Raw genomic sequence first — 57,671 nt, forward strand, 5'->3', positions numbered from 1 at the left:
CGCCAGCAGGGTTCGCATCAACCCGATCGCGTTGAGATCATTTCCGGCCAGCACCGCCGTCGAGGGCATTCCGGCGGCCAGCATCGCCCGCGCGGCGCGCTCGCCGCCGCTCTCCCGGTTGTCGCCGGTGTCGAAATGCAGATCGGCGCGCGGCGTTATGCCGCACTCTATGAGGGCGTCGCGATAGGCCTCGTACCGCTCGCGGAGATCCCGCAATTCCAGGTACCCGGCGAAGGCGATCTCCCGATGGCCGTGTTCGACCAGGTGAAGGACTGCCTCACGGACGCCGCTCCGGTTGTCGGGCAGGACGACGGGACATGACAGGCCGGGCATCTCGTCGCTGATCATGATGACCGGCTTGCCGGCGCGTCGGATCGCCTCCAGGTACACCAGCGACGCGGAGTTGAGGATGACGACGAACGCGGAGACGTGGTCCCACGCGACGGGATGCCGGAAATCGGGAGGTTCGGGCGGGTCGAAGTCGAAGGTCCCCGCGCCCAGGGTCTGAATCGCGATCATCCGGCCGCCCGCAGCCGCCGTCGTCCGCGCGATTCCGCCGAGAATGCTGCCGAAATAGTCACATCCGACAGACATGGTGAGCACGCCGATGGTGGGGCCATCGACCACGGCTATCACCTCCTGCACCATTTGCGCCGTGCGTCGAAGGCCGGGCCGGTTCGGCGGGAAAAGTGGCTTCCAGCAGCAGCCCGAAGACCTTCCGGAATTTTTCAGATAACTGAGCGAGCGTACCGAATCATGTTCTGGTGCGTCGATACATGCCCGACCCGAGTCGCGCGACTCAGTCCGGACCCGGCGGCAATTCATCCGGCGGGACCGGTCCCGCGCCCGCCGCCTACCGCGTCGAGAACCCGGTCGAGGGGGTACGGCGATCGGGAGTCGTCGCCTGCTGGGGTTATGAGCCGACGCAGCCCGACAGCTTGGGAATGACGTCTGCGGGTACCAGTTTTGTGCAGATGCCGTCCGTCCCGGCGACCATCGCTGTCCAGGTGGCGGTGCCCTGGTCGTACTTGAAGGCGATGAAGGCCGGGTCGGCGAGTTCCGGCGGGACGACGGTGACCGCCGTCGCGTACCCCCGGTGGCAGGCCACGTTCCGTACGCCGCTGACTCGCGCGTCGACGGCAGCGCTCAACTCCTTGTTGGCTTCGAGTGCCGCGAAGAGGGTCATCGGGTCGACCGGACAGCCGTCCGCCGAGGCGGGCGTGGCGGCCGGCGTGGTCGCGGCAGGTGCGCTGGTAGCCGTCGGCGCGGGCGGTGGGGTTGCGGTGCCGGACGGCTCCGGGTCGTCGCTGCACGCGGGTACGGCGACCGCCAGTCCGACGAGCCCGAGGGTGAGGCCGAGGATCCTGCGCTGTGCTCGGAGCCTGACGACGCCCATGGGCCAGCACGGTACAGAATCCCGGGTACCGGAACCAGGGCAAGGAACCTGAGGCGCTCGCGTCGCCCGGGAGACCGCTCGTCAGCCCTGCTCCGTCAGCCCGGCTCGTCCTCGTCCGCTGGCGGTCGTGGCTTCCGGTGTTCTGCGATCCACGCTTCGACCTCCGATTTGAGCCAGATGGTCGTACCCCGAAGCTCCTGGTAAGGAGCGGGAAATGTCGGGTGCCGAATGAGCTGTCGCATGCGCGACCGGCCCACGCCGAGCATCTCTTGCAACTCGTAGGGCCCCACCATCTCGCCTGGCCGCTTAGGCATACATGGCAAGCTAGGCATGGTCGGGTCTACCCAATTCGGTGCTCCTGATACGGTGCTCCCTATTGCGCAGGGGGCTAGATCTGGGGGAGGATCCGAGGCGGGCCTCCCGCCTGGCAGGACAGGTAGCCGACGGGCGGGGGTGCTACCCGGGGGCTGCCGCCGGTTCTCTGCAGGTCCTCCGGCGCCCGGTGGCAGTCCCGCCCCCCCCGTCTGCCGAGGAGGTTTCCGTGCTCTACCACGCGTTTCATCCGCCCGATCAGCCATCGCTGACCCATGAGCAGCGAACCGAACGTCTCAGAGCCGAGCTGGCAGCCACCCAGCAGGCCCTGTGCGTACTCCAAGGCGCGCTGACCGACGCGAAGACCCGGCTCGGGATGATCAGCCGGATAGCGCGCGACGTCGAGCGGACCCGCCGGGCCCCAGGGGCGTCGTGGGCAGCGGTCCGGGCCGCCCTCTACTCACGGCCGGAGGGACTCAAGGACGTCGGGCCGGATCTTCCGATCCTCTGAGTCGGGTAGGTCCCGGCGACCACGCCGGATCACCCGACGGGCGATGCGGGTCCCGGTCGTCTGTCCCGGCTCGCCTCGGCGGAGCCGTGGCAGGCCCATATCCGGGTCCACTCCCGGCGGAGTCGAACCGAGTCGGCGACACCGGACAGCACCGGGGTGCTGTCCACGTACTGGTCGATGCCGCCGACCGGAGGCAGCCCGGCGATCTCGGGATCACCGATCCGGGCGAGCAGGGCGGCGGCGAACCGTCCGGCGTCGATGACCGGGTACGGCCGGTCGTGGAACGGGCGACGCGTGGTCTCGACCGGCTCGGCCAGGCCGAGCCGGTTCTGCCATCCGCCAACCGCCTCGTAGGCGGTGCAGAGTGCCGCCTGCCGACCGGCGCCGTCCCCGGTCAACGCCTCGCCCAACGCCGCCCCGATGCCGGCCGCCTCGGGCAGCTCACCGAACGCGCTGCCCAACCACTTGCTGTACGGCGGATACCGCCGTCCCAGCAGCAGGCAGAGTCGCATCACGTCCCGGGCCAGCCGTGCCGTCAGCACCCGGCTACCCAGCTCGTCGCCGGCCTCGGCGGTACGGCCCACGAACGGCTCCTCCTCGGCGATCCGCATCCACTGGCAGGCGAGCAGGTAGCGCCAGACATCGTCCGGGTACCACCGGAGACGGCCACGCAGAGCGGTCAGCTCACCGATGCCGTCGTGGAACACGGCACCGCCGGTGACCTCGGCCAGCCGTTGCGAGGGTGTCGCGAGCCAGTCGAGCGTGCCGACGTCGTGGCGGGGATCGAAGCCCAGGTATCCGTCGCACCAGGCGCCCAACTCCGTGACCCGGACCCGGTGTGCGATCGGTCCGTCCGTGTGCGCCAGCACCCGGGTACGGCCGTCCGCCGGGGCGAAGTGGGTCGGCCAGCCCGCGACCTGCGTCGGCAGCCGGGCCGTCAGCATCGCCGGGATCTCCTCGCCGTGCCGGGCGAGGTCGTCGGGGGTCAGGAACAGTTCGAGGCGGGGACCCCAGTCATGGTCGACGGAACGCTCGGTGTCGAAGCCGAGCACCTCCGAGCCTTCGCCGAGCCGCCCGGCCGCGTACCGGAGTTTCGGGTATGCCTCGTGCAGCAGCGGGCGTACCGCCTCGGTGTAGAACAACCGGCAGAGCCGCAACCCTGGCACGAACGGCGCCCACATCCCGGCACCCTACGACTGCGGGCGCGAGGTCGGCATCCGGTTTCCCACCGCGCCGCGCTCGGGCGAACTCACGGCGGTCAGGCCGCGTCGAGGTAGACCCACTGCCCGTCCTGCCGGGCGAAGCGGCTGCGTTCGCGTACGTCCCCGGGGCGCCCCGCCTGCCGGTAGTGGGCCCGGAACTCGACCACGCCGACGGTGTCGAACATCCCGCCCCGTTCGGTGTCGAGGATCTCGAGCCGGGTCCACCGCTGCCCCGGGTCGAGCGTCAGCCGAGGCGGCAGGGTGCTGGTGTGCCAGGTGCGCAGCAGATAGGCGGTGTCGCTGACGGCGTACGCGCTGAATCGCGAGCGCATCAGCGCCTCGGCGGTCGCCGCGACACTCCGCCCCTGGTGCAGCGCGCCGCAGCAGTCCTCGTACGCCTCTGCGGAGCCGCACGGGCACGGCCCGACGGGCCCCGGCGCCGCCGACCGGCGGACGTTGCGTTTTGCCACCGGACCATTGTCACCGCCCGACCGGCCTGGGCGCGGCCGGGTTGGCGACCGGGTAGTGCAATGGGGGAGTGAGTGACGATATCGAGCAACGGCTGACGGCGGCGTCCGAGGCGGTACGCGAGCGGGAGGTGGCCACCGCCCGGGGGGAGGAACTCCTGCGTCGGATCGAAGCGGCCACCGGGGCGATCGACGGGTTGGCCGCCCTGCTCGCCCGGGAACAGCAGGACGTCGACCGGTTGGAGGGTCTCTCCCTGACCAGGGTGCTGGCCTCCCTGCGTGGCGACCGTAACGACGCGCTGGCCCGGGAGCGGGCCGAGACCGACGCCGCGCGCTACCGGGTCGCCGAGGCCGAGGCGCGGTTGGCGTCGATGCGACGGGAGTACGCCGTGCTGCGGGCGCGGCTGGCGGAGCTGGACCGCGCACCGAACGAGCTCGCCGCCGTACTCGACGAGCGGGAGCGGCGCCTGCGGGAGTCCGGCGACCCGCGCCAGGCGCCGCTGTTGGAGCTGGCCGGCGAGCGGGGCCGGCTCACCGCCGAGGTACGCGAGACGGACGAGGCACTGCGCGCGGCGGGCCGCGCCGCACAGGCTCTGCACCTGGCACGGGACAAGCTCGGCAGCGCGTCGAGCTGGTCGACGTACGACACCTTCTTTGGCGGCGGTGTGGTCGGTAGCGTGATCAAACACTCCCGGCTCGACGAGGCGGCCCAAGCGGCGGCACGTGCCGACCAGTGCCTCGCCGTGCTGCGTACCGAGCTGGCGGACGTCTCGGACGTGCCGTTGGGCGGACCGCAATTGGCGATCGACGGAACGACCCGGTTCGTTGACGTCTGGTTCGACAACATCTTCACCGATCTGTCGGTACGGGACCGGATCATGACCGCCCAGCGCAACATCGAACAGTCGATCCAGCGGGTGGCGGAGGTGCGGGACCGGTTGACGCAGCGGGCGGCGGAGGCGCGTACCCGGCTCGCCGCGATCGACGCCGAGCGCCGGAACCTGCTCACCCCACGCTGACCGGTGCCCCGCCGACCCCGCCCGTCGCCTCGACGATGGGCGTCGCGTCGATCGGGCCTCTTGACGGCCTGTCGTTAGCTTGACTTTGTTCTGGTGACCGCAGTGGTAACAGGGAGGGAGCCGGCGCGGTGGCGATGGACGAGCGGGTCGGCACGGCTCAACGCAACACGGTGCTCGAGTTGCTCTCGCGGGCGCTCGAAGAGGGTTACCTCGACCTCTCCGAGTACGAGGAACGGATGACGTCGGTGCACACGGCCAGAACCGTCGGAGACCTCGTACGGCCGTTGGTCGACCTGCCCAGCCAGTTCCGGTGGGATCCTCGGCCGTACCCCGCCCCGGCAGCACCGGCTCCGGCGCCGGTACGGCCCACCCAGCCGGTGGGCTGGCTGGACGAGGCGCCGACGTGGCCGACCCAGCCCGGTTGGACCGGCCAGCGTGGGTGGACGACCGACCCCGGCTGGTCGCCGCAACCCGGTTGGTCGGCCCGGCCGCCCTGGGCCGGCCCGCCCGCCTCACCGGGCCCGCCGACGGAGGACGGCCGCAGCAGGGCGATCGCGGCTCTCACGCTCGGCCTCGTCTCGCTTCCGATGTCCATCTGTCTCGGGGCGGGACTGCTGCTCGGCGTCCCGGCGATCATCCTGGGGTGGCCGCGACGGGGTCGGCCGCAGTCGGCGAATGCCACCGCCGGCCTGGCCCTCGGTCTCGTCGGTACGGCGGTGTCGGTCGTGATGATCGCGATGCTCTTCACGGACGGCTCCTGACCGCCCGACGGCCCGGCCCGGTGGCGCACCGCCGCCCCGGCCGTCCACGCCGCTGCCGTCGGCCAGTGGTGACCCGGTTCCAGTGGTGATCCGGTTCGATACCCTCGCGCCGTGACTCAGCCGCCCCTGCTGCCGCGTCCACCGCGACGGTTCCACACCGACGACATCCTCTCCGGGCGGGTCAACCTGGACGGGTACCCGTTCCGCTACATCTACGTGCAGCCCTCGCCCGGCGGAGTCGTCGGCGCCGCCTTCTCGTTCGGCTCGCAGATCCCGGAGGAGGTCGACAAGGTGCTGACGGCGGTGGAGTTCCTGGAGAGCCGGGGCTGGGAAGTGGTCAACTTCGAACAGGGCGGGCTGATCGCCCACCTTCGCCGCCGCCACCGATAGCTGAGCCTCCGCGGAGAGGGGTGTGTCCGCGCGGAGAGGTGTTAGTAGGGGGCCCTTCCTCTACAAAAAGCGATAAGAAGGGGCCCTTCCTTGCACCCAGGAGCGGGAGCGATCCTGGTCACGATCACGGACAGGCGCGCTCGTTGGCTGTGAAGCTGAACCGGCGCCGCGTGGAGCCGGGTCGAACGGCGGCCCCCCCGGGCGGCGCGTTCGGACGGGGTGTCACTGTGGGAAGGGTGCCGGGTGTCCCGGTGAAGGTGCTGCCGGGATGGGCCGCGATCGGGCTGACCGTGGTCGGTGGCGTCGGATCGGCGGCGCAGAGTCTGGCCAACGCCGAGATGGGCGAGCGGACCGGTCATCCGATCATCGGAGCACTGGTCAACAACACCGGTGGCATGGCGCTGGTGCTGCTCGGCCTGCTCGCGCTGCCGTCGATGCGTACCGGGCTCGGGGTGGTGTTCCGGACCAGGCTGCCGTGGTGGACGTACCTCGGCGGGCTCTGCGGCGCGTTCTTCATCGTCGCCGCGACGTACATCGTGCCGGTGCTCGGGGTCGCGGTCTACACCATCGCCCAGGTGGCCGGCAGCAGCGCGGGTGGACTCGTGGTCGACCGGACCCGGCTCGCCCCGGCCGGCCGGATGGGGTTGACCGGGCCACGAATGGCCGGCGCGGCGCTCGGGGTCGGCGCGGTGGCGCTGGCCCAGTTCGGTCGGCCGGTCGGTGACCTGGCGGTGGGGCTGGTGCTGCTCGGTGTCGCCTGCGGGGTGGTCATCGCCGTCCAGGGCGCGCTGAACGGCCGGGTCTCCGCGGTCGGCAATCCGGCCGCCGCCACGGCGGTCAACTTCGCGGTCAGCAGCGTGGGGATGGTCGCGGTGGCCGCCGTCGTGGGTGTCCTCGCCCGGCTCGGTTCCACGGACTGGCCGGCGCAGTGGTACCTCTACATCGGTGGTCCGCTCGGGGTGGCGATCACGGTCGCGGTCCTGCTCGGCATCCGATCGGTGGGCCTGCTCCGGACCGGCCTGGCGCTGGTCGCCGGGCAGCTCGGTGGGGCGTTGCTCCTGGACCTGCGCCCGGGCGGGCCGGGGGCGAGCGTGGCGGTGCTGGTCGGCGCGGTGATGACCCTGCTGGCGGTGATCGTGTCCGGCCGGGCGACTCGGATCGCCCCTGCCGCTCCCTGAGCCGTCGACGGCGCTCCGAGCGGGCGATCCCGTCGACGCGGATTGGTCCTTGAGGGCTTACCGGAGCAGGTCGCCGTGCCCGAGTGGGTCGGCGGATGGCAGACTGGCGGCGTGACCGACTCCGCCGTGGTCCTCGCCCCCACCGCCGTACGGGTGCGTCCGCGACGCATCCGGGTGGTCTGCTGGATCCTGTCGCCCGCGCTGTTCCTGATGTTCACCCTGTTGAGCATCGGCCTGCACGGCTCGACCGGTTCGGGTCAGGCCACCTTCCAGCGCGGCGACCAGCTCGCAATGGTCGGGCTGGGCGTGCTCGGCGGTCTGCTGGTGCTCCTCTTCACCCGTCCCCGGGTGGAGGCGGATGACCGGGGGATCCGGGTCCGTAACGTGATCGGCTCCTACGACCTGCCCTGGGCGGTGGTCCGCGCGGTGCGCTTCGACCGGGCTTCCGCCTGGGCGAACCTGGAACTGCACGACGACGAGCTGGTGCCGATTCTCGCCCTCCAGGCGGTGGACCGGGAACTGGCGGTGGACGGGGTACGCGCGCTGCGCGCCCTGCACGCCGCCGCCCACGGGGAGCCGCCGCAGTACGCCGCCCAGGAGCAGCAGTTGCAGGTTGCCCAGGAGCAGCAGCCCGGCAGTTGACCGTACGGCCCAACTCGCCCCGCGACCGGCGTGCCCGTTTTGGCATCCTGCGGGCTGACCTGCTAGTCTTTACCAGTCGACCACTGTCACACACGCACCGTTGGATGGGTGTGGGTGAGACGGTCAAGAAGCGGAGCGCCTGCTCCCACCCGAGTCGCCGTCGTCTGGTGGCCGGGTCCGGTCACCGATCCGGCTCCGCCGGGTCGGGCGCGCGATGCGTAATCGCGCCATCTGACCGGTCGAGTAGGCCCCGGCATGCGCCGGGGCTTTCTGCTTTGGGTCGAAGACGTAGGACCGGCCACTGCTGACGCGGGGTCGGTGAGGATCACCACGAGGAGGCCCCATCAGCGTCGAGCCACGCGTGAACGAGCAGATCCGGGCACGTGAGGTCCGACTGGTCGGCCCTGAGGGTGAGCAGGTGGGCATCGTCCCACTGGAGCGCGCCCTTCAGCTGGCCGCGGACGTCGACCTGGACCTGGTCGAGGTTGCGCCCATGGCGCGCCCGCCGGTGTGCAAGCTCATGGACTTCGGTAAGTTCAAGTACGAGAGTGCACTCAAGGCGCGCGAAGCCAGGCGTAACCAGCAACAGACCGTCATCAAGGAAATGAAGCTCCGACCGAAGATCGACCCGCACGACTACGAGACCAAGAAGGGTCACGTGGTGCGGTTCCTCAAGGCGGGCGACAAGGTCAAGGTGACGATCATGTTCCGTGGTCGTGAGCAGAGCCGACCGGAGCTGGGTTACCGGCTCCTGCGCCGACTCGAATCGGAGATCTCGGAACTGGGATACGTCGAGGCCGCTCCGAAGCAGGACGGCCGTAACATGATCATGGTTCTGGCTCCGCACCGAGCCGTCAAGGCGTCCGCCACGGCCGCCACGGCGGCCAGGACGGGCTCCGCGCGCGAGCGGGAGGCCATTGCCGCCGAGGCGCAGTCGGCCGACGGGGCGACGCCCGCCGCGGCCGAACCCGCCGGGACGACCGGCGAGTAACAGGGGAGAGACGCACCAAGATGCCGAAGATGAAGAGCCACACCGGGATGGGCAAGCGGGTCAAGGTGACCGGCAAGGGCAAGATCGTTGCCCAGCAGGCCGGGCTTCGCCACAACCTGGAGAAGAAGTCCTCCACCCGGACCCGCCGGCTCAGCGGCACCGTCGAGGTGGCCAAGGCCGATTTCAAGCGAATCAAGAAGTTGCTGGGCCGCTGACGCGCGCTCTCTTGACCCGAAGGAGTAGTTGAGATGGCACGCGTCAAGCGGGCTGTGAACGCCCAGAAGAAGCGTCGTACGGTGCTGGAGACCGCCAGCGGCTACCGTGGCCAGCGGTCCCGGCTCTACCGCAAGGCCAAGGAGCAGGTACTGCACTCGATGCAGTACGCCTACCGGGACCGGCGGGACCGCAAGGGCGACTTCCGGCAGCTGTGGATCACCCGGATCAACGCGGGTGCCCGCGCCAACGGGATGACCTACAACCGGCTCATCCAGGGCTTGAAGCTGGCCGGGGTCGAGGTCGACCGCAAGATCCTGGCCGACCTCGCGGTGCACGACGCGACGGCCTTCGCGGCCATCGTCGAGGTCGCCCGCGCCGCCGTGGCGGCCGAGGGCACCGGTGGCGCGTCGGCCCAGGCCGCCTGACCCCGCGACACCCGATCGAGGCGTCCCGCATGCCGGTCAACCCGCAGGTGGGACGCCTCGACCATGTCCGCACCCCGGAGCAGACACTGTTCACCCCACGTACCCCCAGGGTCGTCGCGGCCCGCCGGCTGCACCGGCGCCGCGACCGGGAGACCACCGGCCGGTTCCTGGCCGAGGGACCGCAGGCCGTCCGGGAAGCGCTGGCCCGGCCCGGCGTGGTCGCCGAACTCTTCGGCACCCCGACCGCCCTCGATCGGTACGCCGAGCTGGTGGCCGCGGCCACCGACGGCGCGGTGCCGGTGTCCCCGCTCAGCGACGACGCCCTCGACGCGTTGACCGAGACGGTCGCCCCACAGGGGATCGTCGCCGTCTGCCACCGGATCGACGTGCCGATCGACACCGCGCTGGACCGGGCTCCCCGGCTGGTCGCCGTGCTGGCCGAGATCCGAGACCCGGGCAACGCCGGAACGGTGCTCCGGACCGCCGACGCCGCCGGGGCCGGTGCGGTGGTCTTCGCCGGGAACGCCGTCGACCCCTACAACGGCAAGTGTGTGCGCTCCTCCGCCGGCAGCCTGTTCCACCTGGACCTGGTCCGGGCCACCGAACCGGTCGGTGCGGTCGAGCGGCTGCGGGCCGCCGGGCTCACCGTGCTGGCCGCCTCCGGGTACGGCGAAACCGACCTGGACGAGCTGACCGACGCGGGTGGCCTGGCCCGGCCGACCGCCTGGCTGTTCGGCTCGGAGGCGCACGGGCTGCCGCCGGAGCTGGCCGAGGCGGCCGACGCCCGGGTACGGGTGCCACTGCACGGCCGGGCCGAGAGCCTAAACCTGGCTGCCGCCGCAGCGGTCTGCCTGTACGCTTCGGCCAGAGCCCTGCGAGCCGGCCCCGGCGTTTCCACTGCGGAGCGCGCATAATGGCCGGGGAAGCAGTTACCGATCGGGGAGATGTCGACCTGATGACCGAGTCCGGTGGGTCGGGCGTGCGAAACGCGCGACGTCACTCGTTTAGCCAGCCCGCCGGTGTCGGCGGGCGGCAGGGCTGACTCGTCCTCCCTGCGTACCTCCGACCGGCGGGCTGCGGCGCAGCCGCCCGTCCGTAGACTCTGGTGGCCGCCCGTGAGGGCCGCCCACTGACCTGTCCGCGGCGTCGCCGGTGCCTCCGGTGCACACCGACCGCGTACGCCGGGTCGCCGCATCGCCCGCGAGCGATCCGACCCGTGCGTCCGGCGTGGTGGCGGAGGGCATCCCACGCGGCGCAGCGGGACATTCGACGCGGAGGCAGCGGGGCACCCGCCCGCGACGCAGAGGGAGTAGCTGCACGTCATGACGTATCGCAACGACCCGTACGACCCGAAACAGGTCGCCCTGCTCGACCCGGGCGCGCTGGCGGCGGCGGTGGCCGACGCGGCGACCGCGTTCGAGGCCACGACCGACCCCGATGCGCTCGCCGAGCTGCGCCGCCAGCACCTCGGGGACCGGGCGCCGGTCTCGCTGGCCCGCCGGGAGATCGGTGCCCTGCCGCCGGCCGCCAAGTCCGACGCAGGCAAGCGGGTCAACGAGGCCCGCCGGTCGATCGAGTCCACCTATGCCGACCGGCTCGCTGTCGTGCAGGCGGCCCAGGCCGAGCGGATGCTCGCCGAGGAGCGGGTGGACGTCACCCTGCCCTACGACCGTCGGCCGCGCGGCGCCCGGCACCCGATCAGCACCCTCTCGGAGCGGATCGAGGACCTCTTCGTCGGGATGGGCTACGAGATCGCCGAGGGCCCCGAACTCGAGCTGGAGTGGACCAACTTCGACGCGTTGAACATCCCGCCGGACCATCCGGCCCGGGGCACCATGGATACCTTCTACGTGGACATTCCCGGGCTGGTGCTGCGGACCCACACCTCGCCGGTGCAGGCCCGGACCATGCTGGCCCGCAAGCCCCCGATCTACGTCGTCTGCCCCGGCCGGGTCTACCGGACCGACGAGCTGGACGCCACGCACAGCCCGGTCTTCCACCAGGTGGAGGGCCTGGTGGTGGACGAGGGGATCACCATGGCGCACCTGCGGGGCACCCTGGACCATCTCGCCAAGGCGATGTTCGGGGCCGAGGCGCGTACCCGGTGGCGTCCGCACTACTTCCCGTTCACCGAGCCGTCGGGCGAGTTCGACGTCTGGTTCGCCGAGCATCGCGACGGACCCCGCTGGGTCGAGTGGGGTGGCTGCGGCATGGTCAATCCCCGGGTGCTGCGGGCCTGCGGGATCGACCCGGACGTCTACTCCGGATTCGCCTTCGGGATGGGTATCGAGCGCACGCTGATGTTCCGGCACGGGATCAGCGACATGCGGGACATGGCCGAGGGCGACGTGCGGTTCACCCGCGCGTTCGGGGTCGAGGTGTGAGCGGGATGTCAAACGACGCGACGGATGCGGTGGTCTGAGTCATGCGAATTCCTGTTTCCTGGCTGCGTGAGCACGTCGAACTGCCCGCCGACCTCCGCCCGGAGGACCTGGACCGGGCCCTGGTCGGGCTCGGCATCGAGGTCGAGTCCGTGGTGGACCTGCGGAACACCGTCACCGGATCGCTGGTGGTCGGCGAGGTCCTCGAGGTCGAGGAGCTGACCGGGTTCAAGAAGCCGATCCGGTTCTGCCGGGTCGACGTCGGGGCCGCGAACGGCACCGGTGAGCCGCAGGAGATCGTCTGCGGGGCCACCAACTTCGCCCCCGGCGACCGGGTGGTGGTGATCCTGCCCGGCGGCGTACTGCCTGGCGGCTTCGCCATCGGCGCCCGCAAGACGTACGGGCGCAACTCCAACGGCATGATCTGCTCGGTCCGCGAACTGGGCCTCGGCGACGACCACGAGGGCATCCTGGTGCTGCCCGAGGACGTACCGGCGAAGCCCGGTGACGACGCGCGGCCGGTGGTCGGGCTCGACGACGTGGTCGTCGAGGTCGAGATCACCCCGGACCGTGGGTACGCGATGAGCGTACGCGGGCTGGCCCGGGAACTGTCGCACGCCTTCGAGGTGCCGTACGTCGACCCGGCGCTGGCACCCGCACCCGGGGCGACGGCCGAGCCGGCGTACCCGGTGCGGGTCCTCGACACCGTCGGCTGCGACCGGTTCGCGGCCCGGGTGGTGCGCGGCGTCGACCCGAACGCCGAGTCACCACAGTGGATGCGGCAGCGGCTGACCGTCGCCGGCATCCGGAGCATCTCGCTCGCCGTCGACATCACCAACTACGTGATGCTGGAACTCGGCCAGCCGATGCACGCCTTCGACCTCGACGCGCTCCGGGGCGAGCTGGTGGTCCGCCGTGCGGTGCCGGGGGAGCGGCTGACCACCCTCGACGGGGTCAACCGGGCGCTCGACCCCGAGGACATGGTGATCTGCGACGCCGGACTGCCCGCCCCGACGACCGGTGCCGATGCCGGACCGGCGCCGGCGGCTGGTGCCGACGGGGTGCCGATCTCGCTGGCGGCGGTGATGGGCGGCGAGACCAGCGAGGTCGTCGCCAGTACCACCAACGTGCTCTTCGAGGCGGCGCACTGGGACCCGGTCGTGGTCGGGCGGACGGCTCGTCGGCACCGGCTGTTCAGCGAGGCGGCCAAGCGCTGGGAGCGGGGCGTCGACCCGGCGCTGCCGCTGGTCGCCCTCGAACGGGCGGTGGCGCTGCTGACCACGTACGGCGGTGGCGCCGTCGGTGCCGAGGTGCTGGACATCGACCACGTCGCGCCGTCGACCCGGATCGTCATCGACGCGGACCTGCCCGCCCGGCGGGCCGGCGTGCCGTACGAGCCGGGCCGGACGATCGCCCTGCTGGAACGGGTCGGCTGCGCGGTGGCGGTCGGCGACGGACGTACCGCCGCCAGCCCCACCCAGGTCGGCGGCCGGCACGCGAGCGGGCCGGGCACCCTGGTGGTCACCCCGCCGAGTTGGCGGCCGGACCTCACCGACCCGGCGGACCTGGTCGAGGAGGTCGTCCGGCTGGACGGCTACGACCGGGTTCCGTCGGTGCTGCCGGTAGCGCCCGCCGGCCGGGGGCTGACCCCGGATCAGCGGCGGCGCCGGTCGGTGAGCCGGGCGCTGGCCGAGAACGGCTACGTGGAGGTGCTGTCCCAGCCCTTCGTGTCGCCGGACCTCTTCGACCGGCTCGGCCTGCCGGCCGACGACCCGCGTCGGAACGCCGTACGGCTGACCAACCCGCTGTCGGACACCGAACCGCTGATGCGGACCACGCTGCTCGGCACCCTGCTCGGTACGCTCCGCCGCAACATCGGCCGGGGCCACCGCGACCTCTCGCTCTACGAGATCGGCATGGTGTTCGAGCCGCGCCCCCGGACCGGACCGCCGCCCGCGATGGGCGTCGAGCACCGGCCGAGCGACGAGGAGTTCCAGGCCGCCGACGCGGTACTGCCGCACCAGCCGTGGCGGGTCGCCGTGATGCTCGCCGGTGAGGTGGAACCGGCCGGCTGGTGGGGCGCGGGTCGACCGGCAGGTTGGGCGGACGCGGTGGAGGCGGGCCGGATCGTGCTGGCCGCCGCCGGGATACCGGACGACCGGACCGTGGTCCGGCAGGCCCAGCGGGCGCCCTGGCACCCGGGCCGGTGCGCCGAGTTCCTCGTCGACGGCGTGTCGATCGGGTACGCCGGTGAGCTGCACCCGGCGGCGCTGACCGCCCTGGAACTGCCGCCCCGGACCAGCGCCCTGGAACTGGAACTGGACGCGCTGCCGACCGCCGTGGTGGCGCCGGCACCCCGGATCCCGGGCTACCCGCCCGCGCTGATCGACGTGGCGCTGGTGGTGGACGCCGGGGTGCCTGCCGACGAGGTGCGCCGGGCCCTGACCGAGGGCGCCGGTGACCTGCTGGAGTCGATCCGGCTGTTCGACGTCTACGCGTCGGCGCAGGTGGGCGAGGGGCGCAAGTCGCTGGCGTACAAGCTGGTCTTCCGGGCTCCGGACCGGACGCTGACCGGTGACGAGGCGGTGGCCGCCCGGGACGCGGCGGTGGCCGAGGCGGCCCGCCGGTTCGGGGCGGTGCTGCGCGGCGCCTGATCTGCGGTGGTTCTCCGGCGGTAGGCCGCCCGAGAAGTCTGTCGTGGCCGTCACGGTGTTCGTGGCGGCCACGACGGTCGATCCGCCCCGGCGGTACCCGGGCTTCCCGGTCGGTCGTGAACGGGCGTGGACATGTCGGCATCGATGCCGGAGGATCTGTCTCGCAAACGGCCGTCGGAGGTGCGGGGTGCGGGGTCGCTGGAAGCGCGAGTTCGGGTACGGCATGGTGCTGGTCCTGTTGCTCGCCGGGGGTTGCGGAAGCCGGGGCGGCGGCAGCTCGCAACAGGGGTGCGACGACACCCGCGCCGTGCTGGGTCAGTTCCACGGCCTGCGGGGCTCGGCGGAGGAGGTCCGGACCCTGCAGATCGAAGGCATGCGGCCGAAGCTGGCGGAGTTGGCCGGCTCGGCGAGCGGGAACGTGAAGACCGCGATCCAGCGGCTGGCCGACACCATCGAGGAGGCCGACCTGGACTCCGGTGAGCCGGTCACGACCCTTCGACCGAAGCTCGACCGGTTCGACACCGCATTCGACGAGGCCCGGCAGGAGTTCGACGAGGCCTGCGACTGATCTCCGTCCGCCGGTGGCTCGTGACCTCGCCGCCGGACGGGCTACGCTCGGCTGGCCCGGGCCCGGAACAGGGCCGGCAGATCGGGAGACCAGGTGGAGAGCCGAGTTCCGGTGCTCATCGACCTCGGCACCGAGCGCGGCCTCCCGGACGGCGAAACGCCACCCCCGCCCCAGTTCCGCAGGGTTTCGGTGCGCTGGCCGGCCGGACTGCTGGTGATCCTGCTGGTGCTGTTCGGGGTCACCGCCGCGGGCCCGCCGCACGGGCGCCTGCGACCGGGCGGCAACCTCGACGTACCGGCCGGCAGCACGTTCTTCGTCGCGGGCGACGTACTGCTGGTCTCGGCCGGCCCGGCCGGTGCGCCGAACAGCCTGACGGCGTACGACCTGCCGGGCGGGACCCGACGCTGGACCGTGTCGGCCTCCACCGCCGGCCGGCACTACGCGGAGCTGGTCGGTGACGCGGTCCTGATCGGTGAGGTCGACTCGGTTGGCCGGCGTACGGTGACCACCGCCCGCTCCGCCCGGACCGGTGAAGTGCGGTGGAGCCGGCCGGGCCGGGTGCTGCGGGTGCCGGGAAGCTCCCTCGGGCTGGGGGTTTCGGAGGTCCGCAGCGTCTCCGGCGCGGGTCGCCGGTTGGAGGGTGACGTCGAGGCGGTGGACCTGGTCACCGGCATCGTCCGGTGGCGGTTGCCACTGTCGTCGACCGCGGTCGTGCAACCGGTGCCCGGTGATCCGGCCCGGGTGCTGATCGTGCACGACAACGTCACCGCCGAACTGCGGGACCTGGCAACGGGCGATCTCGTCGGCACCGGCCAACTGCCGCCGGCGGACTACGCGCAGAGCAATCCACGGGTGATCGCCGACCGCCTGGTGCTCCGGCATCCGGCCGGGCGGGGTTTCTCGGTCACCGGGTACGACCTTCCGGCCCTGACCCCACGGTGGACCCGTCCGGGTGGCGAGTCCGGCGAGGCGGTCCGGGACTGTCAGGGCCTGGCCTGCCTGGATGGCGAGACCCGGGTGGTGGCCCTGGATCCGGAAAGTGGGGCCGAGCGCTGGACTCGGGCGCGTCCGGCGGGCTGGCACTCCATCGTCTGGTCCCCGGACATCCTGCTCAGGCCGGACGCCTACCAGGGGCAGTCGCTGCTGGCCGTGGCCGAGGGCGGAGCGCTGCGGATTCTCGGTGCCCTGCCGGCCGGGGTGGTGGACTGTCGGGCCGGTCCGACCGACCTGGTGTGCCGGACCGCCCCGGACCGGCTCGGCGTGTGGCGACTTCTGACTTGAGCGGGCGCTCCCGGCGGCCCGGTTCGCCGTGCCCGGCCGGTGGGAGCGGTGTCGACAGGCCGAGCCACGATCCGATTGATCATTCAGTCGGCCGCATAGACTTGCAGTGTTCGGAAGTGGCTGTTAGCGTCTCTGCATAGAAATGCGGAGGTTGGCATGGGAATTCGAGTGGCGGTCGCTGGAGCCAGCGGCTACGCGGGCGGTGAACTGCTCCGGCTGATCGTCGGGCACCCCGAGTTCGACCTCGTCGCGGCGACGGCACACAGCCAGGCGGGTCTGCCGGTTGCCGCCGTACATCCGCAGCTCGTCGGCCTTGACCTGGTGCTCGGCCGGACCGACCCGGCGGTGCTGGCCGACGCGGACCTGGTTTTCCTGGCCCTGCCGCACGGCGAGTCGGCGGCCCTGGCCGCGACCCTGCCGGACGGGGTCCGAGTGGTGGACCTCGGTGCGGACCACCGGTTGACCGACGCCGCCGCCTGGGGCCGCTACTACGGCGGGGAGCACGCCGGCGCCTGGACCTACGGCCTGCCGGAACTGCCCGGCCAGCGGGCGCTGCTGGCCGGTGCGACCCGGGTGGCCGCGACCGGCTGCTACGCGGTGGCCACCACGCTCGCCCTGGCCCCGCTGCTCGCGGCCGGAGCCGCCGAGCCCGACGATGTCGTGGTGGTCGCCGCCTCCGGCACCTCCGGAGCCGGCCGGTCGGCCAAGCCGCACCTGCTCGGCAGCGAGGTGATGGGCGACCTGTCGCCGTACAAGGTCGGCGCCCACCAGCACGTGCCGGAGATCAAGCAGGCGACCGGCGCCACCGGGCTGTCGTTCACCCCGGTGCTGGCCCCGATGCCCCGGGGCATCCTGGCCACCGTCACCGCGCTGCCCGTCGACGGCGTACCGGCCGACCCGCGAGCGGTGCTCGCCCAGGCGTACGCGGACGCGCCGTTCGTGCACGTCCTGCCGGAGGGCGTCTGGCCGCACACCGCCGCCACGCTCGGCGGCAACTCCTGCCACCTGCAGGCGACGGTCGACGTCGACTCGGGCCGGCTGATCGTGGTCAGCGCCATCGACAACCTGGGCAAGGGCGCCGCCGGCCAGGCGGTGCAGTGCGCGAACCTGATGCTCGGCCTGCCGGAGACGACCGGACTGTCCGTGCACGGGATCGCACCGTGAACAAGGGAGCGTCCAGATGAGTGTCACCGCGCCCAGGGGCTTCCGGGCTTCCGGGGTCGCCGCCGGGCTCAAGTCCAGCGGCGCCCGGGACGTCGCGCTGGTGGTCAACGACGGACCGGACGCCTCGGCGGCCGGGGTCTTCACCGCGAACCGGGTCAAGGCCGCGCCCGTGCTCTGGAGCCAGCAGGTGCTCCGGGCTGGTCTGGTCCGCGCCGTGGTGCTCAACTCCGGCGGCGCGAACGCCTGCACCGGCGCCCCCGGCTTCCAGGACACCCACGCCACCGCCGAGCACGCCGCGTCCGCGCTGGCCGGCTCCGCCGACGACGGACCGGCTGCCGGGACCGCTGCCGGAGCCGGTCTGTCGACGATCGGCGCCGGTGAGGTGGCGATCTGCTCCACCGGCCTGATCGGCGAGCGGCTGCCGATGGACCGGCTGCTCCCCGGGGTGACCGCGGCGGTGGCCGGGCTGACCGCCGACGGCGGCCCGGCGGCGGCCGAGGCGATCATGACCACCGACACCAGGCCGAAGACGACCGTGGTCGCCGGCACCGGCTGGACGGTCGGTGGAATGGCCAAGGGTTCCGGCATGCTCGCGCCCGCGCTCGCCACCATGCTCAGCGTGGTCACCACCGACGCGATCGCCGGACCGGCCGTACTCGACGAGGCGCTCCGAGCGGCCTGCCGGGTCAGCTTCGAGCGGGTCGACTCGGACGGCTGCCTCTCCACCAACGACACGGTGCTGCTGCTGGCCAGCGGCGCGTCCGGGATCGCGCCGACCCAGGCCGAGCTGACCGCCGCCGTCACCGAGGCCTGCCGGGACCTGGCCCGGCAACTGATCGCCGACGCGGAGGGGGCCAGCAAGGAGGTCGCCATCGAGGTGGTCGGGGCCGCCGACTCCGACGACGCGGTCCTGGTGGGCCGCGCGGTGGCCCGCAACAACCTGGTCAAGACCGCACTGTTCGGCAACGACCCGAACTGGGGCCGGATCCTCGCCGCGGTCGGCACCACGACCGCGGCCTTCGAACCGGACCGGATCGACGTGGCCGTCAACGGCGTCTGGGTCTGCCGGTCCGGGGCGGCGGCCGAGGACCGGTCCAAGGTGGACCTCACCGGCCGCCAGGTGACCATCCGGATCGACCTGCACGCCGGCCCGGACGAGGCCACCATCTGGACCAACGACCTGTCGCACGCCTACGTGCACGAGAATTCGGCGTACTCCACATGATGCTGACCCGCGACCTGACCGAGGCGCAGCGGAAGGCGGCCACCCTCATCGAGGCGCTGCCGTGGCTGGCCCGTTTCTCCGGCTCCACCGTGGTGGTGAAGTACGGCGGCAACGCGATGACCGATCCGGACCTGCAACGCGCCTTCGCCGCCGACATGGTGTTCCTGCGTTACGCCGGGCTGAGGCCGGTCGTCGTGCACGGCGGCGGTCCACAGATCTCGGCGATGCTGCGCCGGCTCGGCATCGCCAGCGAGTTCAAGGGCGGGCTGCGGGTGACCACGCCCGAGGCGATGGACGTGGTCCGGATGGTGCTGGTCGGCCAGGTCGGCCGGGAACTCGTCGGCCTGATCAACGAACACGGTCCGTACGCGGTGGGGCTCTCCGGCGAGGACGCCCGGCTGTTCACGGCGGTGCGCCGGCCCGCGTACGTCAATGGTGAACCGGTCGACATCGGGCAGGTCGGTGACGTGGACGAGGTGAACGTCTCCGCGGTCGCCGACCTGATCTCGGCCGGCCGGATTCCGGTGATCTCCACCGTGGCGCCGGACGTCGACGGGGTGCTGCACAACCTCAACGCCGACACCGCCGCCGCCGCGCTGGCCATCGCACTGCGGGCCCGCAAGCTGGTGGTGCTCACCGACGTACCCGGCCTCTACGCCGACTGGCCGGACACCGGGAGCCTGGTCTCGCAGGTCAGCACCGAGCAACTCGCCGAGCTGCTGCCCAGGCTCGAGTCCGGGATGGTGCCGAAGATGGAGGCCTGCCTGCGCGCGGTACGCGGCGGCGTGCCGGCGGCGCACGTGGTCGACGGACGGGTCGCGCACTCGACCCTGCTGGAAGTTTTCACGTCGGAAGGATTCGGCACGATGGTGGTTCCCGAGCTCGGGGCGGTGACGGCGTGACCACGCTGGTCGACCGCTGGACGCAGTCCATGATGGACAACTACGGCACCCCGCCACTGGCCCTGGTCCGTGGCTCCGGCGCGGTCGTGGTCGACGAGACCGGCCGGGAGTACGTCGACCTGGTCGGCGGCATCGCGGTCAACGCGCTCGGGCACGCCCACCCGGCGGTGGTCGAGGCGGTGTCCCGACAGGTCGCCACCCTCGGCCACGTCTCCAACCTGTTCGTCGCCGAGCCGCCGGTGGCACTGGCCGAACTGCTGCTGGCCCTGGCCGGGCGACCCGGTCGGGTGTTCTTCGCGAACTCCGGGGCGGAGGTCAACGAGGCCGCCTTCAAGCTCTCCCGGCTCACCGGACGTACCCGGGCGGTGGCCACCGTCGGCGGGTTCCACGGCCGGACCATGGGCGCCCTGGCGCTCACCGGACAGCCGGCCAAGGCCGACCCGTTCCGCCCACTGCCGGGTGAGGTCAGCCACGTCCCTTACGGCGACGTCGACGCGCTGGCCGCCGCGGTGACCGACGAGACCGCGATGGTGATCCTGGAACCGATCCAGGGTGAGAACGGTGTCGTCGTACCGCCGCCCGGCTACCTGGCGGCGGCCCGGCGGATCACCAGCGCGCACGGCGCACTGCTGGTGCTCGACGAGGTGCAGACCGGGATCGGGCGGACCGGGCACTGGTTCGCGCACCAGGCCGACGGCGTCGAGCCCGACGTGATCACCCTGGCCAAGGGCCTGGGTGGCGGGCTGCCGATCGGCGCCTGCCTGGCCTTCGGCGCGGCGGCCGACCTGCTCGGTCCGGGCGCGCACGGCACCACCTTCGGCGGCAACCCGGTGAGCTGCGCCGCAGCCCTCGCGGTCATCTCCACCATCGCCAACGAGGGCCTGCTCGACCACGTCAAGCGGGTCGGCGAGCGGATCCGGCACGGCATCGAGGCCCTCGACCATCCGCTGGTGGCCGAGGTCCGGGGCACCGGACTGCTACTCGGCATCGTGCTGCGGGCACCGGGGGCCGCCGCGACCGCCGGGGTGCTCCGGGACGCGGGCTTCCTGACCAACCCGGTGCAGCCGGCCACGATCCGGCTGGCCCCGCCGCTGATCCTGACCCTCGAACAGGCCGACGCCTTCCTCGCCGCCCTGCCGGCGGCACTGGACGCCGCGAACCCCGGTGGGAGTGTGCGCTGATGCCCCGGCATTTCCTTCGGGACGACGACCTCAGCCCCGCCGAGCAGTCGGCGGTGCTCGATCTCGCGGCCCGGATGAAGTCCGACCGCTTCGCCCTCCGCCCGCTCGCCGGGCCACGGGCGGTCGCGGTGCTCTTCGACAAGCCGAGCCTGCGTACCCGGCTCTCCTTCGACGTCGGCATCGCCGAACTGGGCGGCCACCCGATCGTGGTGGACACCCAACTGACGCACTTCGGCCGGGGCGAGTCGCTGGTCGACGCCGCCCGGGTGCTGTCCCGCTACGTCTGCGCCATCGTGCTGCGTACCTTCGGCGACGACCGGATCGCCGAGTTGGCCGAGGGTGCGGACGTGCCGGTGGTGAACGGGCTGACCGACGGCTTCCACCCCTGTCAGCTCCTGGCCGACCTGCTGACCATCCGGGAGCACTGCGGCGGCACCGCCGGGCGGTCCCTGGGGTACGTCGGCGACGCGGCCAACAACATGGCGCACTCGTACCTGCTGGCCGGGGCGACCGCCGGAATGCACGTCCGGGTCGCCGGCCCGGCCGGGCACGATCCGTCCCCGGCGGTGGTCGAGCGGGCCGCGCAGATCGCCGCCGGGACCGGTGGCTCGGTCCAGGTACTGCGGGATCCGGTGGCGGCGGTGGCCGGCGTCGACGTGGTCGCGACCGACACCTGGACCTCGATGGGGCAGGAGGACGACGGCCGGGACCGGCTCACAGCGTTCCAGCCCTACCAGGTCAACAAAGCGCTGCTGGCCGGCGCGCGACCGGACGCCGTCGTGCTGCACTGCCTGCCGGCGCACCGGGGCGAGGAGATCACCGACGAGGTGCTGGACGGTCCGCAGAGCGTCGTCTTCGACCAGGCGGAGAACCGGCTGCACGCGCAGAAGGCCCTGCTCGGCTGGCTGATCGAACAGCCGGCCAGCGAATCGGTCAGGTCATGACCGAGCCGACCGGGCGGACCCGCCCGACCGGGCGGAGCGAGGCGACGCCGTGACCGGGCCGCTGACCCGTGCGGTGCGGCACGGCCGGATCGTCGACCTGATCCGGGACCGGGAGATCCGTTCGCAGACCGAACTGGCCGACCTGCTCGCCGAGGGCGGCCTACAGGTCACCCAGGCCACGCTCTCCCGCGACCTGGACGAACTGGGTGCGGTCAAGGTACGCGGCGGGGACGGACCGGCCGTGTATCTCATTCCGGAGGACGGCAAGCGACCGTTGCGGGACGCTGAACAGGCGCCCGCCCGGCTGCTCCGGTTGCTTCGTGAACTGCTCAACGGGGTCGACTCCAGCGGCAACATCGCCGTGCTGCGTACCCCACCCGGTGCCGCCCAGTACCTGGCCAGCGCGCTGGACCGGGCGGGGCTGCCGGAGGTCGTCGGCACCATCGCCGGCGACGACACCATTCTCGTCGTGGCCCGCGAGGCCACCGGCGGTGCGGCGCTGGGGGAGAAGCTCTCCTCCTGGGCCGCCCGGGAAGAACATGCTGAAGGGAGCACCACACCATGACTGAGCGGGTCGTACTGGCGTACTCCGGGGGACTGGACACCTCGGTCGCCATTCCATATCTGGCCGAGCAGACCGGTGCCGAGGTGATCGCGGTGGCGATCGACGTCGGGCAGGGCGGCGAGGACCTGGCCGCGATCCGCCAGCGGGCGCTGGACTGCGGTGCCGCCGAATCCGAGGTGATCGACGCGCGCGAGGAGTTCGCCGCCGACTACTGCGTACCGGCGATGCGGGCCAACGCGCTCTACATGGACCGCTATCCGCTGGTCTCGGCGCTGTCCCGGCCCTTGATCGTCAAGCACCTGGTCGCGGCGGCGAAGAGGTACAACGGCACGATCGTTTCGCACGGCTGCACCGGCAAGGGCAACGACCAGGTGCGGTTCGAGGCCGGCCTCGGCGCCCTCGCCCCGCAGCTGAAGGTGATCGCGCCGGCCCGGGACTTCGCCTGGACCCGGGACAAGGCGATCGCGTACGCCGAGGAGAAGGGGCTGCCGATCGACGTCACGCACAAGTCGCCGTACTCGATCGACCAGAACCTGTGGGGCCGGGCCGTGGAGACCGGCTTCCTGGAGGACATCTGGAACGCCCCGATCGAGGACGTCTACGCGTACACGGCGAACCCGGCGGAGCAGCGCGACCCGGACCACGTGGTGATCACCTTCGACGCCGGGGTACCGGTGGCGATCGACGGCGAGACCGTCACCCCGTACCAGGCGATCGTGGAACTCAACCGGCGGGCCGGCGCCCAGGGCGTGGGCCGGCTCGACATGGTCGAGGACCGGCTGGTCGGCATCAAGAGCCGCGAGGTGTACGAGGCACCGGGCGCGATCGCCCTGATCACCGCCCACCAGGAGCTGGAGAACGTCACCGTGGAGCGGGACGTGGCCCGGTTCAAGAAGGGCGTCGACCAGCGCTGGGGCGAGCTGGTCTACGACGGGCTCTGGTTCTCGCCGCTGCGGAACGCGCTGGACGCGTTCATCGACGACACCCAACGGCACGTCTCCGGCGAGGTCCGGCTGGCCCTGCACGGCGGCCGCGCGACGGTCACCGGTCGGCGCTCCGAGGCCAGCCTCTACGACTTCGGCCTGGCCACCTACGACACCGGGGACACCTTCGACCAGTCCCTGGCCAAGGGCTTCGTGCAGTTGTGGGGCCTGCCGAGCAAGCTCGCGTCGGCCCGGGACGCCCGGCTGGGCGGCTCCGAGCAGTGACCGGTGCGACGGCGGGACGTGGACGGGCGCGGCGGATGAGCCCCGCGATCGGGAGCGAGGAGAAGGCTCAGCGATGATGGTCGGCGTGGACGACAAGAGCTTGACCGAGAACAGCGCCGGAACCAACCGTACGAGTCTGTGGGGCGGCCGGTTCGCCGGTGGTCCGGCGGAGGCGTTGGCACGGTTGTCGGTCAGCGTCCAGTTCGACTGGCGGCTCGCCCCGTACGACCTGGCCGGCTCCCGGGCGCACGCCCGGGTGCTGGCCTCGGCCGGCCTGCTCGACCCGGACGAGCTGGGCCGGATGCTGGCCGCCCTGGACGATCTGGAGGCGGCGGTGCTGACCGGCACCTTCCGGCCCACCGTCGAGGACGAGGACGTGCACACCGCGCTGGAGCGTGGCCTGCTGGAACGCCTCGGTACGCTCGGCGGCAAGCTGCGCGCCGGCCGGTCCCGCAACGACCAGGTCGCCACCGACCTGCGGCTCTACCTGCGTGATCACGCGCGGGGGCTTTCCGCCCGGATCGTCGGGCTGGCCGACGCGCTGGTCGAGCAGGCGGCCCGGAACATCGACACGCCGGCTCCGGGGATGACCCACGTGCAGCACGCCCAGCCGGTCAGCTTCGGGCACTGGCTGCTGGCGCACGTACAGCCGCTGCTGCGGGACCTGGAGCGACTGCGCGACTGGGACCACCGGGCCGCGGTGAGCCCGCTCGGCGCGGGGGCGCTGGCCGGTTCGGGCCTGCCGCTGGATCCGGTGGCGGTCTCCAAGGAGCTGGGCTTCCGGACGTCGTTCGCGAACTCGATGGACGCGGTCGGCGACCGTGACTTCGTGGCCGAGTTCCTCTTCGTCACCGCGCTGCTCGGGGTGCACCTGTCCCGGCTCGGCGAGGAGGTGGTGATGTGGACCTCGCAGGAGTTCGGTTGGGTGGAGCTGGACGACTCGTTCGCCACCGGATCGTCGATCATGCCGCAGAAGAAGAACGCGGACATCGCCGAGCTGGCCCGGGGCAAGTCGGGTCGGCTGATCGGCGGGCTGGTCACCGTGCTGACCATGCTCAAGGGCCTGCCGCTGGCGTACGACCGGGACATGCAGGAGGACAAGGAACCCGTCTTCGACGCGATGGACACCCTGGACCTGGTGCTGCCGGCGCTGGCCGGGATGATTTCCACGATGACGGTCCGGGTCGACCGGCTCGCCGCGGCGGCGCCGGTGGGCTTCTCGCTGGCCACCGAGGTCGCCGACTGGCTGGTCCGGCGGGGTGTGCCGTTCCGGGAGGCGCACGAGGTGACCGGTCGGCTGGTGGCGCTCTGCGTCGCCCGGGAGTGCGAACTCCACGAGGTCTCCGACGAGGACCTGGGGCTGGTCAGTGAGCACCTCGACCCGAGCGTCCGGAACGTGCTCTCGGTCCGTTCCGCGCTGGCCGCCCGGACCACTCCCGGCTCGACCGGGCCCGGCCCGGTCGCCGACCAGCTCGCGTCCGCCACGGATCAACTCGACGGCTGGCGGGAGTGGGCCACCGAGCAGGTGGTGCCGCGTTGAGTCGCCGTCTTGAGCTGGTCCTGCGGCCGGTGACGGTCGCGGAGGTACCGGCCGTGTTGGAGTTGTGGCTGCGGGCCGCCGAGAACGCCGATCGCCCGGACGACTCCGCCCGGGCGGTCGAGGCGCTGCTCGACCGCGATCCGGACGCGCTGATCTCCGCCTGGTCCGGTCCGGACCTGGTCGGCACGGTCGTCGCGGGTTGGGACGGCTGGCGCTGTCACCTCTACCGGCTGGCCGTGGCGCCGGAGCATCGTCGCCAGGGCATCGCCGGATCCCTGGTCGCGGCCGCCGAGGACCGGTGCCGGCGCCTCGGCGGCATCCGGGTCGACGCGATGGTCCTCGACGACAACGAGACCGCCCACCGGGCCTGGCGCTCCGCGGGTTACCGGCGGCAGGCCGAGTGGTCCCGCTGGATCAAGCCGATGCCGGTGGACTGAGCGCGCGAGAGCGGCGAGTTGCACCGGCGGCCGTGGTCGTGGCAGGGTACGTCCCGTCAGCGCCGAGAGGAGGTGAGCCCGATGAACACCCAACGTTTCGTCCGGGCGTTCTCCTCGGCCACCCGTACCCGCTGACCTCGGCACGTTCTGCCGACTCCGGCTCGGGGACGAGCGCCCTCCACTTCGGAGGAATAATGACGTTTTCCCCGTTCCGCATCGAGATTTCCGACGCGGTCCTCGACGATCTGCTTCTTCGGCTGCGTCGTACCCGGTTCACTAGCCGCAGCGGCGACCAGCCGTGGCGGACCGGCGCCGACCCCGACTACCTGCGCGACCTGGTGGCCTACTGGGCCGACGGGTTCGACTGGCGGTCGCGGGAGGCCGAACTCAACGCCTATCCGCAGTACCTCACCGAGATCGACGGTCGACGGCTGCACTTCCTGCGGATCCCCGGAAAGCGGCCGGCCGGTACGCCGGCGCCACCGCCGCTGCTGCTCAGCCACGGCTGGCCGAGCAGCTTCGTCGAGATGCTGCCGCTGGCCGACCGGCTGACCGATCCCGGCCGGTACGGCGGCGACCCCGCCGACGCCTTCGACGTGGTGGTGCCGTCCCTGCCGGGCTTCCTCTACTCGGACGCGCCGGACGGGCCGGTCACCCGGGAGGCCATGGCCCGGACGCTGCACCTGCTGATGACCGAGGTGCTGGGTCACCAGCGGTACGGCGCGTTCGGTGGCGACATCGGCGGTGTCGTCACCGGCTGGCTCGGGGCGCGGTATCCCGGTCACGTCACCGGGATCCATCTGATCCATCCGCCCTTTCCGGCCAGCTTCGACGCGCGCCCGCTGGCCCCGGCCGAGCAGGCGTTCCTCGACGCCGAGCAGCGCTACGACGAGACCGACGCCGGGTACAGCGCGATCATGGGTACCCGCCCGGACACCATCGCCGCCGCCCTGGTCGACTCGCCGGCCGGCCTCGCCGGATGGATGCTGGACAAGTACCGGGACTGGAGCGACTGTTCCGGTGACCTGGAGAGCCGGTTCGACCGGGACACGCTGCTCACGATCGTCACGCTGTACTGGGCGACCGGGGCGATCGGCTCGTCGTTCCGGCAGTACGTCGATTTCGCGCACAACCGGCCCCGGCCCGACATCACCGTGCCGGCGGCGTTCACGCTCAGCGCCGAGCCCGCGATGGTCGGTTTCCCGCGTGAGCTGGCCGAGCGGGCCTGCACCGACATCCGGGAGTGGAACCTGCCCGGCGTCGGCGGGCACTTCATGCCGCTGGAGGAGCCGGACCTGTTGAGCGGGGAACTGCGCCGCTTCTTCGGTTCGGTCGGGACGCATGACCGACGCGGTGGAGTCGGGACGCACTGACCGACGCGGTGGAGTCGGGTCGGCCGGCCCGACTTCACCGGGTACGTCGCGTGCGGGCGACGGCTGGTGTAAACCCGAGGTTTACAGTGCTAGGCTGAGCCTGTAAACCTCGGGTTGTCAAGGAGTGTGCGGCATGGTGCGTGGACCACGGGTGGAACCTTCCTTCGCCGACCTGTCCGAGCCGGAGTACGCCCACCTCGTCGGCCTCGCCGCCGATGCGGTGCGACGGATCACGGAGACGCTGGCCGAGCATCCGGCGTTCGGCGTACCGGACGGTGGGCCGAAGCCGGGGGACGTCGACGACGAGGGGTCCCGCCGGGCCGACGCGCTGCGCCGGGTCCGGGCGGGCCGGGCCGCGCAGGCGTTGCTGGCCGACGTGGTCGCGCAGGGCGCGACCGGGAACGCCGCCGACGCGGTCTGGCTGGGCGCGAGCCTGGCCGACCTCGGGGAGTCCACCGGCAGCACCCGGCAGGCGGCCCGGAAGCGTTGGCCGGACCTCGGTCGGATCTACCGGATCCGCCGGTGGGTGTCGGGGCACGCCGCCGACCTGATCACCGTGCTGCGGATGGTGGACGACCAGAGCACCGGATACCGTGCGCCTGCCGGATCCGCCGACGCCCTCGACGCGGCCCTGCGGGCGCTGGCCGGGGCGCTGCTCGACGTGCTGCGCGATCACGACTCCGGGACGGTGCTCGACCCGCAGACCGGCCGCCCCGCCCGATGGCGCCGCCTGGCCGACGCGGTGGACGTGCGGCTGCGTACCGTCGCCGAGCTCGCCACCGCGACGACGCCCGAGGCCGACACCGCGCTCGCGGCCGCCCGGGGAGTGCTCGCGCACTACGACGCGGCGACCGCCGAACCCGCGGCCGAGCGGGCCGAGCCGGCCTGACCCGACCGCTGACGCGTCGCCGGTGCCCCGGACGGCCGCGCGTCTGTCCCGATGGTGGACGGGTGGCCGGCGCGGTCAGTAGCGGGTGACCCGTGGCGCGCTACTGGGCGGTCTGGTGCTCGGGTCGATCACCTCCGGCGTGCTCCTGCGGCAACTCCACTCGGCGGTTCGCTTCATGATCACTGCGGCGGTGCTGCTGGCGGCCGTCATTCTGGACCCGCTGTCGCGGCGCCGGCGTCGGGCGGCCGGCCGGCAGTGAACCGGCGTCGGGGCGGGCGGTCGGCAGTGAACCGGCGTCGGCGCGGGCGGCCGGCGGTGCGCCGGGGGCTGGATCGGCGGACGGCAGGGCGGAGACCCGGACGAGCGCGTCGAGGTGGCCCATCGGGGTACCGTCCCGGGCGAGCTGCTGACCGGTGATCCAGACCCACTGGTTGTCGTAGTACACGGAGAGGTCGAGGCGGACGAACTCGACCAGCAGGAAGAGCGTGTGGCCGCCGTACCGCCAGTCCTCCTTGGCGAGTTCGAGGACCGTACCCGGCAGTGGCACGTTCGATAGCGTCGGCGGATTCGCGGTCATCGGAACCGCCGGGCCGCGGTGTTACGTCGTACGCCCACGTCGGCACAGGCGGGACAGCTCAGGCAGCCGCCACAGATCGCGCACCAGCGGCGGGATGTTCGATACGCGCACAGTCCGGCGATGAAACCCAGCATCATCCCGGCGATCGCGGCCGCGGTGACATACATGATGGGTCCTCCAATTGGGCGACTGAAAGTTACCTTTGCGTCGCCTATGGCAACCTGCAAGGCCGCGAGCCGAGATCGCGAGCGAGTGAGCAATTGAGCATCATGAATCATCAGTCCGGCAGGTCCCGGCTCGGGTAGAGGGGGGTTGACCTCGGAGATCATCCCGGTCGTCGCCGGTATCCGGGCCGTGGCATAATGGTGAGCCTGACTCACTATGAGGAAGGCACATGGTTACCGACAAACACTATGCGGCGCTCGACCAGGTACTCGAACTCGCCGTGCTGATCAACGACGACATGACCCGGAGCCTGGCCCAGGACGGCCTGACCGTCTCGCGTACCCACCTGCTCTGGGAACTGCGCCGTCGCGGACCGGTCACCCAGCGGGATCTCGCCGACGCGTTGAAGGTCAGCGCCCGCACCGTCACCGGACTCGTCGACGGGCTGGAGGCGACCGGATTCGTGAGCCGCCAGCCGCATCCGACCGACCGGAGGGCGACGCTCGTCACGTTCACCGAGCGGGGTGTGCGGACGGTCGAGGAGATGGAACGCGGCCAGCAGGAGTTCGCCCGGCTCCTCTTCGGCGAGATGACGCAGGAGCGGCTCGACTGCTTCAGCGGGGCGCTCGACGAGATCCTGACCCGGCTGCGTGCGGCCAGCCAGACGTACGACCCTCGGGGAGGCGACCAGTGACGACCATCGGCCCAGCGAAGGCCCGTACCCGGGTGTTGCCACTGCTGCGCAAGGCCACCGCGTACGAGTTGACCATGTGGCGCAGCCTGTACCGCTGGATTTTGCGCCGGCCGGTGGCGCCGGACGGCGGGACGGCGTTCAGCTACGCGGGCGTGGTGACGCCACTGCTGATCGTCTTCATCGTCGTCTCGGCGATCGAGATCCCGATCCTCGACCTGATCCTGCCCTGGAAGACGGCCAGGATCATCGCCGCCGCGGTGGGCGTCTACGGGCTGTTCTGGATGATCGGTCTGCTGGCGAGCCTGCGGGTGCACCCGCACGTCCTCGGTCCGGCCGGCATCCGGATCCGCAACGGCGCCTCGCTCGACGTGACCCTGCCGTGGGACGCCGTGGAGACGGTCCGGAAGCGGTACCGCTCGCTGGAGTCGAGCCGGGCGGTCCAGGTGGACCGGACCGGCGCCACGATCGTGCTGAACATCGGCGCCGCCAGCCAGACCAGCGTGGACATCGTGCTGCGCCGGCCGATGGTGGTGCCGGTGCCCAAGGGTGCCGACGAACCCGTGCACGAGGTGCGCTGCTACGCCGACGACCCCGAGGGTTTCGTCGCCCGGGCCCGCCAGCACCTCGCCGCCGACCTGCCGGACCGGGTCGCCGGATAGCGCCGACGGCCCGGTCCGTCGGGTAACGCCGACGGACCGGGCCGCGCGTGGTCAGGCCGGGGTCAGGAAGTGCCCGTCCGCCCGGATCAGTTCGCCGGTGATGTGTCCGTTCGCCGTCGAGCAGAGAAAGACGACGAGGTTGGCGACCTCGACCGCCTCGGTGGTCCGCCCGGTGGCGGCGGCCGCCGAGACCTGCTGGAGCATCGCCTCCGGAAGCTGTCGGTCGCCGACCACGACTCCGGCCATCACCAGATTGGTCAGGATGCCGGCGGGGGCCAGTTCCCGCGACATCGTCCTTGTCAGCCCGTGCAGTCCGGCCTTCGGCGTCACATAGGCGGAGGCGCCGGGCGGGCCGTCCTCGACCAGCCCGCTCGACAGGTGCGCGATCCGGCCCCACCCGTTCGCCCGCATCGAGGCCACCACGGCCTGGGAGAGCCGGTAGTGGCCGAGCAGGTTGGCGGCCAGCGAGTTCCGTGCCGACCATCACCCGGACAACCCAGCGGATGGAGGCCGCCGGCCTGCTCGCCCGTACCCCTGACGAGAGTGACCGCCGGGTCGTCCGGATCGGGCTGACCGATCGGGGTCGGGCGCTGCGTGACGAGCTTCCCGACCTCCTCGACCAGGCCGCCGGGCGGGCGTTGGACGGGCTGACCGAGGCGGAGCGGGCCCAGTTGGTCACCCTGCTGCGCCGGGTGGCGGAGAACCTGCACGCAGCGGCGCCGGAGGACTGCCCCGGCCGGCCCTGACCGGCCGAGGACGCCGCTGCCGCGCCCGGACGCCGAGCGGTCGGCGGTGGCCGGCCACCCCGCGCGACGCCGCGTCGACCGTCCGTGGTGTTCTTGGCAGATGACCCCGGCCGCAGACCTCGCCACGCTGCTCTCCGGGCCGGTGCTGCCGGCGGCCCGCGGCTTGCTCGGCGGCACCCTCTCCGCCGGCGGCGTCACCGTCCGGATCACCGAGGTGGAGGCGTACGCCGGCAGCGGCGGGGACCCGGCGTCGCACGCGCACCGGGGGCGTACCCCGCGTAACTCGGTGATGTTCGGTCCGGCCGGGTACGCCTACGCGTACTTCACCTACGGCATGCACTGGTGCATGAACGTGGTCACCGGGCTGGAGGGCGAGGCGTCGGCGGTACTGCTCCGGGCCGGCGAGGTGGTGGACGGGCTCGACGTCGCGCGGAGCCGGCGAACCGCCGTACGCCGGGATGTGGATCTGGCGCGTGGGCCCGCGCGGCTCTGCGCGGCGCTCGGCCTGGACGGCGCCGTCTACGGCCGCTACCTCCTCGGTGACGGGCCGGTACGGCTGCGCCCGCCGGCCACGCCGGTTACCCCGGAGGTGGTCGCCGCCGGTCCCCGGGTCGGGGTGACCGGCGCGCACGACCTGCCCTGGCGGTTCTGGCTCGACGGCGATCCGTCGGTCAGTGCCTACCGGCGGCACGTCGCCCGGACCCGGACCTCCGCCCGGGGTGGTACCGCGCGGCGGTGAGGCGGCTGGATCGGAGGGGAGTCCGCCTCCCTGACGGCCGGCCGGTGTCGACTTCGGACGGTGCGACTGGCGGTACCGGGCCTCATGATCCGGGGCGGGCGCGCGGCGTAGCGAATCTCGACCGGAGTGGTCTAGATTCGTCACTGTCAATGACTGGTCGGGTGCGGCGCGCAGCGGTCGGGTGCGGCCGACGGACCGACGCCGAGCCTGGGGAGGGTGCCGTGCGGCAGCCGACGGCCGTGTACCAGAACATTCTCATGGACAGTCTCCGATGGCACGAGTTCCCGTTCCGGGACGGGGACATCGTGATCTCGACGCCGCCGAAGTGCGGTACGACGTGGACGCAGATGATCTGCGCGCTGCTGATCTTCGGATCGACCGACTTTCCCCGGCCGCTGGACGAGATGTCACGCTGGCCCGACCTGCTGACCAGCCGGTACGAGGACCTCGTCGCCGAACTGGCGGCACAGCCGCACCGCCGGTTCCTGAAGACCCACGTACCCCTCGACGGCCTGCCCCTGCTCGACGGGGTCACCTACGTCTGCGTGGGACGCGATCCCCGCGACGCGGCCATCTCCTGGGACAACCACATCGAGAACACCAATTTCGAGGTCCTGATCGGCAAGCGCGTCGCGGCGGTCGGCACGGACGGACTCGCCGGCCCGAGCCCGGACGGTGAGCCCGAGCGGCCGGCCGGCCTGCCGGACCGGCTCGACTCGGCGTACGACCGGTTCTGGGCGTGGGTCGACAACTACGACGTACTGGTCGGCCTGCCCGCGATGCTGCACCACCTCGCCACCTTCTGGGAGGTGCGGCACCTGCCGAACGTGCTGCTCTGGCACTACGACGAGATGAAGGCCGACCTCGACGGGACGATGCGGCAGCTCGCCGCCCGGATCGGCGTCGAGGTGCCCGAGGAGAGCTGGCCGGAACTGGTCCGGGCGGCCCGGTTCGACCAGATGCGGAGCCGGTCGGACGAACTGACCCCGGACAGCGCGATCTTCCTCGACCCGGCCCGGTTCTTCAACCGGGGCGAGAGCGGCCAGTGGCGCGAGCTGCTGGACGCCGACGATCTGCGCCGCTACCAGGGCCGGGTCCGGGAACTCTGCGACCCGGCACTCGCGACCTGGGTGCACCGGGGGTCGATCGTCGACGGCGCGACGCCGGCCTGACCCCCGGCGACGCCCCTGGGCGTTCGGCCCCCGGACCGAGGCCCGCGCCGTGGCGGGGAGCCACGGCGCGGGCGACGGAGATCGGGTACGGCCCGTCCGGTCGGGAACCTGCGGTCCCCCGGCGGTCAGGCGTCGATCACGGGAAGTTGGTCAGGTACTGCACCTGGTTGGCGGTGTTGGCCGTACCGCCGGTGTTGTTGATGATCCGGTTGATCGTGCCGACCCCGCCGAGCGAGACCGTCACCATGTTGTGGAACCGCACTCCCGAGGTGACCGGCACCTCGAAGGACCGTTCGTTCACCACGGCCGGATTCACGTTGAAGTAGCAGTAGCTGCCCAGCCCCCACGCCTCGTGGCTGGTCACCGAGTCCGACACCTTGTACGCCGGATAGCCCCGGGTGGACCCGTTCATGAAGGCCGCCTGGTTCGGCGGATCGTACGGCTTCTCGTTCTGGAAGAAGTACGTCCGCCCGCCGTTGCCGTTCCAGATCACCTCGGTCTTCTGGTAGTGCTCGACGAAGAGGCCGTACATGGTGACGTTGTTTCCGTTGACCACGAGACCGGTGTCGGCGGTGTTGATGTTCCACCCGTAGGTCCCGGGATCACCGTGGTCGGCCCGCCACAGCCACATGTGGTCACCGATCACGTTGTGGCTGTTGATTCGCAGGCTGGTGGTGGCCTTGCCGGCGACCGCACCACCGATCCGGAAGAAGACGTCGTGCAGCGAGGTCGGGTTGCCGGCGTGGCTCGCCGACGAGCCGGCCGGGCCGACCTCCATCAGCACCGACGAGTTGGTCGCGCCGGCCTCGAACATGATGCCGGCGACCTTGACGCCGTCGACGTCGGCCACGGTCATCGCGGTGATGCCGTTCTGCGGCTCGATCGTGGCCAGGCCGAGGCCGAGGACGACGGTGTCCGGCCGGGTCACCCGGATCGTCTCGGTGGTCCGGTAGAGACCGGGCGTGAAGAGCAGGTTCTTGCCCTGGGCCAGCGCCGCGTTGATGGTCGCCGCCGTGGCGCCGGGGCGTACCACGTAGAACTGGCTGAGCGAGATCGACGATCCGGCCGGGGTCTTGCCGTACCAGCTCGTGCCCTGGCTGTTGTTGCGGACCGCCGGTACGAAGACCCGGTACTCGCCGCTGCCGTCGACGTACAGGAACGGCTTCTCCCGGACCACCGGAGTCTGGCCGACGACGGTGTGCGAGGGGTTCGGGAAGTTCGGCGCGGGTGCTCCGGTCACGCCGGTGAAGACCATGTTCCAGACCGAGCCGGTCCAGCTGCCGAACTCGCTGTTCCGGGAGAACCACTGCTGCTGGGAACCGGAGACCACCATGCCGTCGATCTTGGTGTCGGCCATCAGGCCGCCGCTGGACCAGCCGTCGCCGCCGTTCCAGAGCTGGATCTGGTTCTGCGCGCCACGCAGGTGCATCCGCCGGTACGGCGCCGCCTGCGACACCGCCCAGCGTTCCACGGTCACTCCGGCGGGCAGGGTCACCGAGAGATTCTCGGCGGCGCGCCAGAAGTTCTGGGTGGCGTTGCCGCCCATCCAGAACGCCTCGGCCCGGACGTGCCCGTTCAGGTTCACGTCGTCCGGGGACATGCCGAGGCCGGCGACCTGGGTGAAGAAGCCGAGGTTGACGTCGGCGGTGTAGTTGCCGGGCTTGAACAGCACGGCGTACCGGTTCGGCGCGAACTGCGCCGTCTCCTGCTGGGTGAAGATCGTGTTCAGCCGGCTCTGGATCGTGGAGGTCGGCGTCGACGGGTCGAAGACGAAGGTGTTCGGGCCGAGGTTGGGGTTGCGCGGGTCGGTCGGCTCGACCGGATCGCCGGGCCCCGGGCCGCCGCCACCGAACTCGCCGATGACCTGGAACTCCCAGAGCGAGTAGCCGTAGCCGGTGGCGCGGGCGGTGCCGTACATCCGGACGTACCGTCCGGTGCCGGTGACGTTCAGGGTCTGGTTGCCGCCGGTGGCGGTGGTGGTGGAGTAGACGTTGGTCCAGGTGCTGGCGTTCTCCGACACCTGGATCTGGAACGCCCGACCGTGGGCGGCCTCCCAGCGCAGCACCACCTGGCTGATCGCGGCGCTCGCGCCGAGGTCGACCTGAAGCCACTGTGGATCAGTGAACGCACTGGACCAGCGGGTGCCGTTGTCGCCGTCGACCGCCGCCGAGGCCGGGGTTCCGCCGTTCTCCGTGGACGACGCCGTGGCCGGTCTGCCCTGCGAGATCAACGCCGGTGCGGCGTTCGCGGCCGGCACGGGGCCGGCGAACGGGGTCAGGGCGAGCAGCAGCGACGCCGCGAGTATCCCGGCCAGCTGCCGGGTCCTGGCGCGTCGGCCGGGGCGAGCCCGGGATGGAAAACGCTGAAAAATCATGATCCTGCCTGTCCGTGCGGAGGTGTCGGCGCCGCCTCGCGGATGCATCGGAAGCGGACGTCGGGGGTGGGGTGCCGTCAGTGCGGTGCGGTCTGTCCGGTGTCGACCTGCCGAAAATCGGCACCGGTGGGGCGCCATCGCCCGGTCGGGGGTGGACGGTGGAGAGCGCTCTCACAGGACCACGAGTGTTGCGCCCACGTTCCATCGACGTCAAGACATCAATTTATTACGACGTAATTTATCCCGAATACCGGAAGACACGGCATCCGTCGATGGCCGGCGCCGAGCAGTTGACGTACTGCCAGCGCGAGACCGTCCGCCTCCGGGCGAGCGGCGGCCGGACAGTGCTCAGTTCCGGACGCCGCCGGCCGCCAGCAGTCGGGCCACCGGCAGGGTGGCCGCGCCCAGGGCCACCGCGTCGACGCCGAGCTGGCCCAACTCGATCGCGGCCTGCTCGTACGGCTGGTGCAGCGCCTGCCCGGCCGCCGCCGCCCGGATCGCCGGCAGCAGTCGGGCGCCGAGCGCCACCCCGGCCCACCCGCCCAGCACCACCCGTTCCGGGTTGAACAGGTTGATCAGGTTCGCCACTCCGGCGCCGAGGTAGCCGGCGGTCTCGTCCAGCACCCGCCGCGCGGTTGCGGACCGGGCGGCCGCCTCGATCAGCCCGTTGATCTGGGACTCCTCGTCGACACCGGGTACGGCGTGTCCCCGCCGGGCCTCCCGGTACCGGTCGATGATGCCCTCGGCGCCGACGTACGCCTCCAGGCAGCCCCGGGCACCGCACCGGCAGGCGCGTCCGTCGTACACCAGGGTGGTGTGGCCCCACTCGCCGGCGCTGCTGGAGACCCCGCGGTACATCACCCCGTTGGTCACCACTGCCGCGCCGACCCCGGAGCCGACCAGGGCAAAGACGGCGTGCCGGCTGCCCCGTCCGGCACCGAACCACATCTCGGCCTGGCCGAGGGTCTTGGCGCCGTTGTCGATGTGTACCGGCAGGTCGACCTCGGCCCGGATCAGCCGCTCCAGCGGTACGCCGTGCCAGCCGAGGGTCTGGGCGTGCACGATCGCCTCGCCGCCCTGCACCACCACCCCGGAGACGCCGATGCCGATGCCGAGGATGTCCGACCGGGACACCTCGGCCCGCTCGGTCACGGCGGCCAGCCCGGCCAGGATGTGCCGGACCACGGTCGCCGGCTCCGGGCCGGCCTCGTCGATCGGATAGTCGGCGCTGGCCAGCATGGTCATCGCGAGGTCGAACAGTTCGACCCGGACCCGGGTCTCGCCGACGTCGACCCCGGCCACCAGGGCGTACCGGGGTGCGACCCGGAGCATCATGCTCGGCCGCCCGCCGTCGGACTCCACGGCACCGGCCTCGACCACCAGTCCCGAACCGATGAGGTCGCCGACCACGTTGCTGACCGCCGGCTGGCTCAGGCCGGTGCTGCGGGAGAGATCCTGCCGGGTCAGCGGACCCTCGAGGAACAGCTTCGACAGCAGGGCGGACCGGTTGCGCTGCCGCACGATCCGGTTCGTCGTCCGTTCCAGGTCCACCCACCACCTCGATAAACCCGGCTTGCCGGGAGTCACTGTACGGCCCGTCCTTGACTGCCGAGCCACCACACACTTTAATAACGGCGTAAATTAAGCCTTGATGGAACCCCTTCGGCGGCTCCCGCTCCATCCGCCGTCCGTGATCGTGCCGTACCGCTCCATCACCTCCCCGGTCCGCCCCGAGACCCCCGCTCCGGTGCTTCCCGCCGTCGGGTCTCCCGGCCGCCGGCCGACGCAGAAGGGCAAAGCCGTGTCGAAGAGACACCTCGCTTTGGTTGCCGCAGCCCTGCTCACGACCGCCTCCCTCACCGCCTGCGGTGACTCGGGTGGCTCGTCCGAGGGCGACGCGAAGACGCTCACCTACTGGGCCAGCAACCAGGGCGCCAGCATCGAGTTCGACAATCAGACCCTCAAGCCCGAACTGGACAAGTTCGAGCAGCAGACCGGCATCAAGGTCAACGTTGAGGTAGTGCCCTGGTCGGACCTGCTCAACCGGCTGCTCGCCGCCGCCACCTCGGGCAAGGGCCCGGACGTGGTGAACATCGGCAACACCTGGTCGGCTTCGCTCCAGGCGACCGGCGCACTGATCCCGTTCGACGACGAGACCCTGGCGGCCGTCGGTGGCAAGGACCGGTTCGTGCCGGCCGCGCTGGCCGCCGCGGGAGCCCCCGGCAAGCCGCCGGCGGCGGTGCCGCTCTACAGCCTGGCGTACGCGCTCTATTACAACAAGAAGATGTTCAGCGACGCCGGCATCACCGCCCCGCCCGCCACCTGGGAAGAGGTGGTGACGGTCGGCAAGAAGCTGACCAAGGGCAACCAGTGGGGGCTGGCCCTGGAGGCCGCCAACCCGTCGGAGAACGCCCACCACGCCTTCACCTTCGGCCAGCAGTGGGGCGGCGAGTGGTTCGACTCGGCCGGCAAACCGACCTTCGACACCCCGCAGAACGTCGCCGCCGTCAAGCGGTACATCGACCTGATGGCGGTTGACAAGATCGTCAACCCGAGCAACGCCGAGTACGCGCAGAACCAGTCGGTCGCCGACTTCGCCAACCGCAAGGCGGGAATGCTGCTCTGGCAGGCCGCGGGCTCGAACTTCAAGGCCCAGGGCATGAACCCGGACGAGTGGGGCATCGCCCCGGTGCCGTTCCCGGCCACCCCGCCGGCCGGCGGCAAGCGGATCAACAGCATGGTCGCCGGCATCAACATGGCGATCTTCAAGCACACCGAGAACAAGGACGGTGCGCTGGAGTTCGTCAAGTTCATGACCAGCGACGCGGAGCAGGTCATCCTGAACCGCACCTACGGCTCGCTGCCCTCGGTCAAGCCGGCGGGCGCCGACGCGGCGTTCCAGGCACCCGAGCAGAAGGTGCTGGGTGAGGTGCTCGGCTCGACCGCGGCCCCGCTGCCGCAGGTGGCGGAGGAGAGCCAGTTCGAGACGCTGGTCGGTACCGCGATGAAGGAACTCTTCGCCGACGCCGCCGGTGGCAAGGCCGTCACCGAGGCGCAGGTCAAGGAGAAGCTCGGCGTGGCGCAACAGAAGATGGGCAGCTGAGCCGCGACGCCGTTTGGTGACCGTGGAGGGGGAGCGCCGCCCCCTCCACGGTCCACCTTGAGAGGAACCGATGGCCACCACCACCGCACCCGGCCCCGTACGGCCCGCCGGGCGACCGGCCGAGAACGGGGCGCCGAAGCAACCGAAGCGCCGCGGCCCGCGACGGTCGTACCTGCCGTACCTGCTGCTCGTTCCGGCGATCGTGCTCGAACTCGGCATCCACGTGATCCCGATGCTGGTCGGGGTCTGGATGAGCCTGCTCGAACTCACCCAGTTCCACATCCGGGACTGGTCCACCGCGCCCTTCGCCGGCCTGGAGAACTACCGCGTCACCTTCGACTTCAGCTCGGCGACCGGCAAGGACCTGCTGCACTCCTTCTGGGTGACCGTGCTCTACACGGTGGCCTCGGTCGGGCTCTCCTGGGTGTTCGGGATGGCCGCGGCGGTGTTCCTGCAACGGCCGTTCCGGGGCAGGGCACTGCTGCGGACCCTGTTCCTCACCCCGTACGCGTTGCCGGTCTACACGGCGGTGATCACCTGGACCTTCATGTTCCAGCGGGACACCGGGCTGGTGAACCAGGTGATCGAGCAGTTCGGGCTGGTCAGCGGCGACCGGCCGTTCTGGCTGATCGGGGACAACAGCTTCGTCGCCCTGCTCGTGGTCTCGCTCTGGCGGTCCTGGCCGTTCGCCTTCCTCTGCCTGATGGCCGGAATGCAGAACATCCCCGGCGAGCTGTACGAGGCCGCGGCGATCGACGGGGCCGGCTTCTGGCGACGGCTGCGGGACGTCACCATGCCGATGCTCCGGCCGGTGAACCAGGTGCTGCTGCTGGTGCTCTTCCTCTGGACCTTCAACGACTTCAACACTCCGTACGTGCTGTTCGGCGGATCCGCCCCGAAGCAGGCCGACCTGATCTCGATCCACATCTACGAGAGCTCCTTCGTCACCTGGAACTTCGGCCTCGGCTCGGCGATGTCCGTGGCCCTGCTGCTCTTCCTGCTCGTCGTCACGACCGTGTACCTGCTCGTCACCAACCGCAGGAGAGAGCATGCGTGAGACCTCCGGCGAACGCTGGGCCCGGCGGATCGTGCTCAGCCTGCTGACCCTGTTCACCATCACCCCGCTGTACGTGATGCTCAGCTCGGCGCTCAAGCCCCTGCGCGACGTGCAGGGACCCTTCACCTGGCTGCCGAGCCGGCCGACGATCCAGCCGTTCCTGGACATGTGGCGGACGGTTCCGCTCGGCCGGTACCTGGTGAACAGCCTGATGGTGGCCAGCATCGCGGCGCTGATCTCGGTCTCGATCGCCATCTTCGCGGCGTTCGCGATCAGCCGGTACCGGTTCCGGGGCCGGCAGCTCTTCTCGGTCACCGTGCTGTCGACGCAGATGTTCCCCGGCATCCTCTTCCTGCTGCCGCTCTTCCTCATCTACGTCAACCTCGGCAACGCCACCGGGATCGAGCTCTACGCCACCCGGCTCGGGCTGATCATCACCTATCTCACCTTCTCGCTGCCGTTCTCGATCTGGATGCTGGTCGGCTACTTCGACTCGATCCCACGCGGACTCGACGAGGCGGCCCAGGTCGACGGCGCCGGACCGATGCGGACCCTGTTCCAGGTCATCCTGCCGACGGCCGTCCCGGGCATCGTCGCGGTCACGGTGTACGCCTTCATGACCGCCTGGGGCGAGGTGCTGTTCGCCTCGGTGATGACGGACGAGAACAGCCGGACCCTGGCCGTCGGTCTCCAGGGCTACGCCACCCAGTACAACGTCTACTGGAACCAGGCCATGGCCGCGTCGGTGGTGGTGAGCATCCCGGTGGTGATCGGCTTCCTGGCCCTCCAGCGTTACTTCGTCGCCGGCCTGACCGCCGGCGCGGTCAAGTAGGGCCCGCCCGGGCAGGCCGGGTGCCGCGCCGATTGTCGGATCGGGGAGCGCGGTCGTCGTCAACAAAAGTGAGCGGTCACCCTCCGACGACCAGCGGTGGCCGCACAACGAGTCAGCGCCACAGCGCAATGTTTCAAAGGAGTCGACCAGTGCCGGACCTGTCCAAGTTGTCGCCCAACTTCACCTGGGGCGTCGCCACGGCGGCGTACCAGATCGAGGGCGCAGTCAGTGCGGATGGTCGCCGGCCGTCCATCTGGGACACCTTCAGCCGGGTACCCGGGGCCATCGACAACGGTGACACCGGCGACGTCGCCTGCGACCACTACCACCGCTGGCCCGAGGACGTGGCGCTGATGCGCCGGCTCGGCGTCGACGCGTACCGGTTCTCGGTGGCCTGGCCCCGGATCATCCCGGACGGCGTCGGCCAGGTGAACCCGGCCGGGCTGGCCTTCTACGACCGGCTGGTCGACGCGCTGCTGGAGGCCGACATCCGGCCGCTGGTCACGCTCTACCACTGGGACCTGCCGCAGGCGTTGCAGGACCGGGGCGGCTGGCCGGAGCGGTCCACCGCCGAGGCGTTCGCCGACTACGCCACCGTGGTCGCCGGCGCGCTCGGCGACCGGGTCACCGACTGGGTGACGGTGAACGAACCGCTCTGCGTCTCCTGGATCGGGCACCTGGAGGGCCGGATGGCGCCGGGCGACCAGGACCTGGGCCGGGCCATCGCCACCTCGCACCACACGCTGCTCGGGCACGGCCTGGCCACTGCGGCGATCCGGGCCTCGGCGGCCCGCCCGGCCTCGGTCGGCATCGTCCTCAACCCCAGCCCCTGCGAGCCCGGCAGTGACCGCCCGGAGGACATCGCCGCCACGGCGCGGGCCGACGGGCACATCAACCGCTGGTGGCTCGACCCGCTGTACGGGCGTGGCTACCCGGCCGACATGATCTCCACGTACGGCATCGAGCCGCCGGTCCGCCCCGGTGACCTGGAGATCATCGCCACCCCGACCGACTTCCTCGGACTGAACTACTACTTCCGGCAGGTCATCGTGGACGACCCGGAGGGGCCGGTGCCGTACGCCCGGCAGATCCCGGTGCCCGGATCGGTGCAGACCGCGATGGACTGGGAGGCGTACCCGACCGGTCTGGAGGAACTGCTCGTCTCGGTGCACGAGCGGTACGCCCCGAACCGGATCCTGGTCACCGAGAGCGGATCGGCCTGGGCCGACCAGGTCACCCCGGAGGGCGGCGTCGAGGACAAGGAGCGGACCGCCTACCTGGAGGAGCACATCCAGGCGTGCGCCGCGGCCGCCGCCCGGGGAGTACCGATCGACGGCTACTTCTACTGGTCGCTGCTGGACAACTTCGAGTGGTCGTACGGGTACGACAAGCGGTTCGGCCTGGTGCACGTCGACTACGCCACCCAGAACCGGACGATGAAGGCCAGCGGGCTGCGCTACGCCGACATCATCCGGGACCACCAGCGCCTCGGCGGGAAGCCCGAGCCCTCGGCTCCGGTGGGCTAGGGCCACCGATGTCCGGGCGGCGCGGTCACCGGCGCCGGGCAGCTCGCCGGACCGTGCGAAACCCGGCACAGCCGACGCGGGTACGGTGTGCGAAGCCCTCCGACGGGCCACTGCCGTCCCGCCTACTCCGTTTTCCACCGAGGAGTGCAAGATCAGATGAGTGATCGGGTCCAGAGCCCAGAGCAGCCGGGGTCGACGAGCCAACGGCGTCCGACCAAGCAGGAGCGACGGGCCGCCGCGGAGGCGGCCGCCGCCCAGGCCTCCGCGACCCGGGTCCGCCGGCAGCGACTGGCCGGTGGAATCGCCGGAGTCGTGCTGGTCGGGGTGGCGTTCGCCGCCCTCATCGTCCTTCCCGACGTCTTCGAGCGCCGGGCGGAGAGCAACGCCGCCCGGGCCGCGAGTGAGCAGAGCGCGTCGCCCGAGCAGCCCGCCGGTACTCCGCCAGCCGAGCAGCCCGGCGGGACCCCGCCGCCGAGCGCGCCAGCCGGCGACGCACCGAACCCGGCGGCACCGTCGGGAGACCCGGAGGCACCGCCGGACCGGCCGACCGGCGACTTCGACCCCCGGCTCGCCGAGCGGCCCGCCGTCGAGAAGGGCAGCGGCGCGCTGACCAAGCTCGTCGTCACCCCGTTGATCCAGGGGACCGGTCCCGCCGTACAGCGGGGGCAGACCATCGCGGTGAACTACGTCGGGGTGTCGTTCGAGACCGGCAAGGAGTTCGACGCCTCGTGGAACCGGGGTGAGCCGTTCCAGACCCAGATCGGCGTCGGGGCCGTGCTGCCGGGCTGGGATCAGGGCCTGGTGGGGATCAAGGTCGGCAGTCGGGTCCGGCTCGACATCCCGACCGAACTCGCGTACGGCCCGGACCCCGGCAACAACCCGGCCGGTCCGCTCCGGTTCGTCGTGGACGTCCTGGGGATCAAGCCCGAAACGGGGCAGTAGACCGCGTACGTAGCCGGCGGCCGCGACCGAGGTGGTCGTGGCCGCCGGTTACCACCGCGACATCGGCTACACCGCAGTGGGTGCGGACGACCTCTCGCTCGACTCGTCCGCCGGCGCGCCGGTCTCGACCGCCGCCACGGTCTCGCTGTCCCGGTTCGCCCGGTACTGCCGGACCGAGTACGCCAGGGCGAGTGCCCAGACCAGGTAGATCACCGCGTAGACGGTGTAGCGCACGCCGTCGGAGGCGTCGATCCAGTCGCTCCGCAGCAGGGTCCGGACGTTGGTCACGATGATCATGCCGCCCACGGCCGAACCGAGGATCCGGGGCGGGATGTGCCGGACCAGCCAGGCGGCGATCGGTGCGGCGATCACGCCGCCGAGGAGCAGCACCGCCACCCAGGCGAAGTTGACGTTCTCGCTGCCGAGGCCGACCAGGAACCCGAGGCTCGCCGCCACCGCGACCAGGAACTCGCTGGTGTCGATCGAGCCGATGACCTTGCGTGGTGCCATCCGGCCGCTGGCCAGGATCGCCGGGGTGCCGACCGGACCCCAGCCACCGCCGCCGGTCGAGTCGACGAATCCGGCCACCAGTCCGAGCGGGGCGAGGAAGCGCTTGCGCAGCGGCTGTCCGAGACGGTCGCGCGGAATGCCGGCGGCGGTGAACCGGACCAGGATGTAGATCCCGAGGGTGAGCAGCAGCAGCGACATGATCGGCGCGGCCACCTCGGTGGAGAGGCTCGACAGGAAGGTGGCGCCGGCGAAGGCGCCGACCGCCCCGGGTACGCCGATCTTGGCGACCACCTTCCAGTCCACGTTGCCGAACCGCCAGTGCGCGGCACCGGAGGCCAGCGTGGTGCCGATCTCAGCCAGGTGCACGGTCGCGGAGGCCGCTGCCGGATTGGTGCCGATCGCCAGCAGCAGGGTGGTGGAGGTCACGCCGTAGGCCATGCCGAGACTGCCGTCCACGAGTTGCGCGCCGAGCCCCACCAGGGCGAGGAGCAGAAGTTTTCGCACGGGCGTTCCTTCCCGGGATGGTGGGGAGGCGATCAATTCCCCATCTAACCAATAGGGATTGTCGACCCGGCCGGGCGTACGAGTCAACCCCGTAAGCCCGACCCGCCCGTCGATGCCGCAGTCACTCCGCCCGGTGTGCGATTCCGCCACCCGGCCCGGCCCGCAGCGCCATCCGGGCCGGCAGCACGCTGGCGACGAGGGCCAGGGCCAGGCAACCGCCCACCACCGCCGCGATCGTCGGCCAGGGGATCACCAGATCGACCGGTACGCCGACCTGCTCGCTGAGCGCGGAGCGGATGGCCAGCAGCGCGACCGTCGGCACCACCAGGCCGAGGGTCGTGCCGATCAGCACCACCAGCGCCGATTCGGCGGCGACCGAGGTGAGCACCTGACGGACGGTCGCACCCGAGCGGAGCAGCAGCAGAAGATCCCGGGTCCGATGCGCGGTCGCCATCAGCAGCGTGTTCGCCAGCGCGACCGCGGTGTAGCCCGCCGAGACCCCGATCAGGAGAAGCGTGGCGAGCCAGACGAGCCGGTCCTCCTGCGCGGCCCGACCCTGCGCGTAGTCCACCACGCTGACCAGCCGCGCGCCGAGTTCACTCGGAAGAGCGGAACTTCCCGGCCCGTCCACGCCGGTCGCCGGACCGCTGCCGTCGGTCGGGGCCGGTGAGCCGCTGTCGTCGGCACCGGTCGCCGGACCGACGGCGAAGACCGACTCGGTGAGCGCGGACGGATCCCGGGCCCGGACCGACTCCCGGGTGAACAGCATCTCGACCGGGATCGAGCCGTCGGCGACCACCGCCACCAACCGGACCGTTCCGCTGCTGCCGTCCGGGTACCCGAGAACCGCCGATCCGCCGACCGTCCAGCCCCGCCGGCCGGCCAGGTCGGCGGAGACGACCGCGGTGTCCGGGCCACGCAACGCGTCGAAGGCACCGGAGAGCACGCTGAGCCGTCCGTTCACCCGGGCGAAGCCGGCCGGGTCGACCCCGGCGGCCCGGATCGGGACGCCCCCGGAGGCCCCGGCACCCTCGGCGTCGGCGTACACCGTGGTGGGCAGGAGCGCCGTTCCGGGAACGGCCGCCACCGCCGCGTCGGACAGGCCCGGCGTACCCGACGGAACGAGCACGGCACCGGCTCGGACCGCGGCGGCGTCCCGGCTCGCGTACGCGCCGGCCGAGGTGGCCACCGAGCCGGCGATCAGTACCGCGAAACCCACCGTGAGCAGCATCGGTGCCGACGTCGACGCGGTACGCCGGACGGCCGTCAACGCGTTGCGCCGGACCAGCATCCCGGTCGCCCCACGCAGCCGCTCCAACGGCCAGGTGAGGGCGTAGGTCAGCGGTGGGATGAACACCGGGGCGAGCAGGGTCAGCCCCAGGGTCAGCGCCATCGCGGCGTAGAGCGCGCGGTTGACGATGTCGTCGGCGCCGGCCCGGCTCAGCACCACGGTCAGCCACAGCCCGCCCGTGGTGGCGGCGACACCGCCGATCCAACGCGCCCGGGTCATCGGCCGGCGATCCACGGCCGCCTCGCGCAGCGCCTCCAGCGGACGTACCCGGCCGGCGCGTCGGGAGGCCGACCAGACGCCGAGCAGGGCGACGACCAGCCCCACCCCGAAAGCGGCGGCCGGCGGCCAGGGCGCCAACCGGACCCGGAATCCGGCCGGCTGGAAACCCGCCTCGATCAGCAGGTGGCCGAACAACGGGGCACAGGCCGTGCCGAGCAGCACCCCGACGACGGCCGCCACGGCGCCCACCGCCAGTGCCTCGGCGTACACCATCGTCCGGACCTGGCGCGGTGTGGCGCCGACGGTACGCAGCAGGCCGAACTCCCGGCGCCGCTGGGCCACCGCGAAGGCGAACGTCGACGCCACGACGAAGATCGAGACGAATCCGGCCAGGGCCGTCATCGCGGTCAGCACCTGCATGCCGATCCACCGGGTGCGGGCGTCGCGTGGAGGTTCGAGTTCCGCCCGGGCGTCGCCGCTCAGCACGCTGCCGTCCCGGCCGACGATCGCGGTCGCCGCGGCCCGTACCGCCGCCGGGTCGGCGTCGGACCCGGTCACCAGACCGATCACCCGGATCCCACGGGCCAGCGGCACCGCAGCCGCGTCGGTGACGAAGAAGCCGGCGCCGTCGACGGTGCCGGAGACGGTGTACCGGGCCGGGCCGGTCGCGGTCAGCAGGGTGACCGTGGTCCCCGGGTCGAGCGCCAGGGCACGGTCCAGGACGACCTCGTCGGCCCGGGCGGGTGGACTCCCCGCCACCAGCCGGTACGGCGCCAGCGCGGCACTCGACCAGCCGTGTCCCTGCGGATCGGTGACGGCGGGCTCGCCGACCGGGCGGCCGTCGAGCACCGCCTGGGCGTAGAACGACCGGTCCGGTACCGCCGCGCGCACCCCGGGGATCGCGGCGAGCCGGTCGACCAGCTCGGCCGCGCGCCGCGGCGACCAGGGGCGGCGTTCGGGAAACGTCCCGGACACCTCCGCCACGGTCGGACCGGCCACCAGCACCTCCGTGCCGGCGTACCGGTCCGGCACCTGCGGATTCGCCGAGACCAGGACCAGCGCCGTCATCGACATCAGCGCCACGCCGAGGCAGAGGGCGACGAACGGGCCGAGCAGGCGGGACCAGCGCGCCCGCAACGCGGCGACGGTCAGCATGCCAACTCCAGCCGGGTCATCCGGGCCGCGATCGACTCCGCGCTCAACTCGCCGTCGAGCTCGTCCACCACCCGGCCGTCGGCCAGCAGCACCACCCGGTCGGCGAAGGCTGCCGCGACCGGATCGTGGGTCACCATGATCACTGTTTGTCGGTGCTGGTCGACGAGGTTACGCAGCAGGCGGAGCACGTCGCGGGAGGTCCGGGTGTCCAACGCGCCGGTCGGCTCGTCGGCGAAGACCACGGCCGGCCGACTGATCAGGGCCCGGGCTATCGCCACCCGTTGCTGCTCGCCGCCGGAGAGCTCGTCGGGCCGGTGACGTCCGCGCCCGGCCAGGCCGACCTCGGCCAGCGCCGCGTGCAGGTGGGCCGGATCGGGCCGGCGGCCGGCCAGCCGCAGCGGCAGTGCGACGTTCTGCTCCGCGGTCAGCGCCGGCACCAGGTTGTACGACTGGAAGACGAACCCGACCCGCTCCCGACGTAGCAGGGTGAGCGCGGTCTCGCCGAGCGTACCGAGTTCGGTTCCGTCGATCCTGATCGTGCCGCCGGTCGGCCGGTCCAGCCCGGCGGCGCAGTGCAGCAGGGTCGACTTGCCGGAGCCGGAGGGGCCCATCACCGCGCTGAAGGTTCCCCGGCCGAAGTCGACGGTCACGCCGTCCAGCGCGGTGACCCGCCGTGCCCCGGAGCCGTACGCCCGAGCGACCTCGTGGAGCGCGACGGCCTGCCCGGATTCCGTACCGTTCTCTGGTTCTGCCATGCGGTAAAGGTTGGTCATCTTCCCGGCCCGGCACATCGGAGCGGAACCGTCACTTCCGACCCCGCCCTGCGGGGTACGCCGAACCCCCGCCGGCCGGCGCGTCAGCCCGCAGGATGACGGACGCCGGGTTGACGCGCCGGCCGCACCGGGCGGTTACCGTCGACGGATGACCGCCGACGACGTGCGTCCCGTGCTAACCCGCCGGATGCGCGGCATCGACCTGATCGCGCTCGACCTGCTGCCCGCGCTCGGCCTGCTGCTGGTGGTCGGGTACGCCGCCGCGGAACCGCCGATTGCCAGCGAGGCGCCGGACCTGGTGATCCAGGAGCCGGCCTGGCTCACCGTGCTCTTCACCGTCGCCGCCTCGCTGCCGATCGCGGTACGTCGGTGGTGGCCGCTGCCCGTACTGGCGGTGGTCTCGGTCGGCGCGCTCTCGTCGGTGCTGGTCTCGGTGGTGCCGATCTACGCGTCTCCGGCCGTCTTCCTCGCCATCGCCTTCGCGCTCTACCAGGTGGCGCTCGCCGAGCCGCTCCGCCGGTCGATCCCGGCCCTGCTGCTGGTGCTGGTCGGCGTGCTGCTGGTGGCGGTGCCCCGGTCCTCGGCCGGAGCCGACGACACTGCCGGACTGGGCTTCGCCGGTCTGGTGGTCGGCGGCGCCTGGACCCTCGGCCGGGTGGTCCGGGAACGTCGGGCGTACGCCGAGCGGATGGCGGTGCAGTCGGCGACCCAGCTCGCCGAGCGGGCGACGACCGAGGAACGGCTGCGGCTGGCCCGGGAACTGCACGACATCGTGGCGCACAGCATGAGCGTGATCACGGTCAAGGCGGCGATCGCCAACCACGTCGCCGAGTCCCGGCCGCAGGAACTCCGGGAGGCGTTGCGCGACATCGAGGCGACCAGCCGGGGTGCGCTGGCCGAGCTGCGTCGTACCCTCGGCGTGCTCCGGGCCGGGGCGCCGGCCGGGCTGGTCGAGTTCGGACCCGCTCCCGGTCTGGCCGACCTGCCCGACCTGGTGGAGCGGGCCGCGCGGGCCGGTGCGGACGCGGAGCTGGAGTTGGACCTGGCCGGCACGCCGGAGCCGCCCGAGGACGTCGGCCGGTCGGTCTACCGGATCGTCCAGGAGGCGCTGACCAACGTGGTCAAGCACGCCGGCCCGAGCCGGTGCCGGGTCAGGGTGACCGCGACCGTGGCCGTGGTACGGGTCGAGGTGACCAACGGACCCGGCCGGCCGGTCCGGCCGGCCGACCCACGGGGGCAGGGGCTGATCGGCATGCGGGAGCGGGTCAACCTGTACGGCGGCACGTTCGCCGCGGGCCCGTTACCGGACGGCGGCTTCCGGATCTGCGCCGAACTGCCCGGCCGACCGACGGACGCCCCGGTCCCGAGGACCGTCGACCCGGCCGTCGGGTCGGCGCCGCTCGGCGACCTGACACCGGCCACCGGACCGTCGTCGAGGATCGACCGTCCGGCACCGGCCGCCGATCCGCCAGCGGCTGCCGATTCGGCGTCGGCTGCCGATCCGGCGTCGGCCGTGGCTCGGTCGGCGGCGGGCGAGGCCCTCGGGGCGGACCGGTGACGGATTCGCCGGTCCGGGTGCTCATCGTCGACGACCAGGCGCTGCTGCGGGGCAGCTTCCGGGTACTGGTCGAGACCACCCCCGGGTTGACCGTGGTGGGCGAGGCCGGTACCGGCGCGGCCGCGGTGGAGCTGGCCGAGCGGGAGCGCCCCGACGTGGTGCTGATGGACGTCCGGATGCCGCAGATGGACGGTATCGAGGCGACCCGGCGGATCGCCGCCTCGCCCGCCGCCGCGCAGGTCCGGGTGCTCATCCTCACCACCTTCGACCTCGACGAGTACGTCTATGCGGCGCTGCGGGCCGGGGCCAGTGGCTTCCTGCTCAAGGACGCGCCGCCGGAGGACCTGCTGACGGCGATCCGGGTGGTGGCCGCCGGTGAGGGTCTGCTCGCACCGACCGTGACCCGTCGGCTGATCGCCGAGTTCGCCCGCCTGCCGGAACCGGACCGGCCGGTGGCCCGTGAACTGACCGGGGTGACCGAGCGGGAGCGGGAGGTGCTCGTCCTGATCGGCCGGGGCCTGTCCAACGCCGAGATCGCCGGTCACCTCGGACTCAGCCCCGCCACCGTGAAGACACACGTGGGCCGCCTGCTCGGCAAGTTGCAGGCCCGGGACCGGGCCCAGCTGGTGATCGTCGCCTACCGGACCGGACTGGTTTCGGCACCGAGAATCTGACCGCCGCCCGGTCGACGGACCGGTCCTGGTCGGCCCGGCTCAGCGACCGTTCAGGTGGACCAGCAGGAGTTGCTCGGGATGCAGCGGCGGCGCCTGGAGTCCGGCGGCGCCGAGGGTACGCCCGGACAGCCGTACCCCCGGTCCGGTCACCCAGGCCGGCGGCGCGGGCAGGACCGTCGCGGCGGCGTCCGGTGCCAGCGCGCGGACCAGGTAGCGACGGTCGGGGTCCAGACCCGGCAGGCGTACCGGGCCGGGGCTGGCCGTCGTGCCGGTCGCGGTGGCGACGATCGCCATGATCGCCTCGGCCCGGTCCGCTGCGACCACCCCGTGCACCCACAGGGCCGGATCGGGGTGGTCGGCCCGGACCACCGTGCCACCGTGGATAAGGTCCCGGTGCCGCTTGTACAGCGCCACCCAGCCGGCGAGTTCCTGCTGTTCCTCCGGGGTGGCCGAGGTCAGGTCCCACTCGACTCCGAAGCTGCCGAAGAACGCGGTGCCGGCCCGGAAGGTGAGGCCGTGGGTCCGGCCGGTGGTGTGTGCCCGGGCAGCGCCGACGTGCGACCCGATCAACTCCGGCGGCAGCAGCAACTGGGTCCAGCGCTGGATGGACTGCCGTTCCAGGGCGTCGATGCAGTCACTGCCCCAGATCCGGTCGGTCCGCTCGAGGATGCCGAGGTCGACCCGGCCACCGCCGGAGGAACACGACTCGATCTGGAGCCGGGGATGGCGTTCCCGCAGGGTGTCGAGCAGCCGGTAGGCCGCCAGGGTCTGCGCGTGTACCCGGGGCCGCCCGGACGGCTGCGTACCGGCGTCGAGCAGGTCCCGGTTGTGGTCCCACTTCAGGTACGCGATTCCGTACTCCCGGACCAGCGTGTCGAGCCGGGCGAGGATGTGGTCGTAGGCGTCCGGACGGGTCAGGTCGAGCACCTGCTGCCAGCGGGCTTCCCGGGGCAGCCGCCCACCGGTGCCGAGCATCCAGTCCGGGTGCGCCCGGGCCAGGTCCGAGTCGGGATTGATCATTTCCGGCTCGACCCAGAGGCCGAACTCCAGCCCCAGCCCGCGTACGTGTGCGACCAGCGGGTGCAGACCGTCGGGCCAGACGTCCGGGTCGACGTACCAGTCGCCCAGGCCGGCCCGGTCGTTGCGGCGGCCCCGGAACCAGCCGTCGTCCAGGACGAACCGTTCGGCTCCGATCCGGGCGGCGGCGTCCGCGAGCGCCGTCAGCCGACCGAGATCGTGGTCGAAGTAGACGGCCTCCCAGGTGTTCACCACGACCGGTCGGGCCCGTCGCTGCGGGGACACCGACCGGCGCAGGTGAGCGTGGAAGCGGGCCGACATCTCGTCCAGACCGCGCCCGTACGAGGCGTACACCCAGGGCGTCCGGTAGTGCTCACCCGGCCCGAGCACGATCTCGCCGGGCAGGAGCAGCTCACCGGCGCCGAGCAGCGCCTCGCCCTCGGGGGTCCGCTCGGCGTGCATCCGGTGGTTGCCGCTCCACCCGAGGTGCAGGCCCCAGACCTCGCCGGACCGGAAGCCGAAGTCCGCCGTACCGGCGACCAGCAGCAGGGTGGCGTCCAGCCCGGGCTTGCCCCGGCGACTCTCCCGCGACCGGGTACCGACGGTGAACGGGTACCGCTGTGGCGCGCGCTCCCGGCACCACCGACCCGTGAGGTCGAGCAGCTCGTTCGCCTGTGGCGGTACCGGCAGGCCCAGCGCCAGCCCGTCCAGCTGGTACGGCTCCGCGTCCGCCGGGTTGCCCAGCTCGGCGCGGAGCCGTACCAGGCCGGCCGGATCCATCTCCACCTCGATGACCAGGTCCAGGGCGGCGGCGTCGTCCCGGGCCGTCACGACGACGCCGGTTGGTGCGTCGCCGGGCCCGTCCACCACGCGCAGGTCGGTCCGCCGGAAGCGTGGTGACCAGTCCCGGCCGGAGCGGTGGCCGGACAGGCCGGGCAGGCCGAACCAGGCGTGCGTGTGCTCGGGAAGGAGCCCGACCGGTCGCTCGTCGGGCGCGCCGTGCCGGACCGGCCGGCGCAGCGCGGTGGCCAGGTCAAGCAGCTCGGGACCGGTCAGCGGCCCGAGATCGGCTCCCCAGTGCAGCACCACCGGCACCCCGCAGTCGCTGCCGTCCAGCAGCAGACTGACCCCGGCCCGGCGCAGGTGGACCAGGTCGCCGGCGGTGTCCCGGGTCGACTCGGGATGGCGGGTCTGGCTCGGGACCGTCATGGGATGCCTCCGGGGGCTCGGGGGGTTTGTGACGACCTGGCGCGGGTAGCGTGCCTTCGACCGTCGTGTCCCGTCAACGCCTCCCGCGCCGCCCGACCGTCCCGCTCCGACCGGGGTCGCCGACGGAAACCGGGTACGGCGGCAGCACCGGCATGGTGGACAATCTGGAGCTGTGACCGACAGCAACCTTCCCCCCGTCGCACCCGCCGGCCGGGAGTCCCCGCTCGACGACCTGCGGTGGCGGGGTCTTCTCTTCGACTCCACCGACGCCGCCGAGTTGCAGGAGCACCTGAGCTCCGGACCGGTGACCTTCTACGTCGGGTTCGACCCCACCGCGCCGAGCCTGCACATCGGCAACCTGGTACAGATCTTGACCGCCCGCCGGCTGCAGCTCGCCGGGCATCGCCCGCTGGTCCTGGTCGGCGGCGCGACCGGGTTGATCGGTGACCCCAACGAGCGGGGCGAGCGGATTCTGAACACCCCGGAGGTGGTCGCCAACTGGGTCGAGCGGATCCGCGAGCAGCTCACGCCGTTCGTCTCCTACGAGGGGGAGAACGCCGCACGCCCGGTCAACAACCTGGACTGGACCGGCGTGATGTCCGTGGTCGAGTTCCTCCGCGACGTCGGCAAGCACTTCCCGGTCAACCGGATGCTCGCCCGTGAGGTGGTCAAGGCCCGGCTGGACAGCGGGATCAGCTACACCGAGTTCAGCTACCAGTTGCTGCAGGCCAACGACTTCTTCGAGCTGCACCGGCGGGACGGCTGCACGCTGCAGTTCGGCGGCTCGGACCAGTGGGGGAACATCACCGCCGGGGTCGACTACGTACGCCGACGCGGTGCCGGGCCGGTGCACGCCTTCGTCACACCGCTGGTCACCAAGGCGGACGGCACCAAGTTCGGCAAGACCGAGGGTGGGGCGGTCTGGCTCGATCCGACGATGACCAGCCCGTACGCCTTCTACCAGTTCTGGGTCAACAGCGACGACCGGGACGTGGGCCAGTACCTGCGGTACTTCAGCTTCCGCTCGCACGAGGAGATCGAGGAGTTGGAGAAGACGACGGCGGAGCGGCCGGCGGCCCGGGTGGCGCAGCGGGCGCTCGCGGAGGAACTGACCGCGCTCGTGCACGGCGCCGAGGAGGCCCGGCAGGCGGTGGCGGCGAGTCAGGCCCTGTTTGGCCGGGGGGCCCTCGACGAACTGGCCCCGGAGACCCTGCGGGCGGCCCTGGCCGAGGCCGGACTCGTCCAACTGGAGACGTTGCCCCCGGTGGCCCAGATGTTCCGGGAGGCGGGGCTGGTGAACAGCCTCAACGAGGCACGCCGGGCGATCGGTGAGGGCGGCGCGTACGTCAACAACGAGCGGGTCACGGATCCGGAGGCCGCTGTCTCGCCGGATGCTCTGCTGCACGGCCGGTTCCTGGTGCTGCGTCGAGGAAAGCGCACCTTTGCCGGGGTGGAGCTGGTTCCCGGTCGATGATGTGACGCGGAATGCCCTCGGTGGATTTGACGTTGGCGGCCCCGGCCGCGTAATTTTCTCTCTGCCAGCGGGGGAACGGACGAACGGCGCGAAACGCGCAAAGGCCGGAACCGCAGGCGAGGCTCAAGGTCCGACGGTGGGAAACCACCCGGTTTGACCTGGCGGGCGGGGCGACCCGGATGGCTCGGACAGAGCGATTTGGAGTTGCGGACCTGACCGAGTAGAGTGAACGATCGGCAGTGCGCCGGGCGAGCGCGTGGGTGACTTACACGAGCGGCCGGGCTGCCGGAATCCTAGATCGGGGTAGCCGATTGGCTACGCGCTGGTCCAGGAATTAGCTAGATCGAATGGAACGGATGTCAGGCCGGTTAATTCGGATTTGACGCTGGGAAAACGGTCAGCTAACGTAATACGAGCGCCCGGCGGAAACGCTGGGGGTGGATAGTGGCCCCGAGTGGTGGGTTTCGGCTCATTGTTCGGTGTGTGTTTGTTCTTTGAGAACTCAACAGGGTGCTTGATAAGCCAGTGCCAAAATGGTTTTGATTGTTTTGGCAGCAAGTGTTTTTATTGTTGCCGGGTTGATTTTCCAAGTTTTTGTTGGAGAGTTTGATCCTGGCTCAGGACGAACGCTGGCGGCGTGCTTAACACATGCAAGTCGAGCGGAAAGGCCCTTCGGGGTACTCGAGCGGCGAACGGGTGAGTAACACGTGAGTAACCTGCCCCAGGCTTTGGGATAACCCCGGGAAACCGGGGCTAATACCGAATATGACTTTTGGTCGCATGACCGAGGGTGGAAAGTTTTTCGGCTTGGGATGGGCTCGCGGCCTATCAGCTTGTTGGTGGGGTGATGGCCTACCAAGGCGACGACGGGTAGCCGGCCTGAGAGGGCGACCGGCCACACTGGGACTGAGACACGGCCCAGACTCCTACGGGAGGCAGCAGTGGGGAATATTGCACAATGGGCGGAAGCCTGATGCAGCGACGCCGCGTGAGGGATGACGGCCTTCGGGTTGTAAACCTCTTTCAGCAGGGACGAAGCGAAAGTGACGGTACCTGCAGAAGAAGCGCCGGCCAACTACGTGCCAGCAGCCGCGGTAAGACGTAGGGCGCGAGCGTTGTCCGGATTTATTGGGCGTAAAGAGCTCGTAGGCGGCTTGTCGCGTCGACTGTGAAAACCCACAGCTCAACTGTGGGCTTGCAGCCGATACGGGCAGGCTAGAATTCGGTAGGGGAGACTGGAATTCCTGGTGTAGCGGTGAAATGCGCAGATATCAGGAGGAACACCGGTGGCGAAGGCGGGTCTCTGGGCCGATATTGACGCTGAGGAGCGAAAGCGTGGGGAGCGAACAGGATTAGATACCCTGGTAGTCCACGCTGTAAACGTTGGGCGCTAGGTGTGGGGGACCTCTCCGGTTCTCTGTGCCGCAGCTAACGCATTAAGCGCCCCGCCTGGGGAGTACGGCCGCAAGGCTAAAACTCAAAGGAATTGACGGGGGCCCGCACAAGCGGCGGAGCATGCGGATTAATTCGATGCAACGCGAAGAACCTTACCTGGGTTTGACATGGCCGCAAAACCTGCAGAGATGTGGGGTCCTTCGGGGGCGGTCACAGGTGGTGCATGGCTGTCGTCAGCTCGTGTCGTGAGATGTTGGGTTAAGTCCCGCAACGAGCGCAACCCTTGTTCGATGTTGCCAGCGCGTTATGGCGGGGACTCATCGAAGACTGCCGGGGTCAACTCGGAGGAAGGTGGGGATGACGTCAAGTCATCATGCCCCTTATGTCCAGGGCTTCACGCATGCTACAATGGCCGGTACAATGGGCTGCGATACCGTGAGGTGGAGCGAATCCCAAAAAGCCGGTCTCAGTTCGGATCGGGGTCTGCAACTCGACCCCGTGAAGTCGGAGTCGCTAGTAATCGCAGATCAGCAACGCTGCGGTGAATACGTTCCCGGGCCTTGTACACACCGCCCGTCACGTCACGAAAGTCGGCAACACCCGAAGCCCATGGCCTAACCGGTTTTCCGGAGGGAGTGGTCGAAGGTGGGGCTGGCGATTGGGACGAAGTCGTAACAAGGTAGCCGTACCGGAAGGTGCGGCTGGATCACCTCCTTTCTAAGGAGCACCTCTCGGCGAAGGTCGGGTAGGAGCCCACGGTCCGCGTATGTCGGGTCGGGGTGCTCAATGGCGGAGACACTGGCGAGTTTGTTACCGGCAACGGCCTTCTTTCCACTAGTACAACCCTTTCGGGGGTGTGGAGGGTGGTGGGGGTGCGGCTGGTTGGCGAATGTAGAGCATCCTGTTGGGTCCTGAGGGAACAAACCGTGGTCCTCTTCGTGAGGGCGGGGTTGTTGTCTTGGGTTGCCAGGCATGGCCTGGTCTCACATACCGGATCCCTTGTGGGGTTGTTGGTGTGGGGCTGTGGGTTGTGGGTTGGTCGTTTGTTGAGAATTACACAGTGGACGCGAGCATCTTTGTGGTCAAGTTGTCAAGGGCGAACGGTGGATGCCTTGGCACTAGGAGCCGATGAAGGACGTGGGAGGCCGCGATAGGCCTGGGGGAGCTGTCAACCAAGCTGTGATCCCAGGGTGTCCGAATGGGGTAACCCGGCATCAGTCATGTGGTGTCACCCGCACCTGAATTCATAGGGTGTGTGGAGGGAACGCGGGGAAGTGAAACATCTCAGTACCCGCAGGAAGAGAAAACAACAGTGATTCCGTGAGTAGTGGCGAGCGAAAGCGGATTGAGGCTAAACCGGTTGCGTGTGATACCTGTCAGGGGTTGCGTGGTCGGGGTTGTGGGACCTCATGACATGAGCTGACACTTGTGTGGAGAGTTATAAAACCAGTTGCTAGTCGAATGGTGTGGAAAAGCCAACCGTAGACGGTGAGAGTCCGGTAGGTGAAAGTGGCTGGTCTCTTTTGTGGGTGTTCCCGAGTAGCGGCGGACTCCTGTAATCTGCCGTGAATCTGCCAGGACCACCTGGTAAGCCTAAATACTTCCTAGTGACCGATAGCGGACGAGTACCGTGAGGGAATGGTGAAAAGTACCCCGGGAGGGGAGTGAAATAGTACCTGAAACCGTTCGCCTACAATCCGTCGGAGCCTTTAGGGGTGACGGCGTGCCTTTTGAAGAATGAGCCTGCGAGTTAGTGGCACGTGGCGAGGTTAACCCGTGTGGGGTAGCCGTAGCGAAAGCGAGTCTTAATAGGGCGTGTAGTCGCGTGTTCTAGACCCGAAGCGGAGTGATCTAGCCATGGGCAGGCTGAAGCGCGGGTAAGACCGCGTGGAGGGCCGAACCCACCAACGTTGAAAAGTTGGGGGATGACCTGTGGTTAGGGGTGAAAGGCCAATCAAACTCCGTGATAGCTGGTTCTCCCCGAAATGCATTTAGGTGCAGCGTCGCGTGTTTCTTGCCGGAGGTAGAGCACTGGATGGTCTAGGGGCCCTACAAGGTTACTGAAATCAGCCAAACTCCGAATGCCGGTAAGTGAGAGCGCGGCAGTGAGACTGCGGGGGATAAGCTTCGTAGTCGAGAGGGAAACAGCCCAGATCACCAGCTAAGGCCCCTAAGCGTGTGCTAAGTGGAAAAGGATGTGGGGTCGCACAGACAACCAGGAGGTTGGCTTAGAAGCAGCCACCCTTTAAAGAGTGCGTAATAGCTCACTGGTCAAGTGGTTCCGCGCCGACAATGTAGCGGGGCTCAAGTACACCGCCGAAGCTGTGGCATTCACATTTTAACTTCGCATGACTCTTTGGGGTTGTGTGCAGGTGTGTGGATGGGTAGGGGAGCGTCGTGCCGCGAGTGAAGCAGCAGGGTGACCTAGTTGTGGACGCGGCACGAGTGAGAATGCAGGCATGAGTAGCGAAAGAAGGGTGAGAAACCCTTCCGCCGGATGACCAAGGGTTCCAGGGCCAGGTTAATCCGCCCTGGGTGAGTCGGGACCTAAGGCGAGGCCGAGAGGCGTAGTCGATGGACAACGGGTTGATATTCCCGTACCCGTGTAGGAGCGCCCGTGATGAACCTTGTTGTGCTAACCACCCGATCTTGGTGAGGTCTTCGGACTGATCTGGGGGAGCGTGGGAACCTGGCGGGTAGTAGTCAAGCGATGGGGTGACGCAGGAAGGTAGCTGAGCCCGGCCGGTGGTTGTGCCGGGGTAAGCGTGTAGGCCGTACCATAGGCAAATCCGTGGTGCATTAAGGCTGAGACGTGATGCCGAGCCGATTCAGGTGAAGTCAGTGATCCTATGCTGCCGAGAAAAGCCTCTAGCGAGTTCCGAGCGGCCCGTACCCCAAACCGACACAGGTGGTCAGGTAGAGAATACCGAGGCGATCGGGTGAACTGTGGTTAAGGAACTCGGCAAATTGCCCCCGTAACTTAGGGAGAAGGGGGGCCGGAGACGTGAAGGGACTTGCTCCTGGAGCGTTGTATGGCCGCAGAGAGCAGGGGGAAGCGACTGTTTACTAAAAACACAGGTCCATGCGAAGAAGTAATTCGATGTATATGGACTGACGCCTGCCCGGTGCTGGAACGTTAAGGGGACCGGTTAGTCTTTCGGGGCGAAGCTGAGAACTTAAGCGCCAGTAAACGGCGGTGGTAACTATAACCATCCTAAGGTAGCGAAATTCCTTGTCGGGTAAGTTCCGACCTGCACGAATGGCGTAACGACTTCCCCACTGTCTCAACCACAGGCCCGGCGAAATTGCAGTACGAGTAAAGATGCTCGTTACGCGCGGCAGGACGGAAAGACCCCGGGACCTTTACTATAGCTTGACATTGGTACTTGAATTAGCTTGTGTAGGATAGGTGGGAGCCGGTGAAGTCCATACGCCAGTATGGGTGGAGGCAATCTTGAAATACCACTCTGGTTGGTTTGGGTAT

50 protein-coding genes, 2 rRNA genes and 1 pseudogene (2 of these 53 only partly in view) are annotated in these 57,671 nt (G+C 70.7%); 40 read left to right on the forward strand and 13 right to left on the reverse strand.

Annotated elements, in window-relative coordinates; all coding sequences use genetic code 11:
- Both H4W31_RS23200 and H4W31_RS23205 read right to left on the reverse strand, forming a co-directional pair.
- Positions 1–627, reverse strand: partial view of an EAL domain-containing protein gene (locus H4W31_RS23200; RefSeq protein ID WP_192768581.1) — the beginning only. The gene continues 2,457 nt to the left of window position 1, outside the view; 627 of the gene's 3,084 nt are visible here — the first part of the coding sequence; it begins with the start codon at positions 625–627; the stop codon falls past the left edge of the window.
- A 286-nt stretch (positions 628–913) separates the two neighbouring features.
- On the reverse strand, positions 914–1,396 hold the full coding sequence (locus H4W31_RS23205) for a hypothetical protein (protein ID WP_192768582.1): 483 nt from the start codon (positions 1,394–1,396) through the stop codon (positions 914–916).
- A gap of 541 nt (positions 1,397–1,937) precedes the next feature.
- Between H4W31_RS23205 and H4W31_RS23210 the strand changes: the two genes are divergently transcribed.
- Positions 1,938–2,219, forward strand: coding sequence for a hypothetical protein (locus H4W31_RS23210; protein ID WP_192768583.1), 282 nt, complete (start codon positions 1,938–1,940; stop codon positions 2,217–2,219).
- A gap of 29 nt (positions 2,220–2,248) precedes the next feature.
- On the opposite strand, the gene H4W31_RS23215 is transcribed toward H4W31_RS23210, so the two are convergent.
- Together H4W31_RS23215 and H4W31_RS23220 are read right to left on the reverse strand one after the other, a co-directional pair.
- A complete protein-coding gene (locus tag H4W31_RS23215; RefSeq protein WP_192768584.1) occupies positions 2,249–3,400 on the reverse strand; it encodes a DUF4037 domain-containing protein in 1,152 nt (383 codons plus the stop codon).
- A gap of 77 nt (positions 3,401–3,477) precedes the next feature.
- Positions 3,478–3,891, reverse strand: coding sequence for a YchJ family protein (locus H4W31_RS23220; protein WP_318783359.1), 414 nt, complete (start codon positions 3,889–3,891; stop codon positions 3,478–3,480).
- Between the two features lie 68 nt (positions 3,892–3,959).
- Between H4W31_RS23220 and H4W31_RS23225 the strand changes: the two genes are divergently transcribed.
- The 24 genes and pseudogenes from H4W31_RS23225 to H4W31_RS23340 all read left to right on the forward strand — a co-directional run bounded on the left by H4W31_RS23225 (position 3,960) and on the right by H4W31_RS23340 (position 27,822).
- On the forward strand, positions 3,960–4,907 hold the full coding sequence (locus tag H4W31_RS23225; protein WP_192768585.1) for a hypothetical protein: 948 nt from the start codon (positions 3,960–3,962) through the stop codon (positions 4,905–4,907).
- Between the two features lie 134 nt (positions 4,908–5,041).
- The gene (locus H4W31_RS23230; RefSeq protein WP_225947005.1) at positions 5,042–5,668 is read left to right on the forward strand and encodes a DUF1707 and DUF4190 domain-containing protein; all 627 of its coding nucleotides are present in this window, start codon (positions 5,042–5,044) and stop codon (positions 5,666–5,668) included.
- Positions 5,669–5,779: 111 nt separating this feature from the next.
- Positions 5,780–6,058 carry a hypothetical protein gene (locus H4W31_RS23235; RefSeq protein WP_192768587.1) on the forward strand — a complete coding sequence of 93 codons (279 nt, stop codon included), beginning with the start codon at positions 5,780–5,782 and terminating at the stop codon, positions 6,056–6,058.
- Positions 6,059–6,285: 227 nt separating this feature from the next.
- Positions 6,286–7,236, forward strand: coding sequence for a DMT family transporter (locus tag H4W31_RS43820; RefSeq protein ID WP_318783360.1), 951 nt, complete (start codon positions 6,286–6,288; stop codon positions 7,234–7,236).
- Between the two features lie 126 nt (positions 7,237–7,362).
- Positions 7,363–7,878: a PH domain-containing protein gene (locus H4W31_RS23245; RefSeq protein WP_318783747.1), complete on the forward strand. Its 516-nt coding sequence runs from the start codon at positions 7,363–7,365 to the stop codon at positions 7,876–7,878.
- A gap of 361 nt (positions 7,879–8,239) precedes the next feature.
- Positions 8,240–8,869: a translation initiation factor IF-3 gene (infC, locus tag H4W31_RS23250; protein WP_192768588.1), complete on the forward strand. Its 630-nt coding sequence runs from the start codon at positions 8,240–8,242 to the stop codon at positions 8,867–8,869.
- A gap of 20 nt (positions 8,870–8,889) precedes the next feature.
- Positions 8,890–9,084: a 50S ribosomal protein L35 gene (rpmI, locus tag H4W31_RS23255; RefSeq protein WP_192768589.1), complete on the forward strand. Its 195-nt coding sequence runs from the start codon at positions 8,890–8,892 to the stop codon at positions 9,082–9,084.
- Between the two features lie 33 nt (positions 9,085–9,117).
- The gene (rplT, locus tag H4W31_RS23260) at positions 9,118–9,510 is read left to right on the forward strand and encodes a 50S ribosomal protein L20 (RefSeq protein ID WP_192768590.1); all 393 of its coding nucleotides are present in this window, start codon (positions 9,118–9,120) and stop codon (positions 9,508–9,510) included.
- Between the two features lie 29 nt (positions 9,511–9,539).
- The gene (locus tag H4W31_RS23265) at positions 9,540–10,424 is read left to right on the forward strand and encodes a TrmH family RNA methyltransferase (protein ID WP_192768591.1); all 885 of its coding nucleotides are present in this window, start codon (positions 9,540–9,542) and stop codon (positions 10,422–10,424) included.
- Positions 10,425–10,832: 408 nt separating this feature from the next.
- Complete coding sequence (gene pheS, locus H4W31_RS23270) at positions 10,833–11,894, forward strand: phenylalanine--tRNA ligase subunit alpha (protein ID WP_192768592.1); 1,062 nt, start codon at positions 10,833–10,835, stop codon at positions 11,892–11,894.
- 41 nt (positions 11,895–11,935) lie between these two features.
- Positions 11,936–14,545: a phenylalanine--tRNA ligase subunit beta gene (locus H4W31_RS23275; protein ID WP_192768593.1), complete on the forward strand. Its 2,610-nt coding sequence runs from the start codon at positions 11,936–11,938 to the stop codon at positions 14,543–14,545.
- A 187-nt stretch (positions 14,546–14,732) separates the two neighbouring features.
- Positions 14,733–15,113 carry a hypothetical protein gene (locus H4W31_RS23280; protein ID WP_192768594.1) on the forward strand — a complete coding sequence of 127 codons (381 nt, stop codon included), beginning with the start codon at positions 14,733–14,735 and terminating at the stop codon, positions 15,111–15,113.
- A gap of 93 nt (positions 15,114–15,206) precedes the next feature.
- On the forward strand, positions 15,207–16,394 hold the full coding sequence (locus H4W31_RS44340; protein ID WP_192768595.1) for an outer membrane protein assembly factor BamB family protein: 1,188 nt from the start codon (positions 15,207–15,209) through the stop codon (positions 16,392–16,394).
- A gap of 156 nt (positions 16,395–16,550) precedes the next feature.
- Positions 16,551–17,558: an N-acetyl-gamma-glutamyl-phosphate reductase gene (gene argC / locus H4W31_RS23290; RefSeq protein ID WP_192768596.1), complete on the forward strand. Its 1,008-nt coding sequence runs from the start codon at positions 16,551–16,553 to the stop codon at positions 17,556–17,558.
- 16 nt (positions 17,559–17,574) lie between these two features.
- Entirely contained in the window at positions 17,575–18,783 is a 1,209-nt protein-coding gene (argJ, locus tag H4W31_RS23295; RefSeq protein ID WP_192768597.1) for a bifunctional glutamate N-acetyltransferase/amino-acid acetyltransferase ArgJ, read from the forward strand.
- Positions 18,780–19,685 carry an acetylglutamate kinase gene (gene argB, locus H4W31_RS23300; protein WP_192768598.1) on the forward strand — a complete coding sequence of 302 codons (906 nt, stop codon included), beginning with the start codon at positions 18,780–18,782 and terminating at the stop codon, positions 19,683–19,685. Before argJ ends, argB begins: the two co-directional genes overlap by 4 nt.
- Positions 19,682–20,912: pseudogene (locus tag H4W31_RS23305) on the forward strand (acetylornithine transaminase); the annotation flags it as partial. The gene argB and the pseudogene H4W31_RS23305, both read left to right, overlap by 4 nt.
- Complete coding sequence (gene argF / locus H4W31_RS23310; RefSeq protein ID WP_192768600.1) at positions 20,866–21,810, forward strand: ornithine carbamoyltransferase; 945 nt, start codon at positions 20,866–20,868, stop codon at positions 21,808–21,810. The pseudogene H4W31_RS23305 and the gene argF, both read left to right, overlap by 47 nt.
- Positions 21,811–21,859: 49 nt before the next feature.
- Complete coding sequence (locus H4W31_RS23315) at positions 21,860–22,375, forward strand: arginine repressor (RefSeq protein WP_192768601.1); 516 nt, start codon at positions 21,860–21,862, stop codon at positions 22,373–22,375.
- Positions 22,372–23,583: an argininosuccinate synthase gene (locus tag H4W31_RS23320; RefSeq protein ID WP_192768602.1), complete on the forward strand. Its 1,212-nt coding sequence runs from the start codon at positions 22,372–22,374 to the stop codon at positions 23,581–23,583. Before H4W31_RS23315 ends, H4W31_RS23320 begins: the two co-directional genes overlap by 4 nt.
- Before the next feature lie 76 nt (positions 23,584–23,659).
- Complete coding sequence (argH, locus tag H4W31_RS23325) at positions 23,660–25,123, forward strand: argininosuccinate lyase (RefSeq protein WP_192772330.1); 1,464 nt, start codon at positions 23,660–23,662, stop codon at positions 25,121–25,123.
- The gene (locus tag H4W31_RS23330) at positions 25,120–25,560 is read left to right on the forward strand and encodes a GNAT family N-acetyltransferase (protein ID WP_192768603.1); all 441 of its coding nucleotides are present in this window, start codon (positions 25,120–25,122) and stop codon (positions 25,558–25,560) included. The genes argH and H4W31_RS23330 overlap by 4 nt, the downstream gene beginning before the upstream one ends.
- A gap of 194 nt (positions 25,561–25,754) precedes the next feature.
- Positions 25,755–26,933 carry an epoxide hydrolase family protein gene (locus tag H4W31_RS23335; protein ID WP_192768604.1) on the forward strand — a complete coding sequence of 393 codons (1,179 nt, stop codon included), beginning with the start codon at positions 25,755–25,757 and terminating at the stop codon, positions 26,931–26,933.
- Positions 26,934–27,066: 133 nt separating this feature from the next.
- On the forward strand, positions 27,067–27,822 hold the full coding sequence (locus H4W31_RS23340) for a hypothetical protein (protein ID WP_192768605.1): 756 nt from the start codon (positions 27,067–27,069) through the stop codon (positions 27,820–27,822).
- A 100-nt stretch (positions 27,823–27,922) separates the two neighbouring features.
- On the opposite strand, the gene H4W31_RS23345 is transcribed toward H4W31_RS23340, so the two are convergent.
- Together H4W31_RS23345 and H4W31_RS23350 are read right to left on the reverse strand one after the other, a co-directional pair.
- Positions 27,923–28,369, reverse strand: coding sequence for a hypothetical protein (locus H4W31_RS23345; RefSeq protein ID WP_192768606.1), 447 nt, complete (start codon positions 28,367–28,369; stop codon positions 27,923–27,925).
- Positions 28,370–28,395: 26 nt separating this feature from the next.
- Entirely contained in the window at positions 28,396–28,566 is a 171-nt protein-coding gene (locus H4W31_RS23350; protein WP_192768607.1) for a hypothetical protein, read from the reverse strand.
- A gap of 227 nt (positions 28,567–28,793) precedes the next feature.
- Here H4W31_RS23350 and H4W31_RS23355 point away from each other — a divergent pair, with 227 nt between their 5' ends.
- Together H4W31_RS23355 and H4W31_RS23360 are read left to right on the forward strand one after the other, a co-directional pair.
- Positions 28,794–29,258 carry a MarR family winged helix-turn-helix transcriptional regulator gene (locus H4W31_RS23355; RefSeq protein WP_192768608.1) on the forward strand — a complete coding sequence of 155 codons (465 nt, stop codon included), beginning with the start codon at positions 28,794–28,796 and terminating at the stop codon, positions 29,256–29,258.
- On the forward strand, positions 29,255–29,917 hold the full coding sequence (locus tag H4W31_RS23360; RefSeq protein WP_192768609.1) for a hypothetical protein: 663 nt from the start codon (positions 29,255–29,257) through the stop codon (positions 29,915–29,917). Before H4W31_RS23355 ends, H4W31_RS23360 begins: the two co-directional genes overlap by 4 nt.
- 51 nt (positions 29,918–29,968) lie before the next feature.
- Here the strand turns inward: H4W31_RS23360 and H4W31_RS23365 are convergent, their stop codons facing one another.
- Complete coding sequence (locus H4W31_RS23365) at positions 29,969–30,382, reverse strand: SDR family NAD(P)-dependent oxidoreductase (protein WP_192772331.1); 414 nt, start codon at positions 30,380–30,382, stop codon at positions 29,969–29,971.
- 8 nt (positions 30,383–30,390) lie between these two features.
- On the opposite strand from H4W31_RS23365, the gene H4W31_RS23370 reads away from it, so the two are divergent.
- The 3 genes from H4W31_RS23370 to H4W31_RS23380 all read left to right on the forward strand — a co-directional run bounded on the left by H4W31_RS23370 (position 30,391) and on the right by H4W31_RS23380 (position 32,574).
- Positions 30,391–30,663: a MarR family winged helix-turn-helix transcriptional regulator gene (locus H4W31_RS23370; protein WP_192768610.1), complete on the forward strand. Its 273-nt coding sequence runs from the start codon at positions 30,391–30,393 to the stop codon at positions 30,661–30,663.
- A 100-nt stretch (positions 30,664–30,763) separates the two neighbouring features.
- Positions 30,764–31,402, forward strand: a complete 639-nt coding sequence (locus H4W31_RS23375) for a DNA-3-methyladenine glycosylase (RefSeq protein ID WP_192768611.1) — start codon at positions 30,764–30,766, stop codon at positions 31,400–31,402.
- 221 nt (positions 31,403–31,623) lie between these two features.
- Positions 31,624–32,574, forward strand: a complete 951-nt coding sequence (locus H4W31_RS23380; RefSeq protein ID WP_318783361.1) for a sulfotransferase domain-containing protein — start codon at positions 31,624–31,626, stop codon at positions 32,572–32,574.
- 136 nt (positions 32,575–32,710) lie between these two features.
- Here the strand turns inward: H4W31_RS23380 and H4W31_RS23385 are convergent, their stop codons facing one another.
- Positions 32,711–34,948 (reverse strand): discoidin domain-containing protein, encoded by a 2,238-nt coding sequence (locus tag H4W31_RS23385; protein WP_192768612.1) that lies wholly within the window; start codon positions 34,946–34,948, stop codon positions 32,711–32,713.
- Between the two features lie 348 nt (positions 34,949–35,296).
- Positions 35,297–36,499 carry an ROK family transcriptional regulator gene (locus tag H4W31_RS23390; protein ID WP_192768613.1) on the reverse strand — a complete coding sequence of 401 codons (1,203 nt, stop codon included), beginning with the start codon at positions 36,497–36,499 and terminating at the stop codon, positions 35,297–35,299.
- A 250-nt stretch (positions 36,500–36,749) separates the two neighbouring features.
- On the opposite strand from H4W31_RS23390, the gene H4W31_RS23395 reads away from it, so the two are divergent.
- The 5 genes from H4W31_RS23395 (at position 36,750) to H4W31_RS23415 (ending at position 42,408) form a co-directional block, all read left to right on the forward strand.
- Positions 36,750–38,051: an ABC transporter substrate-binding protein gene (locus H4W31_RS23395; RefSeq protein ID WP_318783362.1), complete on the forward strand. Its 1,302-nt coding sequence runs from the start codon at positions 36,750–36,752 to the stop codon at positions 38,049–38,051.
- Between the two features lie 70 nt (positions 38,052–38,121).
- The gene (locus tag H4W31_RS23400) at positions 38,122–39,108 is read left to right on the forward strand and encodes a carbohydrate ABC transporter permease (RefSeq protein WP_192768615.1); all 987 of its coding nucleotides are present in this window, start codon (positions 38,122–38,124) and stop codon (positions 39,106–39,108) included.
- Complete coding sequence (locus tag H4W31_RS23405; RefSeq protein ID WP_192768616.1) at positions 39,101–39,940, forward strand: carbohydrate ABC transporter permease; 840 nt, start codon at positions 39,101–39,103, stop codon at positions 39,938–39,940. Before H4W31_RS23400 ends, H4W31_RS23405 begins: the two co-directional genes overlap by 8 nt.
- Before the next feature lie 149 nt (positions 39,941–40,089).
- Positions 40,090–41,466 (forward strand): GH1 family beta-glucosidase, encoded by a 1,377-nt coding sequence (locus H4W31_RS23410; RefSeq protein WP_318783363.1) that lies wholly within the window; start codon positions 40,090–40,092, stop codon positions 41,464–41,466.
- Between the two features lie 156 nt (positions 41,467–41,622).
- Entirely contained in the window at positions 41,623–42,408 is a 786-nt protein-coding gene (locus H4W31_RS23415) for an FKBP-type peptidyl-prolyl cis-trans isomerase (protein ID WP_192768618.1), read from the forward strand.
- Between the two features lie 66 nt (positions 42,409–42,474).
- On the opposite strand, the gene H4W31_RS23420 is transcribed toward H4W31_RS23415, so the two are convergent.
- The 3 genes from H4W31_RS23420 to H4W31_RS23430 form a co-directional block, all read right to left on the reverse strand.
- On the reverse strand, positions 42,475–43,422 hold the full coding sequence (locus H4W31_RS23420; RefSeq protein WP_192768619.1) for a sulfite exporter TauE/SafE family protein: 948 nt from the start codon (positions 43,420–43,422) through the stop codon (positions 42,475–42,477).
- A gap of 121 nt (positions 43,423–43,543) precedes the next feature.
- Positions 43,544–46,087 (reverse strand): ABC transporter permease, encoded by a 2,544-nt coding sequence (locus H4W31_RS23425; protein WP_192768620.1) that lies wholly within the window; start codon positions 46,085–46,087, stop codon positions 43,544–43,546.
- Positions 46,081–46,842, reverse strand: a complete 762-nt coding sequence (locus H4W31_RS23430) for an ABC transporter ATP-binding protein (RefSeq protein ID WP_192768621.1) — start codon at positions 46,840–46,842, stop codon at positions 46,081–46,083. The genes H4W31_RS23425 and H4W31_RS23430 overlap by 7 nt, the downstream gene beginning before the upstream one ends.
- Positions 46,843–47,008: 166 nt before the next feature.
- On the opposite strand from H4W31_RS23430, the gene H4W31_RS23435 reads away from it, so the two are divergent.
- Positions 47,009–48,418, forward strand: a complete 1,410-nt coding sequence (locus tag H4W31_RS23435) for a sensor histidine kinase (RefSeq protein ID WP_192768622.1) — start codon at positions 47,009–47,011, stop codon at positions 48,416–48,418.
- A complete protein-coding gene (locus H4W31_RS23440; protein ID WP_192768623.1) occupies positions 48,415–49,092 on the forward strand; it encodes a response regulator in 678 nt (225 codons plus the stop codon). Before H4W31_RS23435 ends, H4W31_RS23440 begins: the two co-directional genes overlap by 4 nt.
- Before the next feature lie 39 nt (positions 49,093–49,131).
- Here the strand turns inward: H4W31_RS23440 and H4W31_RS23445 are convergent, their stop codons facing one another.
- Positions 49,132–51,318 (reverse strand): alpha-galactosidase, encoded by a 2,187-nt coding sequence (locus H4W31_RS23445; RefSeq protein WP_192768624.1) that lies wholly within the window; start codon positions 51,316–51,318, stop codon positions 49,132–49,134.
- A 172-nt stretch (positions 51,319–51,490) separates the two neighbouring features.
- Between H4W31_RS23445 and tyrS the strand changes: the two genes are divergently transcribed.
- From tyrS to H4W31_RS23460, 3 genes are all read left to right on the forward strand, one after another.
- Positions 51,491–52,792, forward strand: coding sequence for a tyrosine--tRNA ligase (gene tyrS, locus H4W31_RS23450; RefSeq protein WP_192768625.1), 1,302 nt, complete (start codon positions 51,491–51,493; stop codon positions 52,790–52,792).
- Positions 52,793–53,386: 594 nt separating this feature from the next.
- Positions 53,387–54,904, forward strand: a 16S ribosomal RNA gene (locus H4W31_RS23455).
- A 363-nt stretch (positions 54,905–55,267) separates the two neighbouring features.
- Positions 55,268–57,671: ribosomal RNA gene (locus H4W31_RS23460) — 23S ribosomal RNA — on the forward strand; it runs 707 nt beyond the window's last position.
- The 16S and 23S rRNA genes sit together here, the layout of an rRNA operon.

It is taken from the genome of Plantactinospora soyae (genome assembly GCF_014874095.1).
In the GTDB taxonomy this organism is placed as follows: domain Bacteria; phylum Actinomycetota; class Actinomycetes; order Mycobacteriales; family Micromonosporaceae; genus Plantactinospora; species Plantactinospora soyae.

Bases quoted from the DNA above. Each gene is read 5' to 3' on its own strand.
- H4W31_RS23415 (WP_192768618.1), top strand. From the start codon at position 41,623: ATGAGTGATCGGGTCCAGAGCCCAGAGCAGCCGGGGTCGACGAGCCAA.
- H4W31_RS23320 (WP_192768602.1), top strand. From the start codon at position 22,372: ATGACTGAGCGGGTCGTACTGGCGTACTCCGGGGGACTGGACACCTCG.
- H4W31_RS23425 (WP_192768620.1), bottom strand. From the start codon at position 46,087: ATGCTGACCGTCGCCGCGTTGCGGGCGCGCTGGTCCCGCCTGCTCGGC.
- H4W31_RS23205 (WP_192768582.1), bottom strand. From the start codon at position 1,396: ATGGGCGTCGTCAGGCTCCGAGCACAGCGCAGGATCCTCGGCCTCACC.
- H4W31_RS23335 (WP_192768604.1), top strand. From the start codon at position 25,755: ATGACGTTTTCCCCGTTCCGCATCGAGATTTCCGACGCGGTCCTCGAC.
- H4W31_RS23230 (WP_225947005.1), top strand. From the start codon at position 5,042: ATGGACGAGCGGGTCGGCACGGCTCAACGCAACACGGTGCTCGAGTTG.
- pheS (WP_192768592.1), top strand. From the start codon at position 10,833: ATGACGTATCGCAACGACCCGTACGACCCGAAACAGGTCGCCCTGCTC.
- H4W31_RS23430 (WP_192768621.1), bottom strand. From the start codon at position 46,842: ATGGCAGAACCAGAGAACGGTACGGAATCCGGGCAGGCCGTCGCGCTC.
- rpmI (WP_192768589.1), top strand. From the start codon at position 8,890: ATGCCGAAGATGAAGAGCCACACCGGGATGGGCAAGCGGGTCAAGGTG.
- H4W31_RS23355 (WP_192768608.1), top strand. From the start codon at position 28,794: ATGGTTACCGACAAACACTATGCGGCGCTCGACCAGGTACTCGAACTC.
- argF (WP_192768600.1), top strand. From the start codon at position 20,866: ATGCCCCGGCATTTCCTTCGGGACGACGACCTCAGCCCCGCCGAGCAG.
- rplT (WP_192768590.1), top strand. From the start codon at position 9,118: ATGGCACGCGTCAAGCGGGCTGTGAACGCCCAGAAGAAGCGTCGTACG.
- H4W31_RS23275 (WP_192768593.1), top strand. From the start codon at position 11,936: ATGCGAATTCCTGTTTCCTGGCTGCGTGAGCACGTCGAACTGCCCGCC.
- H4W31_RS23385 (WP_192768612.1), bottom strand. From the start codon at position 34,948: ATGATTTTTCAGCGTTTTCCATCCCGGGCTCGCCCCGGCCGACGCGCC.
- H4W31_RS23350 (WP_192768607.1), bottom strand. From the start codon at position 28,566: ATGTATGTCACCGCGGCCGCGATCGCCGGGATGATGCTGGGTTTCATC.
- H4W31_RS23375 (WP_192768611.1), top strand. From the start codon at position 30,764: ATGACCCCGGCCGCAGACCTCGCCACGCTGCTCTCCGGGCCGGTGCTG.
- H4W31_RS23435 (WP_192768622.1), top strand. From the start codon at position 47,009: ATGACCGCCGACGACGTGCGTCCCGTGCTAACCCGCCGGATGCGCGGC.
- H4W31_RS23265 (WP_192768591.1), top strand. From the start codon at position 9,540: ATGCCGGTCAACCCGCAGGTGGGACGCCTCGACCATGTCCGCACCCCG.
- argJ (WP_192768597.1), top strand. From the start codon at position 17,575: ATGAGTGTCACCGCGCCCAGGGGCTTCCGGGCTTCCGGGGTCGCCGCC.
- H4W31_RS23215 (WP_192768584.1), bottom strand. From the start codon at position 3,400: ATGTGGGCGCCGTTCGTGCCAGGGTTGCGGCTCTGCCGGTTGTTCTAC.
- argB (WP_192768598.1), top strand. From the start codon at position 18,780: ATGATGCTGACCCGCGACCTGACCGAGGCGCAGCGGAAGGCGGCCACC.
- H4W31_RS23445 (WP_192768624.1), bottom strand. From the start codon at position 51,318: ATGACGGTCCCGAGCCAGACCCGCCATCCCGAGTCGACCCGGGACACC.
- argH (WP_192772330.1), top strand. From the start codon at position 23,660: ATGGTCGGCGTGGACGACAAGAGCTTGACCGAGAACAGCGCCGGAACC.
- H4W31_RS23405 (WP_192768616.1), top strand. From the start codon at position 39,101: ATGCGTGAGACCTCCGGCGAACGCTGGGCCCGGCGGATCGTGCTCAGC.
- argC (WP_192768596.1), top strand. From the start codon at position 16,551: ATGGGAATTCGAGTGGCGGTCGCTGGAGCCAGCGGCTACGCGGGCGGT.
- H4W31_RS23340 (WP_192768605.1), top strand. From the start codon at position 27,067: ATGGTGCGTGGACCACGGGTGGAACCTTCCTTCGCCGACCTGTCCGAG.
- H4W31_RS23400 (WP_192768615.1), top strand. From the start codon at position 38,122: ATGGCCACCACCACCGCACCCGGCCCCGTACGGCCCGCCGGGCGACCG.